Below are 55,421 nucleotides of genomic sequence, written 5' to 3'. Positions count from 1 at the left end.
AATCCGGTGCCATCCTGCAATACCTGGCGGAAAAGACCGGCAAGCTCCTCTCGGCCGATCCGATTGAGCGCATGGCCACCATCCAATGGGTCTATTTCCAGATGGCATCGGTGGGGCCGATGTTCGGCCAGGTCGGGTTCTTCCATAAATTTGCCGGCAAGGATTTCGAGGACAAGCGGCCGCTCGAACGCTATGTCGCGGAATCGAAGCGATTGCTCGGCGTGCTCGAAGACCGGCTCAAGGACCGGCCCTGGATGATGGGCGCCGACTATACCATCGCCGACATTGCCCATCTGGGCTGGGTCCGCAATCTGGTCGGCTTCTATGGCGCCGGCGATCTGGTTGAATATGGCAAGCTGAAGCACGTGCCGGCCTGGCTCGAGAAATGCCTGGCGCGACCGGCCGTTCAGCGCGGGCTCAACATCCCCGCGCGTCCCGCGTAAATCCTATTTCAGCGCGGCTTTGATGGCGCGGATGGCCTGCCGTGTGCGGTGCTCGTTCTCGACGAGGGCGAGGCGCACATGGTCGTCGCCATATTCGCCAAAGCCGATGCCGGGGGCGACGGCGACGCCGGCCTTTTCGATGAGCAGCTTGGAGAATTCCAGCGAGCCCAGATCACGGTAGCGTTCCGGGATCGGCGCCCAGGCGAACATCGAGGCGGGCGGGGCCGGGACCGGCCAGCCGGCGGCGTTCAAGCCCTCGATCAGCACGTCGCGGCGACTCTTATAGCGCGCGCGCATCTCGTCGATGCAATCCTGCGGGCCGTTGAGTGCGGCGGTGGCGGCCACCTGGATCGGCGTGAAGGCACCGTAATCGAGATAGGATTTGACGCGCGTCAGCGCGCCGATGAGGCGCTGGTTGCCGGCGCAAAAGCCGATGCGCCAGCCCGGCATCGAATAGGTCTTGGAGAGCGAGCTGAATTCGACCGCCACGTCCTTGGCCCCCGGCACCTCGAGAATCGAGGGCGGCGGCGTGTCGCCGAAATAGACCTCGGCATAGGCGATGTCGGAGATGATGAAGATCTCGTGTTTGCGGCAGAAGGCGACAACCTCGCGGTAGAAGTCGAGATCGGCCACCTCGGCCGTCGGGTTGCTGGGGAAGTTGACGATGACGGCGAGCGGCTTCGGCACCGAATGCCGCACGGCGCGGTCCATCGCTACCAGGAAATCGGGACCGGGATGGAAGGGGATCGAGCGGATCGCGGCCCCGGCGATGATGAAGCCGAAGGCGTGGATGGGATAAGAGGGATTGGGCGCCAGGATCACGTCGCCAGGGCTGGTGATGGCCTGGGCGAGATTGGCAAGGCCTTCCTTCGAACCCAGGGTCACGATCGCCTCGCGCTCCGGGTCGATCTCGACATTGAAGCGGCGGGCGTAATAGGCGGCGAGAGCCTTGCGCAGGCCGGGGATGCCGCGGGAATTGGAATAGCGATGCGCGCGCGGATCGGAGAGCGTCTCGGCGAGCTTGTCGCTGACATGGCGGGGCGGCGGCTGGTCGGGATTGCCCATGCCGAAATCGATGATGTCGCGACCGGCGGCCCGCAAGGCGGCCTTCAACTTGTTCACCTCGGCGAACACGTAAGGCGGCAGGCGCTTGGTGCGGTGGAACTCGGCATCCATCGGTGGTGGCTTTCCCAGGGCATGAATTGATAAGGGCGCGCAGGCTGCCGCGCTGGCCGGCCCCTTGTCAATTGTCCGCAACCCGCCGTGCTTACTTTACGGTCGTGCAGTGTTCAGCTTGGGAGGCCGCTGAGTTCGATCCACACCGGCTGGTGATCCGAAGCGTCGGTCTCGGCATCGATCCAGGCGTTCCTGAGACATCCGGCCATGGGTTCGGGCAGGAAGCAATAATCCAGCCGCTGGTCCCAATAGGCCCCCTGGTCTGGGTTCATGCGATAGGTGATGCCCTTTAATGGATCATTGCCGCTGGCCACCCAGGCATCGACGAAGCCGTGATGGCAGGGGCGTTGCAAGTTCGTGAGGGAACCCGGCACCTGTGTGCCGCGCAGGAGTTGGACGTATTCCGAACTGGTGGGTTCGGCGTTGAAGTCGCCGAGCAGCAGCGCCAGATGCGGCATGGGCGGGGGCGGTGCGGCACTTTCCCAATGCTCGCCATCGCCTTCGGTGCCATTGCGGATCGGCCCTTCATCCGGCGTGTTGCGCAGGAGGGTCATGAGATGGCCGATCTGCAGCATGCGTTCCACCGCGGCCACGTCGCTGAGATGGATGTTGAAGATGCGCAACGGGCCGCGCGGCGTGGCGATGACGGTCTCCAAGGCGCCCGTCACATGGTTGAGCCGGTCGCCGGAATCGAGCTTGGGGAAGATGTGCGTGCGGCTGGCGACGATGGGCCAGCGGCTCACGGTCATCTGGCCGATCTGGCGGCGCCGGTTGATGACCTGGCCCTGGCCGTTGGCGGTACTGGCATCGGTGTCGAACTGGCAGCCATAGACCCAGTAGCGATCGGGGAGCGCTGCGCCGATCAAGGCCGGCTGATCGGCCATGCCGGATCGGCGCCAATGCCGGTCCACTTCCTGCAGGCAGATGATGTCGGCATCGGCCACGGCCCGCAGCGAGCGGGCGAGGTCGTAGCGGCCGTCGGCTCCCAGTGAATACTGCATGTTGAAGCTGACGATGCGCATCAGCGCGGCCCGCTGCGGCTGAAATGGCGCGGGAAGAATAAAGCGAGCTGGCTGGCCGCGATGCGCCGCGCCTCGTCAATGCTGACGGGTGTCGCCGTCCCCGTCAAATCGAGCCACAGCCCGCCCAGCGAGGTGTCGATCAGGCGCGCGATCTCGTAAGGATCATGATCGTCATAGTCGCCTTCGGCAATGATGCGTCGGCACAGCTCGATGGTGAGGTCGAGGAAATGCTTGGTCTGCGCGCCGAAGAGATCGACATAGGCCTTGCGGCCGTTGGTCTCCGCCCAGAAGGTCTTCCAGGCGGCGAGATAGCGCGGCGTAAAGAAGCTCTCAGAGAATTCGGCGCGCACCAGGCTCCACAGCAGATCGGCCGGCCGTTCCCCCACGCCCACCTGGCTCGCATGCAGGGCGCCGAAATACTCGTGGCCCATCGCCTTCAGCACTTCGTTGAGCAGCCTCTCCTTGCTGCGGAAGTGGACGATGATGAGGGCGGTTGAGACATTGGCTGCCTTGGCGACCTCGGCCAGGGTCATGCCGCCATAGCCGCGCGCGGCCAACACATCGATCGTCGCCTCGACCAGATCGTGCCGGCGGTCGAGCGGGTTCTTGCGGGTGCGGGTCTTGGCCGCGGCGCGCTGCGCTTTGCCAGCCGTGTTGCGCTTCCTGCCAGTTTGTCCTGTCGGACGTGCCATGCTCTTCCGTTCCAAGCGCCCAACAGGTGGCCGCGATCTTGATCAATCTAATAAATGAACGTTTAATATAGAATATATGCGGATGGCAATAATGCGCAACAGGGAAGGCATATCAGCCTTCTTGAAATTGTCACCAGATCCGCGTTGACAGTCTTACTAAATTATCAGTTACTAATGGCTAAGATAGTCAACCGATGTGAGGGAGGGTGCTGTGGCGCGATCAAGATCGTTCATCCTGGCGGCCGTGCTGGTGGCATTGGCTGCTTCTCCGGCTCTTGCCGACAAGCTGAAGCTCATTGTCGCGGTCGAGGGCGCCTTCCCGCCCTATAACGAAGTCGGGCCGGATGGCAACCTGCAGGGCTTCGATGTCGATGTCGCGCATGAGATCTGCAAGAAGATCGAGGCCGAGTGCGAGTATGTGAAGCAGGATTGGGACGGCATGATCCCCGGGCTGCTGGCCAAGAAATATGACGTCATCATCTCCTCCATGGGCATCCTGCCCGAGCGGGAAGAGAAGATCGATTTCACCATTCCCTATTACCAGGCGCCCACCGCCCTCGTGGCGCTGAAATCGGCCGGTGCGAAGGTAGGTGCCGACGGTTATCCGGACGGCGAGAGCTTGGCCGGCTTGAAGATCGGTGTGCAGCGGGCAACCGCCTATGAAAGCTGGGCGCGCGAGAAATGGCCCAAGGCCGAAATCGTCGTCTATGACAGCTCGCAGAGTGCCGACCTCGACATCCAGAACGGCCGGCTCGATGCCCGCTTCGACGACTATGTCCTGCTCTCCGATGGCATCATGAAGGGCGAGGGCGCCAATCAATACGAACGCGTCGGCAACATCTATACCGAGGCCGCCATGGGGTCGAAGGGCGAAGGCATTGCCCTGCGCAAGGGCAACGAGCCATTGAAAGACGCCATCAACAAGGCGATCCTCGCCATGCGCGAGGACGGATCCTATAAAGCCATCAACGACAAGTATTTCAGCTTCGATATCTACGGCGAATAGGCCTAGCTTGACGGTGTCGCGCGCCGGACCCGAAGGACGGGGCCGGTGGGCGGCACCGTTCCTTTTGCCCGTGATGCCAGGGATGCGATGACGCTGCCGGCTTTTCTCGACCTAGAGGGATATGGCCACCTCCTGCTGATCGGGGCGTGGATGACCGTGGCCGTCGGGTTCGCCGCGATGATGGTGGCCCTGGCTTTGGGGATTCTGGGAGCGCTCGCCAAGCTCTCACCCCGGCGCTGGCTCAACCGGCCGGCGGCGGCTTATACCGTCATCATTCGCGGCATTCCGCAATTGGTGTTGATGCTGCTGATCTATTACGGCGGCACCACCTTGCTGCAGGAATTGCTGGCCTGGTCCGGCAATGAGGCGCGGGTCGACATCAATGCCTTCGCGGCGGGCACGCTGGTGCTGGGCTTCGTCTATGGTGCCTATGCGACCGAGATTTTCCGCGGCGCGTTCCTCGCGGTGCCCAACGGGCAGATCGAGGCCGGGCTCGCCTTCGGCATGAGCAGGAGCCGCGTGTTCATACGAATTCGCCTGCCGCAAGCCTGGCGCTTTGCGCTGCCGGGCCTGGCCAATCTGTGGCTGAGCCTTCTCAAGGACACCTCGATCACATCGGTCATCGGCCTCACGGATCTGGCGCGCCAGGCCTCGCTCATCATGCCGCCGACGCATAAGCCGTTCACGACCTTCTTTGCGGCGGCTCTCCTTTATCTCCTCATGACCGCTGTCTCGGATCTCGGCCGTGTGTGGCTCGTCCGGCGGGCGGCGCGCGGCGTCAAGGCGATGGCCTGAGGCAAGCCATGGAGAACGGATTCGATTTTGGCATCATCTGGGAAAGCCTGCCCGACCTGCTGCAGGGAACCGTCATCACCATTCAATTGACCGCGCTCAGTGTCCTGGGCGGGATCATCCTCGCCCTGCCGCTTGGGGTATTGCGCGCGTCGCGCCTCCTATGGGCATCGCGGGCGATCTGGTGCTACACCTATTTCTTCCGCGGCACGCCGACGCTCATCCAGCTTTTCCTGATCTATTACGGCCTGGCGGAATTCAAACTGATCCGCAGCTCCGCCCTGTGGCCGTTCTTGCGCGAAGGCTATTGGTGCTGCGTGCTGGCCTTCACGCTCAATACCGCGGCCTATACGATCGAGATCGTGGCCGGGGCTATTCGCAACGTGCCGTCCCATGATGTCGAGGCAGCGAAGGCCGTCGGCATGTCCGGCTTCATGCGCATGCGCCGCATCATCCTGCCGGTCGCCTTTCGCACCATGTTGCCGGCCTATACCAATGAAGTGATCTTCGTGCTGCAGACGACGTCGCTGGCCAGCCTGGTGACGGTCCTGGATCTCACCGGCATCGCGCGCACCGTGATCGCCCGCACCTTCGCTACCTACGAGCTTTTCATCACCATCGCCGTCTTCTACCTGATCCTCACCTATCTGATGCTGTGGGGCTTCAGGAGGATCGAGGCGCGCTGGTACCGCCATCTCGACAAGGCACCGCATATCGACGGGGATGCGGATCTGGCGCTGCGCTAGGTCAAATCAAAGCGGGTGTGCAGGCGCAGACCACGATGGCCGTGGTGCGACCGACATTGCTCAGCCGATAGGGATGCTTGCCGAGCAGCTGGAAACCGCCCCCGGCCTCGATGCGCCGGGTCCTGCCGTCGACTTCCAGTTCGACCGTGCCCTGGACGATGACGGCCGCTGTCTCGCCTTCATGTGTGATGAGCTCGTCGCCGGTGCTGGCGCCAGGGGCATAGCGTTCGAAGAACAATTGCAGCTTCTTGTCCCGCCGTTCACTGCCGAGCACGCTGAGCTGTGCCGCACCCCGCGTGACCGAGGCAAGGTCGTCCTTGTCGTAGAAGAGGACGTTCTCCTGCGTCGTCGGCAGGGCGAAGAAATCCGCCATCGAAATCGGAATGGCGTTGAGGATGCGATGCAACGAGGCCAGTGACGGGGCGTGGCTTTCCTGTTCGATGAGGGAAATGGTGGCGTTGGTGACGCCGGCGCGCTTGGCCAGCTCGCGCTGCGACATACCGGTCAATTCGCGGACCGACCTCAGCCGGGCCCCCACCGCCAGCGCCGATGCCTGACGTTCCGATTTCGACGCACGCAGCAATTTACGCGCCGGTTTCGCCGCTGGCTTCGTGCCGGCACTCTTTTTTGCCAAGACAGAATCTCCAATCAGTTCCGGCTGGCTAACTAGCATGCCGACCGATGAGGCGAAACCTTAAGATTCCGGAATCCGCTTGCGTGATGAATTTATCATGTCATAGTTCAAAAAAAATTAAACACGCTTGCGATCGGCAAAAAGCGACGCAAGACGGGCAGAGGCAAGGGGAGAAGCATGACGTCGCTCGATGATTTTGCACGCCTATCCGGCAAGCTCTACGTGGACGGCGATTGGATCGCGAGCAGCGCCACGACGCAATTCGACGTCGTCGATCCGGCGACCGAGGAGGTGCTGGGGCGCATCGCCGATGCGACCGATGCCGAAGTCGACCAGGCGATCGACCTTGCCAACAAGGCGCGCAAGACCTGGTGGCGACAGGATTCGCGGGCCCGTGCCGTGACGCTGCATGACATCGCCGCCACGATCCGCCGCGACAAGGCGCTTTATGCCGAGGCGTTGACGCGGGAGGAAGGCAAGCCGTTCAAGGAAGCCGTCGATGAGGTGTCGTGGTGCGCCACGGCCATCGACTATTACGCCGAACTGGCGCGGCACGAGACTGGTCGCGTCGCCGGCACGACCGTGCCGGGGCAGTTCCATTTCGCGGTCAAGGAGCCGCTGGGCACGGTGGTCATCATCCTGCCCTTCAACTATCCGCTGGTGTTGTTGTGTTGGGAAGCGGCGGCGGCTCTGGCGGCAGGCAATGCCGTCATCGTCAAGCCACATGAGCAGACCAGCCTGACGACGCTGAAGTTCATGGAACTGTTCCGCACCCTGCCGCCGGGATTGATGCAGGTGGTGACCGGCGGTCCGCGTGTCGGGCAGCGGCTTATCGCCAGCGGCGGCACGCACGCCGTGGCCTATACCGGGTCGGTTGCCGTCGGCCAACATGTGGCGCGTACCTGTGCCGACAGTTTCAAGCCATGCCTCATCGAAGCGTCCGGCAACGACCCGATGATCATCATGCCCTCGGCGCCGCTGGAGATGGCGGCGCGCGGTGCGGCCTTTGCCGCCTATCTCAATTGCGGCCAGGTCTGCACCTCGGCCGAGCGCTTTTATGTGCATGACGAGATTCACGATGCCTTCGTCGAAAGGCTGGCGGCGGAGGCGAAGAAGCTGCGCATCGGCAACGGCCTCGACCAGGTCGATATGGGACCGCTGGCGACACGCCGCCAGCGCGAGCGCTTCGAGGGGTTGATGGCCAATGCGCGCCAGCAGGGTGCCAAGGTGATGGCCGGCGGCGGCCGGCCCGCCGGGCTCAATCGCGGCTGGTTCGTCGAGCCGACCGTGCTGACCGACGTGACGCCGGAGATGGAGATTCTCAACGAAGAGCCGTTCGGGCCGGTGGCGCCGATCTGCCGCGTCAAAAGCTTCGATGAGGCGCTGACGCTTGCCAACCGGTCACGCTATGGCCTGGGCGCCAACCTCTATACGCTCAACATGGATGAAGCCTTCCGCGCGGTGAGCGAGATCGAATCCGGCATTCTGTGGATCAATGCGCCGCTGCTCGACAATGACGCGCTGCCGTTCGGCGGGCGCAAATTGTCAGGCACGGGCCGGCAGCTGGGGCCGGAAGGCCTCAACCAGTTCCAGAACACGAAATTCGTCATGATCGATCCGCAGGCGAGCAACCAGGATTTCTGGTGGTTCCCCTATGCGAAGGAGGAGGCGTTCAAGCGCCCCTGACAGCCGACGCGCCGGGCGGCGACCGCGCGCCGCTGTCCGGTCAACCAGGTCTTGAGAAGGGACCGGCGCGCGACAACGGGGAGGGGTTTCATGGCACAAGCTGAGATTCCGGCTGAATTGGAGCGGCGCATCCGTGCGCTCGAAACTGCCGAGGGCCAGGGCGAGGATTTCGACGCCACGAGCTGGCTGTGGTTGGCCATCCTGGGCATCGTGCTGCCCGTCATCGCCTTGATCTGGGGGTGGGTAGCATGACCGACACGTCGCTCCCCCACAACACGATCGAGATCGAGGCCGACAAGAGCGCCTGGCCGCTCTTGAAGCACGAGCGCAATTGGGGCCCGTGGCAGCTGGGCATTTCGCTGGCGACCGCGGCGGCCGCAACGTGGTGCTACATCATCGGCGAATATACCGGCTATTACCTGGGCTTCGGTCAGGGCTTCGCGGCCCTCTTCGCCGGCTCGATGATCGGCATGCTGATCGTGGCGCTGGCAGCCGTGCCGATCTGCATCCGCTTCGGGGTCGATTCCATCGCCTCCTGTAAGCCGCAATTCGGCTCGGCCGGCTGGATCATACCGGCGGCACTCCAGCAGATATCCATTGTGGGGTGGAATTCCCTGCTGCTGATCTTCTTTGCCAAATCGACGACGCAGCTGTTGATCGCGCTGGGCGTCATTCCCGATGCCGACACGGTCTGGCTGGTGCCGGGGACGATCTTCCTCGCCTGTGCGCTGGTCTTCCTGTTCCTGCTGAAAGGGTCGGGCGGTCTCGACCGCATCGCCAAGATCCTGGTCGCCCATGTCTTCGTCGGCTTCTGGATGCTCTATATCCTGGTCACACAACGCTGGGACGATATCGAAGCCGCCAAGCCAGCCTATGCCGCCCCCGACGCGCTGTGGAACTATACGACCGGTGTGGAGATCGGCATCGTCTCGCTGCTCTCGTGGTGGCCCTATATCGGGGCCATGGTGCGCATGGCACCGAAGGGACGGACGGCGGCCGTACCGGTGATGATCGGTATGGGTGCGCCCGTGCCGATCCTGTCACTGATCGGCATCGCCGGCATCCTGGTGCTCCAGGTCTCCGACCCGGCGGAATGGATGCGCACGATCGGTGGCCCGGTCTATGGCATCATCGCGCTGCTTTTCGTTGCCGCCGCCAATCTCGGCACAGCGGTGGCGGGTGTCTATGCCTCGGCCATCGGGCTGCGGCATTTTCCGGGCCTCGACCGGGTGTCCTGGCCCAAGCTGCTGCTGATCACCATCGCGCCGGTTGTGCTGGTGGGGCTTTTCATCCCGGAACTGTTCTTTGCCAATTTCGGGTCATTCCTGGCCTTTATCGGCATGGCTTTCGCACCGCTCTGCGGCATCCAAATCGCGGATTATTTCTTCCTCCGCCATCGCCGCATCGATATCCGGGCCATGTTTGTCGGCGGGCCTGGTACATCCTATCGCTTCTGGAGCGGGTTCAACCCGGCGGCCCTGTTGGCGATGGCGGGTGGGTGCGGAACCTATCTCTATCTCCTTAACCCGCTCACCTATGTGAGCCATGCGCCCTATGACTATACGACAGCGACGTTGCCGACGCTGTTTGTCTCCGGCCTCATCCACATCATCGTGACACGGGTTGTGGTGCAGCCGGCCGGCAAGGGCGGCTATTGAACGATGGCAGGGCAGGAGCGCTGATCCGCTCCTGTCCACTTGCCATCACCGGTGCGGCGATTAGGATGCTGCCCGCATGACTGACACATCTCCCTCTCGCCGCCGTGCCCGCGACCTTGGCATCGCCCCCGGACAAGCGCCGACCGGGCCGTTCAACGCCATCACCGATGTGCCGGGCGTTCTTGTCGGCCATGTGACGCTCATCGACGGGGAACGTACGCGCACGGGTGCGACGGCCATCCGGCCCCATGGCGGCAATCTCTATCAAGACAAGGTGCCGGCGGGCCTTGCCGTCATGAACGGCTATGGCAAGCTGGCCGGTGCGACGCAGGTGATGGAACTGGGCGAGATCGAAACGCCGATCATCCTTACCAACACGCTGGGTGTCGGCCGCGCTGTCGAGGGTGTCAATCGCTGGACGCTGGCCTTGCCGGGCAATGAACGTGTCACGTCGGTGAATGCCGTGGTCGGCGAGACCAATGACGGCCGGATCAACGACATTCGCGCCGGCCTGCCCACGAGCGAGCAGGTGATCGCGGCGATCGAGGCCGCTGCGGCCGGGCCGGTGGCGGAAGGCTGTGTCGGCGCCGGCACCGGAACGGTCGCCTTCGGCTATAAGGGGGGCATCGGCACGTCGTCTCGTGTCGTTGGCGACTATTGCCTTGGCGTCTTGGTGCAGTCGAATTACGGCGGCACCTTGCGTATCGACGGCCGCACATGGCGGGGCGAGGCAGCGGAGCCCGATGGTTCGATCATGATTGTGCTGGCAACGAACGCGCCGCTTTCCGATCGCAACCTGCGGCGGCTGGCGGAACGCTGCTTTGGCGGTCTGGCGCGGACCGGCGCCGCGCTCAGCAACGGGTCCGGCGACTACGCGCTGGCTTTCTCGACCGCGCCTGAGGTGCGGCGTTCGCCGGAGCGGCGGCGCGGCCTTGTCAGCATCAGCGAATTGCCGAACGACAAGGTCTCGCCACTCTTCGAAGCCGCCATCGAGGCAACCGAGGAGGCGATCCTCAATTCGCTTTTCATGGCCACGACCATGACCGGCTTCGACGTGGCACGGCAACGGGTGGTGAGCGTGCCGGCGCTGCCCCTCGACAGGTTCTAGCTCAGAAAGCGGAACCGTTCGGCCGCCAGCAGGTCGCGGGCGTCCTGCGGGGGCACACCCACATCGCGCAGCATATGCGCCGACAGGCGGTCGATATCCACCGCCTGGGTATCGTGCGCCCGCCGCAAAACGCGCGCAAAGCGGCTCCAGAGAGAAGTATTCCAGGGCTTTCTGGCCAACGCAAACATCGCCATCTCCATCAATTGGACAAGGTCATTTACCTCGCATGCCGATAATTTGGCCTGGACATCTTGCGAAAACCAACTAATCCTCTCGGGTAATGCATAAGGCTATTTTATGGATAAGGCATGTCCAAGCTGCCTCCCCTGACGGCTATCCGCGCCTTTGAGGCTGCTGCCCGCCTTGGCAGCTTCACCCAGGCGGGGGCGGAACTCGGCCTCACCCAGGCCGCGATCTCCTATCAGGTGAAGCAGCTGGAGGATCGGGTGGGGGCGCCGCTGTTCCTGCGCCAGGCGCGCAAGGTGGTGCTGTCCGAAGCCGGCAAGCGCCTGGCGCCGGCCGTCGCTGAAGCCTTCCAGCGCCTGACGCTCGCCTTCGATGCGCTGAAGAGCAGTGACGAGAATGTGCTGTCGCTGACGGCCGTCAGCACGTTCTGCTCCAATTGGCTGGTGCCGCGCCTGGGCACGTTCCAGATGGCGCATCCCGACATCGCCGTGCGCCTCGACATGTCGACGCGCTGGGTGGATTTCGCGCGCGAGGAGTTTGACCTTGGCATCCGCAGCGGCCGCGGCGACTGGCCGGGCCTTGCCACGCACCGCCTGCTGCCGCTGGAACTGACGGTCTTCGCCAGCCCGGAATTTCTGGCGCGCGTCGGTCCCATCAGCGACCCGGCCGATCTGCTGCGCTTGCCGCTGCTCGATTGGACCGACAATGCCTGGCGGCTGTGGTTCAGGACGGCGGGCATCCCTGATCCTCAACCCAGCAGCGGCCCCAACATCATGGCGCCGACGCAACAGATCCTCGGCAACGCGGCGATGGCGGGGCAGGGTGTCGCCCTGCTGACACCAGCCTTCTTCCGTGGCGAGATTGCCGCCGGGCGGCTGGTGCAGGTGCTGCCCGTCGTCGCGCGCGAGCCGGTCGATTACTGGCTGGTCTATCCGCAGGAGCGGCGCAACCAACGCAAGATCCGCGCCTTCCGGGATTGGCTGCTGGAACAGGTGCGGGCCGAGGGCATCGCACCCCAAAGCTAGCCAGCCGCCCGGCGCGGCAAGGCGGCGGTGCGACGGTTGCCCCTAGATGCCCGTCAGGCGGCGAAAGGCGCGCCAGGTCTTCATCGGGTGCTTGAGCTTGCGCAAGGTACGCGTGACCGGGAGATGGGCCTGCGTGTCCTCAAGTTCGAGGCCCACGCGCAGGATGCGGCCGTCCCGCGCCTCGCGCACCACCAGTTCGATCTCGCCAAGCTTCAGGCGGTCGCCGGCCACGACATGGTCGCCGAGGCGATCATGGAGGAAGCCGCCAAGGGTGAGTTCCTTCGCCACCGTGCCGATGGGCAGGCCGTAGATGAGGGCAAGGTCACTGGCCGGCGTCTCGGCGCCGAAGACGAATTCGCCAAAGCCCGCGGGTGCCGCCGGCTCGTCCGCTTCGTGATAGGCGAAATAGGGATGGAGGCTGGCGATCTCGGCCGGCGGCGCGATGGCGATGACGTAATCGTCGGGCAGCGGCCGCGTTTCGCGAAAGAGCGTGATGGGGGCTGAATTGCGGATCACGCTGATGATTTCGGCCTGCGGCGGCAGGTCCATTTCGCCGTAATCGTAATTGAGGATGCGCGCACCTTCCTGCACGCGATAACCGGCGAGTTCCCGGCTGGCGCCATGGCCGAGGCTGATGTCGAGGTCCTGACCATGCGGTGCGGCATGGGGCACTTCAAGACCGAGGAAGCGCGCCGCGCGTCCCACCGTCCAGCCCTGCACCATGAGGGAGGTCAGCACCGCCACGAAGGCGACATTGAAATAGACCTGGGCATGGGGGACCTGTGCGAGGATCGGGATCGAGGCAAGGAAGATCGGCACCGCGCCGCGCAGGCCCACCCAGGCGACGAAGCCGCGCTCGTGCCAGGTGAAGCGAAAGGGCAGCAGGCACAGGAGCACCGCCCCGGGCCTGGCAATGAGGATCAACCCGACGGCAAGCACCAGCGCCGCGGCGAGGTCGGCCAGCAGAGCCGATGGCGTCACCAGCAGGCCCAGCATCAGGAACATCGCAATCTGCGCCAGCCAGGCGAGGCCGTCGAGGAAGCGTGTGATCACTTGCTGTGCCCGGTAGGGCGTCTGAGCCAGCATCACCCCCGCCACATAGACGGCGAGGAAGCCGCTGGCATGCACCGCATTGGTGCCGCCGAAAATGAGCAAGGCGCCGGCGGTCACCAGCACCGGATAGAGGCCCGCCGAAAGGGTGAGGCGCTGCAGCAGCCATCTAAGGCCGAAGCCGCCGACGGCACCGATGAGGCCGCCGCCCACCAGTTCGAGCCCGAAGCTGCCGAGCACATACCAGCCGGAAACCGCCGTACCCGCCTGGAGGACATGGACGGCCATCAAGGTGAGGAACACGGCCATCGGATCGTTCATGCCGGATTCCAGTTCCAGCGTGCCGCCGACGCGGGCATTGACCGCCACACCCTGCCCGTGCAGCAGCATGAAGACGGCCGCGGCGTCGGTGGAAGCGAGGATGGCGCCCATGAGGATGCCTTCCAGCGGCCGCATGCCCATCACCAGCACGGCCATGCCGGCCATGCACAGCGCCGTCAGCAGGACGCCAACGGTGGCCAGTGTCAATGATGGCCAGAACACCAGCCGCACGACGTCGCGCGGCGTGCGCAGCCCACCCTCGAACAGGATGATGGCGAGCGCGATGGAGCCCACGGCAAAGGTGGTCTCGTAGCTTTCGAACTGGATGCCGAGCAGTCCTTCCTCGCCCGCCAGCATGCCGAGTACCAGGAAGACCAGCAGCAAAGGGGCGCCGAGGCGCGAGGAGATCTGGCCGAGCAGGATGCTGATCATGGCCAGCAGGGCGCCGAGAAAGATGAGCTGATTGATGAGCGTCAAGCTGTGCGGCCTTCCATTCCTGCCAGCAAGGACTGAAATCCCTGCTTCAGCCATCCGATAAAGATGTCTTCCTACAATATGCAGGTTGAGCGCTGCATCGCAAAGGGCCGGCTGGCCGTTATTGGCGAATTCTCAACTTTTTTCATGCGACCCTGACCGGATGCAACATGTGCGTGCAGGGCAGCAATGATTGTTTTGCGATGGCGATTTGGCTCGATGCTGTTGGCGGCGTGCCTGGCGCTAGCGGCCGCGCCGGCAGCCGAGGCCGACCCGCCGCTTCGGATCGTCTTTGCCGATAATCTGGCACCGCTGTCGTTTGAAGAAGATGGCCGGCCGAGCGGCCTCTTCGTAGATCTTGTGCGCGAGGCAATCGGCAAGCGCCTTGGCAAGCCGGTCGAGACGCTGACCTTTCCGTGGGCGCGCGCGCAGCAGATGGTGATGCATGGTGAAGCCGACGGGTTCGTGAGCGTGGCGACAAAGGCGCGTCTTGATTTCACGGCCTGCGGGAGCGTTCCCGCTCTCCACGTGCCGCTGCAGTCGATCATCCGCAAGGACGATCCGCGTCGGCCGATCTTCGAAGCCGCGCGCAGCCTCGAGGCCCTGAAGTCCTATAAGGTGATAAGCTATCGGGGCAATGGCTGGGCCAAGCAATATCTGGCCGGCTTCGACGTCTTCTATGCGTCGGATTTCGATTCGTCCCTGCGCGGTCTCGCCCGGGGGCGCGGCGACCTGTCGGTCATTACCATGGCCTCCCGAAACTATTTCCTGCACTTGCCGGAATTCGCGCAGAACCTGACCACGTTGCCGGTCGCCGTCGGCGATCTGCACTATTATCTGTGCATCGCCGACACATCGCCCTACCAGCCGTTGCTGCCGGTATTCGACCGCGCGGTCAAATCATTGCGCAGTGATGGCACCTACCGGAAGATCCTGGCCAAGTACGGCCTCGATACGAAGGACTTCCACTAGCCGCGCGTTACCAGCGTGCCGATGCCTTGGGGCGTGAAGATTTCCAGCAGCATCGAATGCGGCACGCGCCCATCGAGGATGACGGCGGCTTCGACGCCGCTCTCGACCGCGGTGAGGCAGGTTTCGAGCTTCGGGATCATGCCGCCCGAAATGGTGCCGTCGGCGGCAAGTGCGCGCACTTCGCCGGCGGTCAGCTGCTGCACCAGCTGGCCCGATTTATCGAGCACGCCCGGCACGTCGGTCAGCATGAGGAGGCGCGAGGCGCCGATGGCGGCGGCGATGGCGCCGGCGGCGGTATCGGCATTGATGTTGTAGGTCTGGCCGTCCGGCCCGAAACCGACCGGCGCGATGACGGGAATGACGCCCGCCTGTTCCAGCGAACGGATGATGCTGGGATTGACCTTGTCCGGCTCACCGACCAGGCCGAGATCGACCCGCTCGCCATCCTTGGTCATTTCCGTCTTCTTGGCATGGAGCAGATTGTCGTCCTTGCCGGAAATGCCAACGGCCTTGCCGCCGGCCGCATTGATCGCCGCCACGATCGACTTGTTGATCGAACCGGAGAGCACCATCTCGACCACTTCCATGGCCGCGGCGTCGGTGACGCGCAGGCCGTCAATGAAGCGGGACTGGATGTTGAGGCGCTTCAGCATCTCGCCGATCTGCGGGCCGCCGCCATGGACGACCACGGGGAGGATGCCGACCTGGCGCAGCAAGGCGATGTCGCGGGCGAAGATGTCGGAGAGTTCCTTGTCCACCATGGCATGGCCGCCATACTTAATGACAAAGCGCTTGCCGGCATATTTCTGCATATAGGGCAGGGCGTCGGTCAGGGTCCGCGCCGTCTTCAACCAGTATTTGGTGTCGGTAATGCTCATCGTGCGCCCATCGCTGCAGAGGGTGGAGGGAAGCTGAAATTCAACGTCTACCGGCGCGCAAAGTGCGGTCGGGGGGCTGCAAAATCAAGAGGGAATTCAGGGAGGCTGGCGAGCGGGCCCATTGTATCCAATCCGTCAGGGCAGCTGGGCCATGGCTCCAAAACCAAGCCTAGAATAGCGGGTCGACGAATCGCTTGATCGGTTCCGGCAGCAGATCCTGCGGGTGGTCACCGCCGAAGGTACCCCATTTGCTGCTGGCGCTGCTGACGGTCGATGATACCACCTTCCCGGTCTGGGCGTCGTAAACAGCCATTTTCAACGTGATCTTGTCCGGTATGCCCGACCATTCGGTCGCCCGTTCCTCCCAGTTGAGGATCGTGGCGAGGAAGACATGCGAGAGGCCGCGCTGCTGTGCCTGCTTCAAGGCAGCGGTCAGATCTTCCGCCGGCGTCGTTCCGATCACGACCTTGTCGACATGGACCTGTAGCGTCGACGAGATGACCTGCGCGGTCGCAGCGCCGGATTGCGGGTAGGTCGTCCCGCTATACTGACCGTCGGCCGGCAGGGCCACGTAGAATGTCGATTGCTTGCCGAGGCGGCTTACTGGGGCTTCGTAGCTGTCGAGCCGGTACTTGCTGACGCAGCCGGTCAACGAAATGACCAAAAGAAGTATTGCGACACACTTGGACAAGAATCACCTGGCAATAGGACGTATGAGACAACGACCTCTTTACTAGCTGATTCGCGCGCGTGTTGGCAGGGACCGAAGTGGTCGTGCGGCTGACAGGAAATTCGTGGGTGGTCCGCCTGCGCGGACCATGACGGCAAATGGTGTGGTCTACCCCTGCGCGGCCAGCGTCGCCAGGGTGTCGCGGACCTCGGTCAGGCCGACACCTGCCTCGGCGCTGGTGACGAGAATTTCCGGGTGGGCCGCGGGGCGGCGCTTGATCTGGTCCAGGAACTTCTGCCGGTTGGCCTCGAGTTCCTTGGGCTTCACCGTGTCGGCCTTGGTCATCACGACTTGATAAGACAGCGCGAAGCGGTCGAGGAGGTCCATCAGATGGATGTCGCTGTCCTTATAGCCGTGGCGGCTGTCGATCAGGAGCATGACGCGCCTGAGATTGGCGCGGCCGCGGACATAGCCTTCGATCAGCTGCGACCATTCGGCGACCTTGGATTTGCCGACCTTGGCGTAGCCGTGGCCCGGCATGTCGACCAGCACCAACGTGCCATGGAGATCGAAGAAGTTGAGCTGCTGGGTACGCCCCGGATTCTGCGAGACGCGGGCCAGCGTCTTGCGGCCCGTGAGCGCGTTGACCAAGCTCGACTTACCGACATTCGAGCGGCCGGCAAAGGCAATCTCGATCGGCCCCATGGGCGGCAGCTGTTCCAGCTTCATGGCGCCGGCCACGAACTGGCACTCGCGCTGGAACAGCGCGTCGCCCGGGGTCCGTTCTCCTGCCTTGCGTTCTCCGCTCACGGTGTCGTCAGGCTTTCTTGGGCTGCTTGGGCGCCGGCTTCGTGCCGTGCCGGTACATGATGTATTTCTGCTGCGCGATGGAAAGGGTGTTGTTCCACGCCCAGTAGATGACGAGACCCGCCGGCATCGAGCCCAGCATGAAGGTGAAGACGAACGGCATCACGGCGAACATCTTGGCCTGCACGGGATCCGGCGGCGTCGGGTTGAGGCGCATCTGGGCCCACATGGTGAAGCCCATGATCAGCGGCCAGACGCCGATGGACAGCAGATGGATGATGGCACCCACGATCGGCATCGTCATGTAGAGATGCGGATCCCACGGGATGAGGCCGAAGAGATTTAGGACCGAGGTCGGGTCCGGCATGGAAAGATCGTGGATCCAGCCGAAGAACGGCGCCTGGCGCATGTCGATGGTGACGTAGAGCACCTTATAGAGCGCGTAGAAGACCGGGATCTGCACGACGATCGGCAGGCAGCCGGCAGCCGGATTGACCTTCTCCTTCTTGTAGAGGGCCATCATCTCCTGCTGGAAGCGGCCCTTGTCCTCGCCGTACTGCTCCTTCAAGGCGGCCATCTGCGGCTGCAGGGCCTTCATCTTGTTCATGGAGGCGTAAGACTTGTTGGCGAGCGGGAACATGACCGCCTTGACGCAGACGGTGAGGACCAGGATGGCGATGCCCATGTTGCCGATATAGCGCACGATCCAATCGAGGAAGGCATGGAGCGGCTTGGTCAGGAAGAAGAACCAGCCGAAATCGACCGCGCGCTCGAACATCGGGATGTTGAGGTTGTCGCGATAGTTCTCCAGCACCTTCACTTCCTTGGCGCCGGCAAAAACCTGGTGGGTGAAGGTGGCGGAAGCGCCGGCCGCGACGTCACGCGCATCGGCGACGTAATCGGCCTGGTAGGAATCGAATTTCGGATCGTAGAGGTAATGCGCCGTCAGCTTGGCGTCGGCCGGAGCCACCTGCGCCACCAGCCAATACTTGTCGGAAATGCCGACCCAGCCGCCGGTGCTGGTGAAGTCCATCGACTTCGGCGCATTGGCTTCGGCATCTTCGTAGTGGCTCTTGACCGAATGGTACTTCTCTTCATTCAGCGTGCCGTCGAACACACCCATGGGGCCTTCATGCAGCACGTAGGTCTGGCTGGGCGAGGGCGGCAGGCCGAAACGCGCGACGCGCGAATAGGGCGACAGCGAAACCGAGGCGCCGCTGTTGTTGGCGACCGAATCCTCGACCTTGAACATGTAATCGTTGTCGATCGAGATCTTGCGCGTGAAGACGAGGCCGGCGCCATTGTCCCAGGTGAGGGTCAGCGGCGATTGCGGCGTCAACTGGCTGCCAGCTGCCGTCCACAGGGTCGCGGCATTCGGGACAGCGGTGCCGGCGGCGGCCCACCAGCCGGTCTCGGCAATGTAGCCGTGCAGCGAATTGGAGGGGGTGAGCAGCACCACGTTCGGGCTGTCCGGTGCCACCGTCTCGCGATAGTTCTTCAGCACCAGATCGTCGATGCGGCCGCCCTTGAGGGCCACCGAGCCCTTCAGCTTGGGCGCGTCGATGGCGATGCGCTGGCTTTGGGCCAGGGCTTCGTCGCGCGGCAATTGCTGGGCGGTGCCGATATTGCCGGGCGTCGCCGCAGCGGGGGCCGCAGCACCGGTTGTCGCCGTGCTGTTCGTGCTACCCGTCACGGCCGGGTTGGCGGCCTGGGTTGCTGCCTGCTCGGCCAGCTGGGCTTCATGCGCGGCGCGCAGTTTTTCCTGGCGGGGCATTTCGTAGAAGAACTGCCAGCCGAAGATGATCGCTGCCGAGAGGGCGATGGCGACGATCATGTTCTTCTTATCGGTCTGCGGCGTCATGGCGGCGATCGAATCCCGGTATGAGTTTAGTGGTGTGTGCTGGCAGCCGGATGGCTGCAGCCATGGTCGTGTTCGTGCGGTACCGGGTCGTAGCCGCTGCCGCCCCAGGGGTGGCAGCGCATCAGGCGCCGGAAGGTGAGGGCGAGGCCTTTAATGAGGCCGTGCCGCTCGATGGCTTCGATGCCGTAGGCCGAGCAGGTCGGCTGGTAGCGGCAGTGAAAGCCGAAGAAGCTTGAAAGCGTCAGTTGATAGAAGCGGATCGGCAGGATGCCGAGTTTCCGCGTCAGTTTTTGGAGCGAGAACATGCTCACGACGCCGCCCCGGTTACACCCAGCTTTTTGAGGCCGCGGCGGAAATCCTCGAGGAGCGCCCGATAGTCACGTGCGACCGTGGCGGGGCGTGCGATCAGTACCAAGTCGGTGCCCTTGGCGGCGATGGCTGCATCGCGCAGCACCTCGGCCGCGGCAGCCTTGAGACGCCGCCGCGCGCGGTTGCGCAAAACGGCATTGCCGACCTTGCGGCTGGCGGTGAAGCCAAGCCGTATGTCGGCGCTGGTGGGGTCGGAATCGACTTTACGCGCCTGCAGGACCAGGCCTGGCGCCACCCATTTGCGGTTTGCAGCGGCGGCGGCCAAGAATTCGGCACGCCGTTTCAGGCGGCCGATGCGGGTCATCGTACGAGGCGTGAGCTTTGACGAGCGGCTGGGAACAAGTGTCCAGCGCCGGTTAGGCGCTGAGACGCTTGCGGCCCTTGGCCCGACGCGCCGAGACGACCTTCTGGCCACCGACAGTCGCCATGCGCGAACGGAAGCCATGGCGGCGCTTACGGACCAGCTTGCTCGGCTGATAAGTACGTTTCACGGTAAATCTCCAAGAATTCAATCAGTTGCGGTTTGGCGCGGCTATATAAAGAAAGCCCCGGCCAGAGTCAATCGGATGGGCCGCTTGGGGCGGCCGCAAGGGGCTGCTTATAGGGTATTGTTCCGCTGCCGTATACCGCTGAAAACGCTGTTTGCGAGGGATTTTTTAATCGAGCGGGGCGTCATTGTAGAGATGAATGATCGACTGGCTCGATTAATTAGGGGCATGCAAGGAACCGGCGATTGTTCTAGGGTCCGGCCCACCCAAAATCATGCCCGACGCCCTCGTGACACCACGCATCGCCATCATCTTCAATCCTATCGCCGGGCGTCGGCGGCGTCTGACGCTGGAAGACGTCTGCGACCGTTTGACTGCGCGCGGCTGGGCGATCGACCTGCGGCCGACCGGTGCCCGTGGCGATGCCGAGCGTATGGCCCGGGAAATTGCTGATCTGCCAAAGGAATCGCGCCCCGATTTACTGGCCGTGGCCGGCGGCGACGGCACGATCGGCGAGGCGATCAACGGCCTCAGCACGGCCGCAGCCGGATTGCCGGTCGCCATCATCCCGATGGGCACAGCCAATGTGCTGGCGGCCGAAATCGGCCTTGCCGTCAATCCGGAGGCGATTGCCGCGGCGATCGATGCCCGCCAATCGCAGGCCATCTATATAGGGCGCACCAATGGCCGGGCCTTCACCCTGATGGCCGGGGTGGGGGTGGATGCGCATGTGGTAGCCGATCTCGATGTTGCGCTGAAACGCCGGATCGGCAAGGGCGCCTATGTCTGGGGTGCTTTCAAGCAATTGTTTCGTTTCGGTTTTCCGATATATCGGGTCAGCATCGACAATCAGCCCCCGATCGAGGCGGCTTCGATCATCGTCGCCAAGGGGCGCTTTTACGGCGGCCGCCATGTCGTGGCACCGAAAGCGCGGCTCGCCGATCCCAGCTTCCAGATCTGCCTGTTCGAGCGAAAAGGCGTCTTTCACATGCTGCGCTATGCCTTGGCCCTGGGGCTCGGGCGGCTGCCGAAAGCCTTCGGTTACAGCATCTTGGAAGGGCGCGAGGTGACCATCACCGGCCCCGAGGGCGATCCGGTCCAGGGTGACGGCGATATCCTGGGCCATCTCCCGGCCCGAATCACCGTCGCCCCGGTGCCGGTGCAATTGGTCATGCCGATCAGGCGGTAAAGGCGGAGAGACTGGCCGGATTGTCGAAGTCGATCAACGGCGGCAGGCCGGCGGCCTGGGCGTTGCTGCTGATCTTGATGGCGGTCACGACCAAGGCGGCGACGATCAACAGCGCGACCAGGACGGCGCCGAGGCCGACCGTGTGCTGGCGCGGCGAAATCTCCTTCAGAACGAAATCGGACATGTTCAAAGCCCTCCTCGGGGCGGTTTCGGGTTGACGATTTGGATGTAGTCGCCGAGGATCGTTTTGAAAAATGGGTAGTTCAAAAGTAACGCTTTCGGAAAACTGAACGATGCAACTGACCAATCTCGACATGGATGTGTTGCGCTCGTTCGTGACGGGCACCGATTTGGGGAGCTTTGCCAAGGCCGCCGAGCGCCTCGGCCGGTCGCAATCGGCGATCAGCCTGCAGCTGAAGAAACTGGAGGAGCAGGTCGGGGAGAGCCTGCTGCGCAAGGAAGGGCGGGGCCTCGCTTTGACCGCACCGGGCGAAATCCTGCTTTCCTATGCGCGGCGCCTCCTGGAACTGAACGACGAGGCGATTGCCGCCACGCGTGGCGTCGCGGTCGAAGGCTGGGTGCGCTTGGGCCTGGTCCAGGACTTCGCCGAAAGCTGGCTGCCCCGATTGCTGGGCCGCTTTGCCCGCGCGCATCCGCAGATCAAGGTCGATGTGCGGGTCGAGCGCGGCGTGCATTTGGCGGAAGCGGTGGAGAAGGGAGAACTCGACCTCGCCTTGTGCTGGGGCAATTATCCGAGCCCGCGCCGCAGCAAGATCGGCGAGGTGCCGCTGCGCTGGGTTGGTGCCGCCGATTTCGAATTGCGGGCGGGCGAGCCGGTGCCGCTGCTGGCGTTCAAGCAACCCTGCACCTTCCGCACGCGCGCGATCGAGGCGCTGGATGCCGCGGGCATGCCGTGGCGCATTGCCTTCAACAGCCCCAGCCTGGCGGGGCTTTATGCAGCGGTCGAAGCCGGGCTTGGTGTCACACCGCGCACGGCGGAGGGCATTCCATCACGGCTCAAGATGCTCGATGAGACCAGCGGGTTGCCGCCCATGGCGCCGCCCATCGACCTCTATCTCCATGTCGGCGAGGAAACGCCGTCGGCGGCGACACAGCGCTTGCGCGAAGCCTTGATGGAAACGCTGGAGAGCAGCCTGGTCTCGATCGGACACGCGACAAAAGAGCGCAACTAAGCTGCAGCTTGGTCACGGCAGGTTGCAGGAAATGCAAAGCTCCGATTGCTGCAGTGGCAATTATAGTGCCGGCACATTTTTCATGATGTGAGCCAGACGATATTGCCATGAGTGCCGCCCGCAAGCTGACCCGCCAGGATGTGAAGACGTTGAGCCTTGCTGCCCTGGGCGGTGCGCTGGAATTCTACGACTTCATCATCTTCGTCTTCTTCACGGCGGTGATCGGGCAATTGTTCTTCCCGCCAGACATGCCGGACTGGCTGCGCCAGCTGCAATCCTTCGGCATCTTCGCCGCCGGTTATCTTGCCAGGCCCTTGGGCGGCATCGTCATGGCGCATTTCGGCGACCTCTTTGGGCGCAAGCGCATGTTTGCGTTAAGCGTCTTCCTGATGGCCGTGCCGACGCTGCTCGTCGGCCTGCTGCCGGTTTACATGCAGATCGGGTACGCAGCCCCCTTGCTGTTGCTGGTGATGCGCGTGTTGCAGGGGGCGGCGATCGGCGGCGAGGTACCGGGCGCCTGGGTGTTTGTCGCCGAGCATGTGCCGGCCAATCGCATCGGTATTGCCTGCGGCCTCCTCACCTGCGGCCTTACCGCCGGCATCCTGCTGGGATCCGTGGTGGCGACCGGCGTCAACCGCTTCTATCTGCCCGAAGAGATCAGCGCCTATGCCTGGCGTTTCCCCTTCATTGCCGGTGGCATCTTCGGCCTGGTCGCTGTCTATTTGCGCCGCTATCTGGACGAGACGCCGGTCTTCCAGGAAATCCGCGCCAAGAAGGCGCTGAGCGAGATCCTGCCGGTGAAGGCGGTGCTGCGCGACCATACGCCAGCCGTGATCATCTCGGCGCTGGCCACCTGGACGCTCACCGCCGGTATCGTCGTCTTCATCCTGATGACGCCGACCTTGCTGCAGAAACTTCACGGCCTCACGCCCGCCGATACACTGCCGGCGAATGCGGTGGCGACCCTGGCGCTGAGCATCTCCTGTGTGTTGGTTGGCATGGCGTGTGACCGCTTCGGACCGCCGCGCGTCATGCTGGTCGGTGCCATCGGTCTGGCGGGCAGCGGCTATGCGCTCTATCTGGGGGTCGCACAATCGGCCGTGCTGTTGCTGCCGCTCTATGCCGTCACGGGCTTTTGCGTCGGCACCATTGCCACGGTGCCGGTGGTCATGGTGCGGGCCTTTCCGGCCGCCGTGCGCTTCACCGGCATTTCATTCTCCTACAATGTCGCCTATGCGGTCTTCGGCGGCGTGACGCCGCTGCTTGTCTCGCTGCTGACGCAAGCCGACCCGCTGGCGCCGGCGCATTACGTCGCCTTCACCTGCGTCATCGGCGTCGCCGCCGTCTTTGCCGAACGGGCACGATTGAAGCGGATGGCGGTTATCGCGGCCTGATCATTCCGACAGCTTTTCGCGGCTGAGGCCGCGCGTCGCGGCGGCAGCCGGTACCCGCACCATCGCGGGCAAGGCACGGCGCGCGCGTTTGACCGGGATGGCGCCATAGACCTGTTTGGTCGCCTCGATCAGGATGGCCCCGGCAAGGCCCGGCATGGCGTGGCGGGCGAAAGCGTCCCAGCCAGGCGCCATGCGCAGCCAGGACCGGGCGCGGAAGGGCAGAAAGCACAAGCTGCGTTCGGTGCGCAGTGGCGTGAAGGAATGGTTGCGCAGCAAGCGCGAAAGCTGTCCCGACGAATAGGGCTGGCCGAAGCCGAAGGGCGTGCGTTCGCTCTGCGCCCAGAAGCTGCGCCGGTTGGGGACCACCAGCAACAGGCGACCGCCGCCGGCCAGCACGCGCCAGGCCTCGCGCAGCATGTCGCCGGGATGGTCGGAACCTTCGAGGCCGTGGACCATCAGGATGCGGTCGACCGAATAATCCTGCAGCGGCAATTCCGTCTCATCGGCCAGAGCGGTGAGGTTCGGTTCATCATGGGGCCAATGCACGACGCCCTGGCCTGCCGGCATGATGGCGAGCACCCGTTCCGCCTCGCCGCGAAAGGCCTGCAGGAAGGGGGTGGCGAAGCCCAGGCCGAGTACGGATTGGCCGCGCACATCCGGCCACATGTCACGAATGCGCGTGCGCAAAAGTTGACGCGTCACTCTGCCGAGGGGCGTCTGGTAGAAATCGCGGACATCGACGACGTCTTGAAACAAGGGCTGCCCATCTTTGCTGAACGATGCCTTGATTATGGCATATCCGCTGTTATCGTCAGCCTCAAAGTAAGTGATTGAGCCAGTTCGATTTGGAGCCCGCCATGCCACAGGATGCCACCGCAGCGGCGCTGGATATCGTCGTTTTTCCGATGCTGTCCGACAATTACGGCTTTCTGATCCATGATCCGGCCAGTGGCGAGACGGCCGTGGTGGATCCGGCCGAGGCGGCACCAACCTTGGCGGCCTGCGCGGCGCGTGGCTGGCAGCTCAGCCATATTCTCAACACGCATCACCATGGCGACCATGTCGGCGGCAATCTGGACCTCAAGGCCAAGACCGGCTGCAAGGTGATCGGCCCCGCTTATGACCGCGACCGCATTCCCGGCATCGATGTGGCGGTCGATGAGGCCAGCGGTGTCGATTTCGGTGGCCGACATGCGCGCGTGTTCTTCGTCCCGGGTCACACGCGGGGTCACATCGCCTATTGGTTTGCTGCCGATCATGCGCTGTTTTGCGGCGACACGCTGTTCTCGCTGGGCTGCGGCCGCCTCTTTGAAGGTACCCCGGCGCAGATGTGGTCGTCCCTGCTGAAGCTGCGCGCCTTACCGGACGAGACGCGGGTCTATTGCGCCCATGAATACACGCAGTCCAACGCGCGCTTTGCCCTGGCGGCGGAGCCGGAGAACGCTGCCTTGAGAGCGCAGGCGGAGAAGGTTGCCAGCGACCGTGCGGCCGGCCGTTTCACCATTCCCTCGACGCTGGGTGTCGAGAAGGCCTGCAACCCGTTCCTGCGCGCCGACCAGCCTGATTTGCAGCGCCGCTTCGGTGGGCAGGGCAGTGCCGATGCCGACGTGCTGGGCGCAATCCGCGCCGCGAAGGACCACTTCTAGATCAGGTGATGATGGGTGTAGGCGATGATCTTGTTGATCGTCTGGCCATCGTCGGATAGCGGCAGGATCACCGTCTGCTCGTGGCCGATGCGATTGTCCGGGGTGAGGAATCGACGCTGCTCGAAGCGCGGGGCGCGGCGCGTCAGGACGTCTTCGTAAGACGCCAGGGCCGCTTCGGCAGAGGCGGCGTAAAAGCCTTCGGCAACGCCCTTGCCGGTCGGATCGGCATTGCGCATCGCCACCTCGCGGGTGCCGAGCAACCGGTAAACGAAGCGGCGGGCATCGGCGACGACATCGATGAGTACGATGCCGGGCAGGAAGGTGACCATCTCGCCCGGATCAAAATCCTGTCGTGCCGGCATGACGCGGCCGCGGCATTTTCTCTGCCAGAAGGCATGAAAGGCGAGAATGTCATTGTGATAGGAATGCGCCGGCACGACCTGCGCAGGAGCAGCTTCTCGGGCAACGACTTGGCCGTCAACACGCGGCGATCTGGACATCAATCCGTCTGGGTTGGGATGCTGAACGCGTTCTTGGCAACACTAGCGCAATGAGGTGGCAAACCCAAGCACCTCTTCGCAGGCGCGGAACCATCCCATGCCCACGGCGTTGATGAAACGGAGAAATCATCCCTAACGACCAAGAGGCAGGAATCCATGGCCCCCACCATGGGCAGAGATCATCAATGATGTTGCAGAGAAGCCACATAGCGCCACCGCGCCCCGACATACTGGAAAAAGGCGCCTGGGCGCTGTTTCTTGATCTCGACGGAACGCTGCTCGATATCGCCGCATCACCGGAATCGGTTCTGGTTCCAAAGCATCTGGTCGAGGTACTGGCCACCTTGCGCAACCAGCTGGGGGGTGCCTTGGCGATTCTTTCCGGCCGGTCGCTGCGCACGATCGATCGCCTGCTGCATCCGCTGCTGATCAGCGCCGCCGGCGAACACGGTGCCGTGCTGCGGCTGCCACAAGGTGACGTCCTCGAAGCGGATGCAAGCACCATGGTGCCGAGCCATTGGCGGCAGATGATCCACCGCGCGGCGGAAGCCTGGCCGGGTGTGCTGGTGGAGGAGAAGTCGCATGGCCTTGCCTTGCATTACCGTGCCAATCCCGCTTTCAGCGTGCCGGTGACGGCCTTGCTGGAACAATTCGTCGAGAGCGATCCTCATTTTGACATTCTGCCGGCCTTGATGGCACGCGAGTTGCGCCACCGGTCGATCAACAAGGGTGCTGCCTTGCGGCGCTTGATGGACAACCAGACGTTTCGCGGGCGCTTGCCGCTGTTCATTGGTGACGACGTTACCGATGAAGACGCGATCGCAGCAGCTGAGCAGATGGGCGGCATCGGCCTGCGTGTGGCGGATGCCTTTGCCGGTGAACCGGCGCGGGTGCGCGCCTGGCTTTCGGATCTCGCTGCCATCGACGCGCCTCTTGCCCAACAGACGGCGAGGTCCTGAATGCCGCATCTCGATCTTGGTGTCATCGGCAATGGCACGGTGGCGAGCCTCGTTGACCGCGCGGGTCGGCATCAGTGGTTCTGCTACCCGCGTTTCGACGGCGATCCGCTGTTCAATGCGTTGGTGAATGGCGAGGCGCCGGTGGCCGGCTTTGCCGACATCGTCGTCGTCGACGGTGTCGCATCCGCGCAGGTCTATCAGCGCAACACGGCGATCCTGGAGACGCGCTTCACCGACAGTCATGGCGGGTCGGTACGAGTCATCGATTTTGCGCCACGCTTCGTGCGCTTTGGCCGCATTTTTTGCCCACCGATGCTGGTGCGGCGCATTGAGCCGCTGACCGGGCGCTGTCGAATAAAGCTGAGAGTACGGCCAACCTTCGATTATGGAGCCACCACGCCGAAAGCGCTGATCGGCAGCAACCATGTGCGCTTCGTTGCCGGTGACAACGCGCTACGCGTCACCACCGACATGCCGGTGAGCTATCTGGCCAATGAAGTGGAATTCCTGCTCGACCGGCCGATCAATCTCATCATCGGCAGCGACGAGACGATCCCGGAGGCGCCGCAGGCGCTGGTCAGCGATTTTCTGGATCAGACGACGACCTATTGGCGCGACTGGGTGCGCGACCTGGCCGTGCCGTTCGACTATCAGGAGGCGGTGATCCGGGCTGCCATCACCTTGAAGCTGTGTACCTTCGAGGACACCGGCGCCATCGTTGCGGCGCTGACGACCTCGGTCCCGGAAGCGGCGCATTCCGGGCGCAACTGGGATTATCGCTATTGCTGGCTGCGGGATTCCTATTTCACCGTGACGGCGCTCAACCGACTGGGTGCGACGCGGACCATGGAGATACATGTTCGCTTCATCCTCAACGCTGTGCTGAGTGCCGGCATTTCACCGGAAGTGCCGCTCTATCCGATCGTGCCGGGCAAGGATGTCTCGGAACATGTGGCGCCGGCACTGGCCGGCTATCGTGGCATGGGGCCGGTGCGTGTCGGGAATGCCGCCGTCATCCAGCGCCAGCATGACGGTTATGGCTCGATCATTCTCACCGCCGCGCAGATGTTCTATGACGAGCGCCTGCCCAATATCGGCGATCTCGACCTCTATCGGCAGTTGCGGCCGATCGGCGATCTGGCCGCGGCTTCCGCCCTGGCGCCGGATGCGGGCCTTTGGGAGTATCGCGAACGCACTGGCATTCACACACATTCGGCTGCCATGTGCTGGGCCGCGCTGCATCGGCTGGGGCTGATCGCCGGCCGGGTGGGCGAGATGGAGGATCGCGATCGCTGGCTGCACCTTGCCGCGGATCTCAAGGAGACGATCCTGATGCGGGCAACGGCAGCCACCGACGGATGGCTTGCCGGCGCCTTTGACAGTGACATCTGTGATGCGGCGGTCCTCACTTTGCCGGAGATCGGGCTGCTTCGATATGACGATCCGCGCTTCCTGCGCACCATGCAGGTCGTGGAGGAGCGCCTGATGCACGAAGGCTTTCTGCTGCGCTACAACGAGCCCGATGATTTCGGGAAACCGGAGACGGCGTTTCTGGTGTGCAGCTGGTGGTTCATCGACGCGCTTGTGGCGACCGGGCGGCGCGAGCAGGCCAAGGCGATGTTCGATCGCATCCTGTCGCACCGCAATCATCTTGGCTTGTTGTCGGAAGATCTCGACGGCAGCAACGGCGTGTTGTGGGGAAACTTCCCGCAGACCTTCTCCATGGTCGGCATGATCCTCTCCGCGATGCGCCTCAGCCGTTCCTGGGAGGAGGGCCTATGGCGCGCGTCGTAATCGTTTCCAACCGTGTACCGGTGCCGACGGAACGGGGCGCCCGCGCCGGCGGCCTTGCCGTGGGTATTGCCGATGCCTTGAAGGATGGCGGTTTGTGGTTCGGCTGGAGCGGGCAAATCTCGGCCAGTGCCCGCAATCCGGTGCGCAAGATCGAGGCCGACAAGATCACCTATGCGACGATCGACCTCAACCAGGAGGATTATGATCGCTTTTATGTCGGCTATGCCAATTCGACGCTGTGGCCGCTGCTGCATTTCCGCCTCGGGTTGATCGATTTCAAGCGCGAGGATCTCGACGGCTATTTTTCCGTCAACCGGACCTTCGCCGCGGCACTTGCCTTGGAACTGGAGCCCGACGACATCGTCTGGATCCATGACTATCACCTCATTCCGCTGGGTGCTGAGTTGCGGCGCCTGGGTGTCCGCAATCGCTTAGGTTTCTTCCTGCATATCCCGTTCGTGCCGGCCTCGCTCTTCAGCGCCCTGCCGCAAGGGGAAAAGCTGCTGCGCGCTTTTCTGGCTTATGACGTGGTGGGCTTGCAGACCGAGGAGCATCGGCGCGATTTCCTCGATGCGGTGAAGCAGGTGCTGGGCACGGAACCGGGTGCCGACGGTGCCTTCGTGACAGCGGACGGCACCAGCCGCGCCATTGCCAATCCGATCGGTATCGATGCGCGGGGTTTCGCGGCGATGGCGACAAAGGCCGAACGCTCGACCGAGACGAAGCGCCTGCTCTCCAGTCTCGTGGGACGGGATCTGGTCATCGGGGTCGACCGGCTCGATTACTCGAAGGGATTGCCCAATCGGTTCGCGGCATTTGGCAAGCTGCTGCACGATCACCCCGAGCACCGGCAGAAGGTCAGCTATCTGCAGGTGGCGGCAAAGAGCCGCGAGGATGTGTCGGAATACCAGGCCCTGCGGCGCGAGCTTGACCGCAAGGCCGGGAATATCAACGGTCGCTATGCCGAATTCGACTGGGTGCCGCTGCGCTATATGACGCGGCCGATGAGCCGGGCCACATTGGCGGGATTCTACCGCGCGGCCAAGGTGGCGTTGGTCACACCCTTGCGGGACGGCATGAATCTGGTCGCCAAGGAATTCATCGCGGCACAGGATCTGAATGACCCCGGCGTGCTGATCCTTTCACGTTTTGCTGGTGCTGCGGAGGATCTCAGTGAAGCGCTGATCGTGAACCCTTACGATCCGGGCGAGATCACCGATGCCATGCACCAGGCACTGACCATGCCGCTAGAGGAGCGGCGCGACCGTATGGACCGGTTGCGCGCACGCGTCTTCACCATCACGGCGGAAAGCTATTGCCGCAATTTCCTCGCGGCACTGGCGGCGTGAGCCGAGTATCAGGCCGTCATGCCCAGACTTGATCCGGGCATCCAGCGTTGGGATCGACAGACTGGATCCCCGGGTCAAGCCCGGGGATGACGATTTAGAAGGCCGCGGGTGATGCCCGAGAAGATCAGGCGTCGACACCCGTGCCGATCGGGCAGACGACGCCCGTGCCGCCAAGGCCGCAATAGCCGCCGGGATTCTTGGCAAGGTATTGCTGGTGGTAGTCTTCGGCAAAATAGAAGGGCGGGGCCGCCGCGATCTCGGTGGTGATGGGATCACGGGCGCCGGCCTTCAGCAGGGCGGCCTGATAGGCGTCGCGGCTGGCGATGGCTTCGTCCTGCTGCGCCGTTGAATGGGTGTAGATGGCCGAACGGTATTGCGTGCCGACATCGTTCCCCTGGCGCATGCCTTGCGTCGGGTTATGGCTTTCCCAGAACGTCTTCAGAAGTTGCGCATAGCTGATCTTCGCGGGGTCATAGACCACGCGCACGGCCTCGGTATGGCCGGTAAGGCCACTGCAGGTTTCCTCATAGGTGGCATTGGGCGTGAAGCCGCCCTGATAGCCCACGGCCGTCACATAGACGCCGGGCAGTTGCCAGAACTTTCGCTCGGCACCCCAGAAACAGCCCAGGCCGAAATCGGCGACGGCAAGGCCTTCCGGATAGGGGCCGGTCAGCTTCTTGCCGGTGATGACATGGGGCGCATGAAGCGGCATCGCCTCGGCGCGGCCGGGCAAGGCGGTGTCGGCATCGGGCAGGGCCAAGGGCTTGCGGGCAAAAGAGAACATCAGCGGTCTCCGTTTCTGGCGTGGGTCCTATATGGGCTTTTACGGATCGGCTGCCAAGGGTGTTACCTGGTATGTTATGCGCTCAATGAAAGTCCCTGCTGCGGGTAAGGAGAGCGGGTCTCCGTCTTTCTCGCGGATCGGGGCCGCCGCCGCCATGGGCGACTTCATCGGCGCGGGCCACGGGTGGGTCGAGGAAGCGACTTCGGTCCTCGTGCAACGTGATCAGCAGGTCGCTCATATCGACGAGCTTTTCGGCAACGACATGGACGACCTGATGCGGCGGTTTGCCTTCGATCTGCACACGCCCCTGGCAGGCCATCAGCTTGGCCCCCATGACGATGGCGCGGTGGCTGGCAAAGACCTTGGGCCAGACCACCAGATTGGCGATGCCGGTTTCATCCTCAAGCGTCACGAAGATGACGCCGCTGGCGGTTCCCGGGCGCTGGCGCACCAGGACGAGGCCGCCGACAAAGACCCGGTCGCCGTTTTTGAGGTGACTGAGTTTCCGGTTGAGGATGATGCCGCGTCGCGCCAGCGTCTCGCGCAGGAAGGTGAGGGGGTGGCGCTTCAGGGAGAGGCGCAGCGTCTGGTAATCCTCGACCACCTGCTGCGACAAAGGCATCTCCGGCAGATCGGCCCGCTGCATCGGCGAGGCTTCGACATCGGCAAAGAGCGGCAACGGTTCTTCGCCCAAGGACTTCACGGCCCAAAGCGCCTGGCGCCGGTCGAGGCCCATCGAACGGAAGGCGTCTGCCTCGGCAAGACGGGCGAGGGATTTGGGGCTGAGGCCGGATCGGCGCCACAGATCGTCGATGCTCTGATAGCCGCCATCGCGCAAGGCGACGAGGCGCTTCATCTCATCGACCTTCAAGCCGTCGGCTTGGCGCAGCCCTAAGCGCAGGATCGGGCCATGGGCGGCGCGACGGCGATTATCTTCGAAGTTTTTGGCAAAGTCCGTCGGCCGTCCGCCACCTTCAAGATCGCAATCCCATCCGCTCAAATTGACATCGGCACCCGTCACGCGCACGCCATGGTCACGCGCATCGCGCACGATCTGTGCGGGTGCGTAGAAGCCCATCGGCTGGCTGTTGAGGAGGGCTGCCGCAAAGACCGCGGGGTAATGGCATTTGAGCCAGGCCGAAACATAGACCAGCAGGGCAAAGCTCGCGGCATGGCTCTCAGGGAAGCCGTAATTGGCAAAGCCCTCGATCTGCTTGAAGCATTTTTCGGCGAAATCGGCTTGGTAGCCGTTCTTCAACATGCCGCCGACGAATTTGTCGTGATAGTTCCGGATCGTGCCGACCTTCTTGAAGGTCGCCATGGCACGGCGCAATTCGTCGGCCTCGTCGGCGGTGAAATCGGCGGCGACCATCGCCATCCTCATCACCTGTTCCTGAAACAGGGGCACGCCTTCCGTCTTCTTGAGGATGGCGCGGAGTTCCTCCTTCGGCGGGTCGGATTTCTCCTCACCGTTGCGGCGCCTGAGATAGGGATGCACCATGTCGCCCTGGATCGGCCCCGGCCGCACGATCGCCACTTCGATGACGAGGTCGTAGAAGGTGCGGGGCTTGAGGCGCGGCAGCATGCTCATCTGCGCACGGCTTTCGACCTGGAAGACGCCGACCGAATCCGCCCGGCACAGCATCTCGTAGGTCATCGGATCATCCTGCGGGATCGTGGCGAGATTATAGCGCTTGCCATAGATCCGGTGGATGAAGTCGAAGGCGCGGCGGATGCAACTCAGCATGCCGAGCGCCAGAATATCGACCTTCAGGAGGCCCACGGCGTCGAGATCGTCCTTGTCCCATTGGATGACGGTGCGGTTTTCCATCGCCGCATTCTCGATGGGGACGAGGCGCGAGAGCGGCCCCTTGGAAATGACGAAGCCACCGACATGCTGCGAGAGATGCCGCGGCGTGCCGATGAGCTTGCCGGCCAGCATCACCGTCAGCCCCAGGCGCCGGTCGGTGGGGTCGAGCCCTGCCTGGCGGATCTGGTCTTCGGTCAAGGCCTTGTCCGACCAGCCCCAGACGATCTTCGACATGCGGTTGATGACATCGTCGGAAAGGCCCAAGGCACGCCCCACATCGCGCAAGGCGGCACGCGAGCGATAGCAGATGATGGTGGCGGCAAGGCCTGCCCGGTCGCGGCCATATTTCTTGTAGATGTGCTGGATGACCTCTTCACGCCGTTCATGTTCGAAATCGACATCGATATCGGGTGGTTCCTTGCGGGCAGCACTGATGAAGCGCTCGAAGAGGAGATCGACCTTGGTCGGGTCGATGGATGTGATGCCGAGGCAGAAACAGACCACGGAATTCGCCGCCGACCCGCGCCCCTGATGCAGGATGCCTTCCTTGCGTGCGAAGCGGACGATGTCGTGAACGGTCAGGAAATAGCGCGCGTAATCGAAGCGCGCGATGAGGTCGAGCTCGTGCTCGATCTTGCCGGCAAGACCTTTCGGGAGACCTTCCGGGTAACGCCATTTGGCGCCTTTCCAGACGAATTCGCGCAGGCTTTCCAGCGGCGTCTTCTCCGGCGTCACGACCTCGTCCGGATATTCGTATTTGAGTTCGTTGAGCGAGAAGGTGCAGCGCTGGGCGATCTCTGTTGTGCGGGCGACGGCGTCCTCCAGGCCGCGAAAGAGGCGCCGCATTTCGGCGCCGTGTTTCAGATGCCGCTCGGCATTCTTCTCCAGCAGGAATCCGGCATTGTCGATGGTGCAGTGATGGCGCACGCAGGTCAGCACGTCGAACAGCATCTTGTGATCCGGGTGGTGATGCCGCACTTCATTGATGGCAATGGTGCGAAGTCCCGTCTCGTCGGAAAGTGCTTGTAAGTCCCGCAGTCGCCTGGCGTCGTCGCCGCGATAATAATGCGTGAGGGCGAGGTAGCCGTCGCGGCCGAAATGGGTGTGGAAGAGGTGGAGGAAAGCTTTGAGGCCGGGCGCGTTATTTCCACCCCTCACCCCAGCCCTCTCCCCGCTGTCGCGGGGCGAGGGAGCCGCCATCGTATGCGTGTTAAGCCCCTCGCCCCTCTGGGGAGAGGGGTTGGGGTGAGGGGTCTGAACCGGCACGACGATGGCGAGGAACCCTTCCTTCACCGCGGCGAAATCGGCGTAATCGAGATGGCATTCGCCTTTCTTGGCGCGGCGGCGGCCGAGGGTGAGAAGCTCGCACAGGCGCCCATAGGCCAGGCGGTCGACGGGGTAGGCGAGAATGTCGGGGGCGTCGCGGAAGCTGAGGCGGCAACCGACCACCAGGCGGATGCCGGCCTTCTGGCAGCCGACATGGGCGCGTACGATGCCGGCCAGGGAATTGCGGTCGGCAATGCCCAGATGCGTCATGCCGAGGGCTGCCGCGGTGAAGGCCAGGTCATCGGCGTGGGATGCCGCTTCCAGGAAGCTGTAATTGGTCATGGTGGAAAGCTCGACATAAGCCTCGTCCAGCCGATCATCCTGGCGCGGTGGGCGCGGCACCACCGGTAGGTCGATGATCTTTTCGGATGGCGACTTGCGGCGCATCAGGCGAAGATTCCGTGCAGGAACCAGCGCGGCGGGTGCGCCGTATCCTGCGCATAAAGACCGCTGCGGAAGAGCCAGAAGCGGCGGCCGTCTTCGATCTCGACACGGTAATAGTCGCGCGTCTCCTTGCCGTCATCCATGGCCTGCCACCATTCGGGGCGGATGCGTTCCGGCCCCTCGGCCTTGGCGACGCGGTGATGCATGTGGCGCCAGCGGAAGGAGAGCGGCGGATCGTCCGGTATGGGTGCCGTGGCTTCGATCGGCTCCGGCCGCGAAAGCAAACGGATGGGGCGCGGCGGCAGGTCGACCGACCAATCGCTGCCGGGTGCTTTCTTTTGCATGGGCGGTGTGAAAACCACGGCGCGTTCGGGCACATGGCTCGCCACCGCGCGCGGGATGGTGACGCTGCCGGCTCCCAGGCGATTGGTCAGCCGGTCGACGAGCGGGGCGAGATCGGCCTCGGCAATACCGGGGTGGCGGCGCTCGAAATCCGCCTGCACGCCGGTCATCTTCTCGGCCACCAAGGCGCTGAGGCTCATGCGTTCGATGCCGGGGCCGGGGTCGAGGGTTTCGATCTTCTCGGCGAGCAGCTTCAGGAGATGCTTGGCGTCCCGACTGGGCCGCGCCGTGCCGATGATAAGGCCGGGGGCTTCATCATCGAGGCGATGGGCGATGAGGCCTAAGCGTCGAATGCCGAGCTCCTGCGTTTCCAATTCGCGCAGCAGGCGCGTCATCAGCAATTCCGACGCGCGGGCGATGGATTCCGGGGCCGAGATCGGTTCGGCAAAGACCAGGCTGACACGGTGGTCCGGCAAGGGCGCAAGCGGCGAGAGCGTCTCGGCGGCATAGCCCAATGCCTGATCGAGCCTTGCCAGCAAGGTGGCGCCGAAACGCTTGGTCACGTCGGCACGGTGCAAAGGATAAAGATCGCCGATCCGCCGCAAGCCGAGGCGATCGAGGCTGATCGCCGTTGCATCGTCGAGGCGCAACGCGCGGATGGGCAAGGCGTGCAAGGCGGTCGAGATGCTGCCAGGCGGGATGATAGCGCGCTCACCGCCGAAACGGGCACTGGCCCAGGCAGCGCCGATCGTGCCGGCGATGGCGGCGCGGACGGTGAAACCCTGGCGGGACAAGCGCGTCAGCGCATCGGCCATCAGCTGCTCCTCGCCTTTCCAGAGATGCGCGCAGCCGGTGATGTCGATCATCAGGCCATCGGGCGCATCCGGCGTGGCATGGGGCGAGAAGCGCGTCGCCCATTGCGCCAGCGCATGCAGCCTGGCGAGATCGCCGGTGGGGTCGGCATCCTCCACCCGTGCTTCTGGGACGCAGGCCAGGGCATCGGCCAGGCGCTGGCCCGGATAGAGGCCGCGTGCCAGGGCAATATCATCTGCCCCGTGCACCACACGCATATTGCCGCTGCTGCGCACCAGCAGCAGCGGTGCCGGCTGGTCCTTAGCCGGCTGGGCCTTAGCCTGCGGCGCGCTTGTGCCCGATGTCATCCGCCGCTGCCGGCGGTGCCAGCAATCGCTCGCCCAGCGGGGCAGGAACAGGCTGAGGAAACGTCGCTTCTCGCCATCCATCGTCATGCTCCTCAATGAGCCAATTGGCGGGCCTGCCGCCGCGGCAGCGCCACAAATCGAGATGCCAGCGCGGGGCGCCCGGCAGAATTGGATGCGGTGCTGCCGGCGTGCCGAAGGATGCAGCAGGCGCGATGCGCCAGCGCGTCACGGCGGCGATCGGCTGCCGGCTGAGAGATTTGAGATCTTGCGCGCGGGCCGAGCGGCGGATGAGCAAAGCCGGCACGCCGCTTTTTTCCGCCGCCAATTGCAGCCGCCGGCTCTGCGTCAGATCGAGGGCCGCAACCTCGCCCACCACGGCGCTGAGGCTGGCGCAGCGCAAGGCCTCCTCGATCGCCCACAGCGCATCGCCATTGCGCCGGATTTCAAGATGCAGCAGTCGGTCTGGATCGAGCCCTTGATACGGCAAGGCGCGGGCGTAGAGATCGCGCTGCCGGCTGATCCACAACACGCTGCCGATACTGCCTCGTGCATGCAGTCGGCCGATGAGGCGGGCGATGGCGGCGGCGGGCAAGGTCCCTTCCTCGAGATCCTGCCCCTCGCCCGCGAATTCATGCAGCGCGCCCAATATCAGCCCGCGGCCGGGCAGGTGCTGGTCGATCGCGGCAAGGCCCCAGGTGAGGGATTTTGCGGCTCCGCCCTCAAGCCCGGCCTGGGGCAATTTCTCCAGCAAGGCGATCTGCCGACGCAAGGCAATGAGCCCCGGCGGCGGCTCGCTCGAAGGGGGATGGGCGGCGGGGACAATGGCTTGCTTCCGGATCATATTCTGTTTTTGTTCTCTCTTGACGGAGAGTCAAGGAATGAGAACATAAAACGAACATTTTGGTTGACCGGGGTGTTTTGCGTGATGTAATTTACGTTAAACAACCTGTGGGAGATATCCGCATGCCGCGACCGATTCCCAGGGTTATTCGCTCATTTATTGCGAAAAAGACCGAAGAATTACAACCACTTAAGAGTCCGAAAAGCTCGCCGGATTACGCTGAAAAACTAAATCTTGCCACCGATCTCCATGCTCAGGGCATCGATCCCATCCGTTGGACCGCGGCCCAGCCGGCCGACTGGGCGACGCAGCAGGCCTTTCAGAAAACGGGGCAGAAGGACGACCGGCATTTCGCCGTTGGTGGACGGCTCTACAGGACCACGCCACAGGTTGCCGCCAACCAAGCGCAAGGGCAGGACGCCATCGACGTCTATCTAGGCGCCGACGCCAAACCGGTCGAGCAATTGGTCGACATCGCCAGGGTACCGCTCACCCACCCGGCTGGCCGCCCGCATGACACGGCTGAGAACCGGCCCGACTTCCACGCGCTCAACCTCCATTACGCCCGCGTTGGTGTTGATCCTGCCTTGGCGCATAACGGCGACCCGCTGCCGATGGAGACTCAACTCAAATTACAACAGGCAACGCGCGCACCCGATGGCAGCGAAATCCCACTTGGCATCCCCGGCATCTATCGCGGCTATGACGACGGCTATTTCTACGCCGCCAACGAGGGCACGAAGGAAAGCCCGGAAGTGCAAGCCCTGCGCCGCAAACTCGCAACGGAAAAAGCCCAGGCGCAAGGCGACGCCTCGGCCATGGCCGCCAACGACAACGACTTGGACATCGACGAGGCGGTAGCGCGAAATCATTCCGACGCGCGTACGCGACGTGATCAAGAGAAGAAGAAACGTCTTCAATCAGAGAAGATCGATAAAGTTGAAGTGTTGTTCTTTGAGCCGGCCGGCTGGGCCGAGTCGTCTTTTGGTCATGTGGCTATGAATGTCGACGGTGTCGTATATTCATGGGGGCCGGAAGGCATGTTTGCCGAGCGGTTTGGCGATTATATGAAGCGAAACAACTTTCGTGATGCCACCGGTTTCGCACTGAAACTCGACAAACATCAGAAGGCCGCCCTCAAGAATCACATCGCGTCATACGGCGATGCGCACAACTACAACTGGGCAATTTCCAACTGTGCCGATCCCATCGAAAGCGGTCTGGAAGAACTCGGCTTCCCACTGGGCCTGGCGCTGACGCCGAAAGACCTGCGAGACGCCTTAGTGTACAATAAGATAGTCGATGGCAACGTCTATACCTTGTACAAAGCAGATCCGGATCAAGCAGCGCCCCCATTTTCCAGCGCTCCATGGTCGGTGCTGGGCGATAATTGACGGTGGACCGATGCGTACTGGCGGCAAGGTGATAATTGTCTTGTGTTTGATTGGTGCAGCGATTGGTGCCCGCGAGACTTTTGGGAAAGGCTTGTCTTGGTCGAACATGGACTGGGATGAAAGTGGTTGGACGTCCTTTGGCGAACTGCTGGATACTGTCGATTACGGCGTGCGCCCCAGCGATACATCAGCCGATTGCCGCGAGATCTACAGGCTCAAGGACGGAACGCCGGTGAAGATAATTTGCCCTTGAGTGCACCCCAAGATTGGGGGCGCAATTCCTCGAGCGAGACAGTCCAACGGTTAGGCCGTGGCCACGATGACATGGGCCTGGATCTTGGCGACCACCACCCCGTTGCCGTGCTTCGCGGCAAGCGCAGATGCCGCGTGGTCGGTGGCGGCTTCCAGTTTGCCTGCGTCTCTGGCTTCGATCTCGTTGCGCAGCGGCGTTCCGTGGCAATAGGCAAGGGCTGCAAGGCGGGCGGAGGGGGCGCGGCTTTGCTCGGCTCTCGTCTCGATCGTCACGCGAGAGAAGCCGGCTGCTTCCAGTTCACGGCGAATGAGCAATGTGTCGTGATAGCCATGCGGCGTGCGCGCCAGGAAACGTGGCGGATCGTTCGGAAACATCTCGGCCAGTGCCTTCGTCACGTCATTGGCAAAGATGTTTTCCTCGATGCGGTCCCAGACGTTGAACAGGAAATGCCCGCCCGGTTTCAACACGCGCCTGGCTTCGCGATAGGCGGCCACGCGATCGGGGAAGAACATTGCGCCGAACTGGCAGCAGACGAGGTCAAAAGTTGCGTCCGCAAACGGAAGTTCCAGCGCATTCGCCTGCTGCCATGTGATGTGGCTGCCGGGCGGCTGTTGCGAGGCAGCGTAGTCCAGCATCGGCGGGTTAAGGTCGGTGGCGACATAAGTCGCATCCGGCGACAGTTTTGGCGCCAATGCGCGGGTCACGACACCGGTGCCCACGGCGGTTTCGAGAACGGCCTTTGGCGACAACGCCGCCGCCCGCTCTGCAAGATCTGCCGCGAATGGCTGGAAGATCAACGGCACCATATAGCGGTCGTAATTTTCCGGCACCGAACCGGCAAACAGCTTGTCCGTTCCCAGCATGGCAATCACCTGCTGTCCATTGAGGGCATGTGAAACTAGCATATACTTGTTCGCATCGGGGTGAAGTGGGGCCGAAGAGCATGAAACAGGCATCGATCGACAAGGCAGCAGACATTCTGTGGCGCAAACGCCTGGCGCAGGCGCGTTTGTCGGCCTTGCCGGCCGAGTGCAAGCCGGCCACGCTCGACGAGGGCTATGCCGTGCAGGCGGCGATGGTGGGGCTCGCCGGTCAAGCGATGTTCGGCTGGAAGATTGCGGCCACCAGTGCCGCCGGGCAGAAGCATATCGGCGTCACCGAGCCCCTGGCCGGGCGATTGTTCAAGGATTTTGTATTGCCGGACGGTGCCAGCCTGCCGGCAGCGCCTTTGCAGATGCTGGTGGTCGAGGCCGAGTTCGCCTTTCGCATGCGAGATGATCTGCCCCAGCGTGCGGCCACTTATGATGTCGATGAAGTACGGGCGGCGGTTGCCGATCTCTATCTGGCGATCGAGATTCCGGATGCGCGGTTCGAACCCTTCGACACGATCGGCCCGGCGCAGATCGCGGCCGACGATGCCTTTGCCGCCTGGTTCGTGCTGGGGCCGAAGGTCACCGATTGGGCAACGCGCGATCTGCCCAGCCAGCCGGTGCGCGTCTTCAAGAACGGTGTGGTCGCGGCGGAAGGGACGGGCGCCAACGCGCTGGGCGATCCGAGCGTCGCGTTGACCTGGCTTGCCAATGAGCGCGCCAAGCGTGGGCCCGCGCTCAAGGCCGGCGACGTCATCACCACCGGCACCTGCATCACGCCGCTGACGATCGCCGCGGGCGATGCGATTGTCGCGGAATTCCCAGGCCTCGGGCGGGTTTCCGTCAACCTGACCTAGGGGCGTAGCGCAGCTTCTTGACGTTCCTGTCGCGGCAGCCAAAGATCAGGGTGTTGTCTGTCCTCAAATCCGGGAGGCTCGACCGCTCATGGCGCGTATCGTCGATTTCTATTATGCGATCGGCAGCCGCTATTGTTACCTGGCGCAGAGCCAGGTGGCGCGTCTTGAGGGGATCGGCCATATTGCCATTCGCTGGCGGCCGCTGCTCTCTGAAGACCTGATGCGTGCACGGGGCCTGACACCTTTCAAGCAAGACGCCGTCTCGGTCCAGTATCTGCCGGAATACCGCTCGGAAGATGCCGGTCGCTGGGCGGCCTTTTACGGGATTCCCTATCGTGAGCCGGCCTGGAAGGCGATCGATTGGCGCCGCGTCAACATGGCGGCCGTGGCAGCGGCGCGCGTCGGTGATGTCGCAGCCTATTCGCGGCGGTTGTTCGATGCGGCCTTCGGCGGTGGCGCACAGGTGCTGAGCGATCATGAACTGGCGCGCCTTGCCGATGAGGCGGGGCTCGATGGCAAACGCCTCGTCGCGCTCATCGATGACAAGGAGACGGTGGCGCTGCATCAGCGCACCATCTCGGCCGCGGTCGATGCCGGCGCCTTTGGGGTGCCGACCTTCGTCGTCGACGGCGAGGTCTTCTGGGGCAATGACCGGCTGATCCTGCTGCAGCATCATCTGAGCAAAGACGCCGCCTGAAGGATGTCCATCATGACCAGGGCGGGAACGCCATTGCGCCGATATGCGCGGTCAGGGATAGTGGTTCCCCGGGTGGCGGGCGGATGGCGTTGAAGGCGGCAGGAGCGGATGATTCGGGCCACCCAGATTGCGGACCTCAATTCGGCACCCCTCCTGCGGCTTGATACCTATTGGCGCGAGAAATGCCGTGGACGGCTGATGCCGGCACGGGCCGATATCGATCCATCCGAGATCAAGGATTTACTGTCGCAGATCATCATGGCGCGGATCGAGCATGATCCGTTGCGCGTCAAATACAGTATCGTCGGCACCGCCTGTGCGCTCAGCGCCGGCTTCGACTACACCGGCCGCTATCTCGACGAATTGCAGTTTGAGTCGGAAAGCGACACCGATTGGATGGCCATCTATGCCGAGATCGTGCGCGAGAAGCAGCCCATCGCCGGGACCTGCCGGTTCCGCACGGCCGACGCCGAGATTCCCTATCGCGTTGGCGTCTTTCCGCTCTCCAGCGATGGGGTGCGGGTCGACCAGGCCATCTCCTACGAACACCTGACCCTGTCCTTGACGGAGATGGATCAGGTGCTGCCGGTGAAGCCGACGCGATAGCGGTCTTATTGCACCGCGCGGAGCGGTGTGATCTCGGCAAAGACCGGCGAGTTCACGACATCCTTGGCGGCGGCGATGTCGGGTGCCATTTCGCGGTCATGGTCCCAGAAGGCCACCTTGGCGCGCAAGCTTTCCATGACACGCCGCAAAGGCTGGCTGGTCTCGACCGGCCGGCGCAAATCGATTCCCTGCGCGGCACAGAGCAATTCGATGGCGACGATGCCGGCCGTGTTGTCGGTCATGTCGATGAGGCGCCGCGCGCCATGGGTTGCCATCGAGACGTGATCTTCCTGATTGGCCGAGGTGGGGAGCGAATCCACGCTCGCCGGATGTGCCAGGCACTTGTTTTCCGAGGCCAGCGCCGCTGCCGTCACATGGGCGATCATGAAGCCGGAATTGAGGCCGGGTTCCGGCACGAGGAAGGCCGGCAGATTGCTGAAACGTGCGTCGGTCAGCATCGCCACACGACGCTCGGAAATGGCGCCGATCTCAGCGACCGCGATGGCGATGCAATCGGCTGCCATGGCGACCGGTTCGGCATGGAAATTGCCGCCGGAGAGCACGTCACCTTCCTTTGCGAAGACCAGCGGATTGTCGCTGACGGCATTGACCTCGCGACCGACGATCGACGCGGCATGGCGCAGCATGTCGAGCACGGCACCCATCACCTGGGGCTGGCAGCGCAGCGAATAGGGATCCTGCACGCGGTCGCAATTGACATGGCTGGCGCGCAACGGGCTGCCGGCCATGAGGTTCTTCAACGCCTCGGCAACCTCGATCTGGCCGATCTGCCCACGCACGGCGTGGATGCGCGGGTCGAAGGGCGTGTCGCTGCCCAATGTCGCGTCGGTCGTCATGGCGCCGACACCGATTGCTGCCAGGAACACGTCCTCAGCGGCAAAGAGGCCGGCAGCTGCCAAGGCCGTGGAAACCTGCGTGCCGTTGAGAAGGGCCAGGCCTTCCTTTGCCGCAAGCGTCAGCGGCTTGAGGCCGGCGCGCTGCAGACCTTCGACCGCCCCGATCACCTCGCCGCGGTGGCGCACGGCGCCAACGCCCAGCAATGCCTGCGAGAGGTGTGCAAGGGGCGCCAGATCGCCGGAGGCACCCACCGAACCCTTGGAGGGAATGAGCGGATAGACCTCGGCGTTGAGCAACTTCACCAAGGCGTCAATGACCTCGCGACGGATGCCGGAGAAGCCACGCGCCAGGCCGTTGATCTTGAGGATCATGATGAGCCGGACGATCTCATCGCTGAAGGGCGCGCCGGTGCCGGCCGCATGTGAGAGCACCAAGCGGCGCTGCAGTTCGGTCACCTGGTCATCGGGAATGCGCGTATGGGCGAGGCTGCCGAAGCCGGTATTGATGCCATAGGCCGTCTTGTGCTGGTCGAGGATCGCCTGCACCGTGGCTGCCGAGGCGTCGATGCCGGCAAAGGCCGCCGGATCGATCGCCAATCCCGCCCCGCCACGCCAGACCCGGCGCAGCAGGGGAAGCGTCAAGGCGCCGGGGGTAAGGGTGAAGGTCTCGGTCATGGCAATCTCCTGCTTGTCTAAGCTTGTATATACAAGTTGAGCGCGCGACTCGCAACACCCCTGGTGGGCGTTTCCCTGGCCGGTATCCCGGTGACATGAATTCTTCTTCTGCATGGATGAGTGCAGGCCATCGGTCGCAGGGGAATGGCGCGTTAGCGCGAAAACCCTGTCGCTGAGCGGATACTGGGTGTCGCGGCGGCACGGCCTGCAAGCCCTGAAAGCCGTTACGCCTGTTGCGAAATTTCGAATGAGCGGGCAGTTTGTCGCCGGTTCTTAACGAGAGATTAGGATGCGCAGCGGATGATCGCCGCCATCCTCATTGAACAACATGCCAAGGCGAAGGTGCGACTATGGCCAATGACGGCGATCTTGACCTTAACACGCTGAACGACGACGAGCTTGTCCAGCAGGTACATGACGACCTCTATGACGGTCTCAAGGAAGAGATCGAAGCGGCCGTCAACATCTTCCTGAAGCGCGGCTGGACGCCCTACGACATCCTGACCAAGGCGCTGGTCGAAGGCATGCGCATCGTCGGTGTCGACTTCCGCGACGGCATCCTGTTCGTCCCCGAAGTGCTGCTCGCCGCCAACGCCATGAAGGCCGGCATGCACATCCTGCGTCCGCTGCTCGCCGAAACCGGCGCGCCGAAGGTCGGCAAGATGGTGATCGGCACCGTGAAGGGCGACATCCACGACATCGGCAAGAACCTCGTCTCGATGATGATGGAAGGCGCCGGCTTCGAAGTGATCGACCTTGGCATCAACAACCCGGTCGAGAAGTATCTCGAAGCCATCGAAGAGCACCAGCCGGACATTCTCGGCATGTCGGCCCTGCTGACCACGACGATGCCTTACATGAAGGTCGTCGTCGATGCGATGATCGAAAAGGGCATCCGCAACGACTATGTCGTCCTCGTCGGCGGCGCGCCGCTCAACGAAGCCTTCGCCAATTCCGTCGGGGCTGACGCTTATTGCCGCGACGCCGCGGTGGCCGTCGAAACCGCCAAGGCCTTCATGGCCAAGCGCCAGGGTTCGGCTCTCGCCAAGAAGTAATCCCGGCGCGACAGCGCTGGAGTAAGAAAACCCCGCGGCCCGACAGGGCGGCGGGGTTTTTCGTTTTGCGCCCCTTGAAAGAGAAAGGCGGCGGGCCAAATACGCGTAATGATCGATTCAGCGGGTGACTTGATCGACCCCATTCTCAGGGGCATCGGCAAGGTTGTTAGTTGGACGGTAAGGCTGATGGTGGAAGCGCTATTTGACGCGTTGTTCGAAATTCTCGGCGGAGTATTCAATTTCTATAGCGGGGGAATGGAGCGGCGCGGATGGCCAGCATGGGTTTATGTCCCCCTCGCTATTCTCCTAACACCGCTTTCATTGATCGTGCCGATCGTTGGCCTGGCGGCCATCGGTCTCTTGGTACTGGGAATCTTCGCTAGCTGAACAACTCGTTGGCCATGAAACGGTGTATGCGGCCAAAGCCAGCCACCAGCAGCGCCTCGTTGACCGTGAAGCGATAGAAGCGGAAGTCCTTAAAGTCGGCGTAGAAGGCGGCCTCCGGGCGTGCGGCGAGATAGGCAGCGCGATGTGCCGGGTCACGCGTCTCGGTGACCTCGCCCAGCAATGTTACCCGCGGGCCGGTCAGCGGCTCATCGATGCCGCCAGTTCCATCAAACAGCAGCGACGCCTTCGAGCTGTTGCCGAGATTGCGCACATGATCGGAGAGGTCGGAGAGCAGCAGCAACGGCATGCCGGCGCCATCCAGGGCCGGAACGGTGAGGCTCACGGACGGGTAGGTGGTATCGTCCCGCCGCGCCAGTGTCCCGAATGAGGCCTTGGGGAGCTGCATGAGCCGTTTAATTTCCCCTTTTGGATCAATATCTTCGTTCATGGATCACGACTCGTTTGGCAAATTGTTGGAACGGGCGGAAGATTGGGCGCAGAATCCAGTATGCGCAATCACTTGGCCTAGCAAATGTGCCGATTGCGCCCCATTTCTGTCATGATTGGCGGCAATCTTGGCAAGGTCCGCTGACTTCTATACTTCTTCGCCCGCCAAGGAGGGAATCCCGTGCCGCAAACCATTGCGCTGGTTGATGACGACCGCAACATCCTGACCTCAGTTACGATCACGCTGGAGGCCGAGGGCTTTGCCGTGCGCACCTATAGCGATGGGGCCGAGGCCTTGCGTGGCCTGACCCAGCAGCCGGTCGACCTTGCCGTGCTCGATATCAAGATGCCACGCATGGACGGCATGGAACTTCTGGAAAAGCTGCGCAAGACCTCCTCACTGCCGGTCATCTTCCTCACCTCCAAGGACGACGAGGTGGACGAGTTGATGGGTCTGCGCATGGGTGCCGACGATTACATCAAGAAGCCGTTCTCGCAACGCCTGCTCATCGAGCGCATACGGTCCATCCTGCGCCGCGAGGAAAGCCGCAATGCGACCGGGCAGACGGCTGAGGCAGCGATGATGCGCGGGCCATTGATGATGGATCCGACGCGGCATCTGTGCACCTGGGACGGCCGGCCGATCGAGCTCACCGTCACCGAGTTCCTGCTGCTGAAGGCGTTGGCGCAGCGTCCCGGGCATGTGAAGAGCCGCGACCAGCTGATGGATTCCGCTTATGGCGAGAACATCTATGTCGACGATCGTACCATCGACAGCCACATCAAGCGGCTGCGCAAGAAGTTCAAGGCTGTGATCGGCGAGTTCAATCATATCGAGACCCTCTATGGCGTCGGCTATCGCTACAAAGAAAGCTGACATGCTGCGTGATCGGCGCATGAGATGAGCGAGGCGACGCGGGGCGACGATCTCGAGCGTTGGCGCTTGCCGCTGTCGTCATCGAAAGCCGCAGCGGCGCAAGACAGCGCCGGCAAGAAGCGATTCTGGGCACGCCGGGCAGCGGTGCCCGTACAAGAACCGGCACGTCACGAGCCTCAACTGCGCAAAGCACGCCCGCAAGTCGCGCCGGAGATGCCGCCGCCGCCCGAGACGCGCGGGAAGATGACGTCGAAGCGCCTGCCGGCATCGCGCCGGTCGCTGTGGCAGTCCCCGCTGACCCGCCGTATCCTGGTCCTCAACATCATGGCGCTGCTGGTGCCGGTCCTGGGTCTGCTCTATCTGCCGACCTATCGCGACAGCCTGCTGCAATCCGAATTGGAACTGCTCAAAACCGAAGGGTCGCTTTTCTCCGGCGCGTTGGCGGCGAGCGGTGTCGCCACCAGTCCCTTGGGCGATGAAAAGCTGGTGCCGGAAACATCGCGCCAGACCATCCGGCGGCTGGTGGACGTGTCGAAGACGCGGGCACGCCTTTTTACGCCGGACGGAATCTTGATCGCGGATTCATTCCTGCTCTCCGGCCCTGGCGGCATCGTTACGATCACGCCGCTGCCGCCGCTCGATCCCAATGAGAGTCTGGCCTGGAAATGGGTCGCCGGCGCCTATGACTGGGTCTTCGACCGCTTGCCCAGCGGCCGCATTCTGAAGCCCTATCAGGAAGCCGCCGTCCAGAATGCCACCGATTACGATGAGGTGGTGAAGGCCCTCAATGGTGAAGCCGCAACCTTCGTGCGCGATGCCGGCAAAGGCAAAATGATCCTCTCTGCCGCCGTGCCGGTGCAGCGCTATCGGCAGGTGCTGGGGGCCCTGCTGCTGACGAAGCCCGGCGACGACATCGAGGCAACCTTGCGCGATACGCGCCTGACCATTCTGGGTGTTTCCGGTATCGCCCTCGGCGTCACCGTGCTGCTCTCGCTCTATCTCGCCAGCACCATTGCGTTGCCGATCCATCGCCTGGCGGATGCCGCCGATCGCGTCCGGCGTGACAAGGGACGGCAGAAGACGATTCCGGATCTATCGGCACGCAGCGACGAGATCGGCGATCTGTCCGGTGCGCTGCGCGACATGACCGAAGCGGTCTGGCGGCGCATGGATGCGATCGAGGGATTTGCTGCCGACGTGGCGCATGAAATCAAGAATCCGCTGACCTCGCTCCGGAGTGCCGTCGAAACCGTGGCGCGCGTCGAGGATCCGCAGCAGCAGAAAAAGCTGATGAGCATCATCCTTGATGACGTGCAGCGGCTCGATCGCCTGATCAGCGACATTTCCGACGCATCGCGCATCGATGCCGAGATGTCGCGTGTCGAGGCGGCGCCGGTCAAGCTGCGGGAACTGGTGCTGGCCGTCGCCGATATCCATGCCGCGACCGGCCGGGAGCAGGCAGCCGTCATTCGCACGCAGTTGCCTGAGAACGACGACCTCTCCGTGCTGGGCACGGAAGGGCGCCTTGGCCAGGTGGTGCGCAATCTGGTCGCCAATGCCATTTCCTTTAGCCCACCCAGTGGCACCATCCTGCTGGGCGCGCGTCGCGTCGGGCGGCAGGTCGTCCTCACGGTCGATGACGAAGGCCCCGGCATCCCGCCGGACAAACTGGCGGCGATTTTCGAACGCTTCTATTCCGAACGGCCGAAAGGCGAGAAATTCGGGACCCATTCCGGCCTCGGTCTTTCGATCTCGAAGCAGATTGTCGAGGCCTATGGCGGATCCCTGGTGGCCGACAACCTGAAAGACTCCGGCGGCCGCATCATCGGCGCTCGCTTCACCGTGACTCTGCCGGTGGCCTGAGATGGTGGTGACGCCTGCATCCCAGCGCATCGACGGGGTGGCGGTGGAAATCGACAGCCAGGCCGTCTTGCTCCGCGGACCTTCCGGCAGCGGTCGCTCGGATCTGGCGCTGCGCCTCATCGACGAAGGTGCGAGGCTCATCAGCGACGAGCAGGTCGAACTGCGCCGAGAGGGTGACCGCCTGCTGATCGGTGCTCCCACAGCGATGCCTGCCGAACTCAGGGGTGTCATCGAGGCGCGCGGCGTGGGTCTCGTCGCTGTTCCGCATGTCGATCGATTTGTGCCACTCGCCTGGGTGATCGACATGGCCGGCGCCAGCGACATCGAACGCATGCCCGCGGCTGAAACGGCTGAATATCTGGGCATCAATGCGCCTTTGCTGAAGCTAGACCCCTTTGCCGTCTCGGCAACCGCTAAGCTGCGGCTTGCGGTGCGCAGCGGCCCTAGCCATATTCTGGGACGTGAGTGAGTGTTAGAGAGACGTTCATGCCGCAACCAGGGACAGCCGATATCGTGACGCCAGCGGGCGACGCCGAACCTCGGCACATCGTCCTTGTGACGGGGCTTGCCGGTGCCGGCCGTTCGACCGCGCTCAAATGCCTTGAGGATATCGGCTATGAAGCGGTCGACAACATGCCGCTCGATCTGCTGCCGCATCTGGTAACGGGTCTTGGCCAGGCAAATCTGCCGGCGATGGACAAGCCGGTGGCGCTCGGCTTCGACTCCCGCACCAGCGGTTTTTCCAGCGACCGCTTCATTGCCCTGGTGGCACAGCTCAAGGCCGACAAGCGCTTTCGCGTGAGTCTTGTGTTCCTCGATTGCGACGACGATGTCCTGCAGCGGCGTTACACCGAAACGCGTCGCCGCCATCCGTTGGCGCAGGATCGGCCGGTCGGCGATGGCATCCTGCGCGAGCGGCAATTGATGCGGCCGGTCCGCGGCGAAGCGGATGTTGTTCTCGATACCAGCGATACCGCGATCGGCGATTTGAAGACCATGCTTGTCGGGCATTTCGGCCTGCCGGCACAGTCCGATCTGGCACTTACCGTCCTGTCATTCTCTTATAAGCACGGCCTGCCGCGCGAGGCCGATTTGGTCTTTGACGTTCGGTTCTTGGAAAATCCGTATTATAATCAGTCGCTTAGGCCATTGTCGGGAGAGGATGCGGCGGTTGGGCAGGCCATTGCGGCAGATCCAGCTTTCCCCGGTTTCTTTGCGGCCCTGACTTCCTTATTGTGGCCGCTCTTGCCGGGGTATGAGGGCGAAGGAAAGAGCTATCTGACCATCGCCATCGGCTGCACCGGCGGCCGGCATCGCTCCGTCTTCGTGGCGGGCAGGTTGGCGCAATGGTTGAGGGAGCGGGGCCGGTCGGTCACGCTCAGGCATCGCGATGTGGGGCGCTCCGCCAAGTGAGGGGCATGCGCCGCAAGCGAGGTCATCTGATTTGGGGGTGTGTGTGGTTCAGACTCAGTTAATCGGCATCGTCCTCGTGACGCATGGCAATCTTGCCGCCGAATTTCTCGCTGCCCTCGAGCATGTGGTGGGCAAACAGCAGGCGGCAGTCGCCATCTGCATCGGCCCCGAAGACGACATGGAATTGCGCCGGCGCGAGATCCTCGAGGCCGTCGCGCAATGTGACCAGGGAAAGGGCGTCGTCCTGCTGACCGACATGTTCGGCGGCACGCCGTCGAACCTCGCCATCTCGACGCTCGACAAGGCCAATGTCGAGGTTGTGGCCGGTGTCAACCTGCCGATGCTGATCAAGCTCGCCAGCGTGCGGGGCACCTTGCCGCTGACGGGGGCCGTGACGGCGGCGCAGGAAGCGGGACGCAAATATATCAACGTGGCTTCGCAGCTTCTTAAAGCCAGCGAATGCTGAGGGAGGGGCGTCGATGACCGATATGATCACCGCCCGCGCCCAGATCTCCAACCAGAAGGGCCTCCATGCCCGCGCTGCCGCCAAGTTCGTGAAGACGGCCGGCAGCTTCACCGCCGATATTCGTGTCGCCAAGGGCGAGATGGATGTCAGCGGCGGTTCCATCATGGGCCTGATGATGCTGGCCGCCAGCATCGGCACCGAGCTGGAGATCCGCGCCCAGGGTTCCGATGCGCGCGCCGCGGTCGACGCTCTGGTCGACCTCATCAAGCGCAAGTTCGATGAAGAGTGAAACGCCGCGCCCGTCGCGTCGTTCGCCCAAGACCGCCAGGGACAAGTCAGCGGCCGGCCACGAGGTCCTGCTTGAAGGACTTGGCGTCTCGGCGGGCATCGCCATCGGCGAAGCCCATGTGGTCGAGATCGGCGTCGTCAACGTGCCGGATTATGAGATTTCTGCCGAGGCTGTGGACGCGGAGCTGGAACGCTTTCGCGATGCGCTGGCGAAATCCGATCGCCAGCTCAGAAAACTGAAGAAGAAGAGCGCCGAGTTGCATGGTGCCGCCGCGGAGGAACTCGAGTTCCTGCTCGACGCGCATATGCAGATGCTGTCGGGCTCGCGCATTGTACGCGGCGTCGAAAAGCGCATCTCCGACGAGCAGCAGAATGCCGAAGCGGCAGTGCAGACCGAGATCAACGCGATCGCGCATGATTTCGAGCATCTCAATGACCCCTATCTCTCTGCCCGCGCCAAGGATGTGCGCGAGGTCGGCGATCGGTTGCTGCGCAATCTGACCAAGACGCCGTTCGAGGCCTTCAAGCACCTGCCCGAGGGCGCCATCGTCATTGCCGAGGAACTGACGCCGGCCGACACGGCCCTGCTCGATCCCAAGCGCATTCACGCCTTTGCCACAGAGCTAGGTGGCGCCGAGAGCCACACGGCCATCATGGCGCGGTCGTTGGCGCTGCCGGCGGTGCTGGGCCTCGCCGGACTTTCCAGTGCCGTGAGAACCGGCGACACCGTGATCGTCGACGGTGCCGGCGGGCGCATCTTCATCAACCCGACCGCCGCCAGGCTCGAGGAATTCCACCGCCGCCAGCTGGAACTGGAAAAGACCGAGCGGATTCTCTCGCGCCTCAAGAAGCTGCCGGCAGTGACACGTGACGGCCAGCGCATCGGCATGCTGGTCAATCTGGAATTGCCGCGTGAACTCGACATGGCCTTGGCGGCCGGTGCCGAGGGCGTGGGGTTATTGCGCTCGGAATTCCTCTATATGAACCGGGTCGATCTCCCCTCCGAGGATGAGCAGGTCGAAGCCTACCGCGCCATCGTCGAAGGCATGGAGGGCCGGCCCGTCACCATTCGCACGCTCGATGTGGGGGGCGACAAGCTGGCGCCGTCCTTGCGCGACAGGCTGGGCGACACCGCCAATCCGGCCTTGGGTCTGCGCGCCATCCGCTTGGGGCTGCAGGAACGCCCTCTGCTTGAGGCGCAGATTGCCGCGATCCTGCGCACCAGCGCCTTTGGTCCCGTGCGCATCCTGCTGCCCATGATCTCGTCGCTGTCCGAAGTGAAACAGGTCCGCGAAATCGTCTTGCAGGTTGCCAAGCGCCTGAAGCGGCGCGGCATCAAGATGGCGGACCCGCTGCCGCCCGTGGGCGTCATGATCGAGGTGCCGGGTGCGGCGCTTGCGGCCGATGCCCTGGCCCAGGTCTCCGATTTCTTTGCTGTGGGCTCCAACGACCTCACGCAATACACACTCGCCATCGATCGCGGCGAGGAGCAGGTGGCGCATCTCTACAATCCGCTGCACCCGGCCGTGCTGCGTCTCATTCAGTTCGCGACCGAAGCGGCCTTGCGGGCGCGCATTCCCATCAGTGTCTGCGGCGAGATCGCCGGCGATCCCAAATTCGTGCCGCTGTTGCTGGGCCTCGGCATCCAGGATCTCTCCATGGCGCCGGTCAACCTGCCGCGTGTGAAGCAGCGCATCCGCAACATCGACTATCTCGCAGCGACCCGTTGCGCCAGGCTGATCATGGATCAGTGGGATACAGGCCGTATCGCCATGCTGCTCGACGACTTCAACGCATTGGCGGTCTAGGGCGCAGCGGATGCGTCTCGCCCGGCGCCTTCTGCTGGCATTTCTGGGACTGGGACTGTTCTATTTTCTGTCGGCCATCCTTCTCGGTACAATTCCCGGTGCTGAACTTCGACAGGCTGGGCCCAGAAGTTACCTCTTCTACGCTTGCGATAATGGTGTCCATGTGGACCTCGTTCTGCCTGCGGCGGGGCAGGGGCGTGATTGGTTCGATTTCTTTCCGCCCACCGATTTCGCAGGAGACGTGACTGGCGCCAGCCATGTCGCTCTCGGTTGGGGCGCCAAGAGTTTCTATGCGGCGACCAAGGAATGGTCCGACATTCGCCCCGGCCCAGTCTTACGGGCGCTGTTCTGGCAGGACAGTGCCGTCCTTCACGTGAGCTATGCCGGCGACCCATCAGGACGGGACAACTGCCGCAGCGTGGCCAGCGATGAGGCTGGTCGTGATGCCCTCTATGCCTTTGTCGATGCCACCCTGGGCGGACCGCCGCAGCGCGAAGATCTGCCTGGTTACGGCCCGAACGATGGGTTTTACAGCGCCCGGGGTGTCTACTCGCTGTTCCGCACCTGCAATGTCTGGACGGCCGACGCCCTGAAACAGAGTGGACAGGGGATGGCGCTGTGGTCGCCCTTCTCGTTCCAGATCATGGGATTATTGCACTCAAATTAGGCCTTATTCCCCATATGGTTCAATTGTTTGACCAGAAATTGGTGGCGTTGCAAACCAGCGCTTGCCCGGTCGCCTCGGTCCTGCTATACGGCGCCATATAAATAAATCTTTATCTGATGGAGACGCCGCTATGGCCGCCAATGATTACAAGGTCAAAGACTTCAGCCTCGCCGAATGGGGTCGCAAGGAGATCGCCATCGCCGAGACCGAAATGCCGGGCCTCATGTCGCTGCGCGCCGAATTCGGCAAGAAGCAGCCGCTCAAAGGCGCCCGCATCGCCGGCTGTCTCCACATGACCATCCAAACCGCCGTCCTCATCGAGACGCTGGTCGACCTCGGTGCCGAAGTGCGCTGGTCGTCCTGCAACATCTTCTCGACCCAGGACCATGCCGCAGCCGCGATCGCCGCTAAAGGCATCCCCGTTTTCGCCTGGAAGGGCATGTCGGAAGAAGAGTTCTGGTGGTGCATCGAGGCCACCATCACGGGCCCCGGTGGCTGGAAGCCGAACATGATTCTGGATGACGGTGGCGACCTCACCCAGATCATGCACGACAAGTATCCCGAGATGCTGAAAGAGATCAAAGGCATCTCGGAAGAGACCACGACGGGTGTGCATCGCCTTTATCAGATGCAGAAGGACGGCTCGCTCAAAGTTCCGGCGATCAACGTCAATGACAGCGTCACCAAGTCGAAGTTCGACAACAAGTATGGCTGCCGCGAAAGCCTGGTCGACGCCATCCGCCGCGCCACCGACGTGATGATGGCCGGCAAGGTCGCCGTCGTTGCCGGTTTCGGCGATGTGGGCAAGGGCTCGGCCGAGAGCCTGCGTCATGCCGGCTGCCGCGTGCTGGTGACCGAAGCCGATCCGATCTGCGCGTTGCAGGCCGCGATGGAAGGCTATGAAGTGACGACGATGGAAGATGCGGCGACCCGCGGCGATATCTTCGTCACGGCCACCGGCTGCGTCGACGTCATCACGGTCGACCATATGCGCGAGATGAAGGACCGTGCCATCGTCTGCAACATCGGTCACTTCGACAGCGAGATCCAGATTGCGGGCCTGCGTAACTTCAAGTGGCACAATGTGAAGCCGCAGGTGGACGAGGTCGAATTCCCGACCGGCCGTCGCATCCTGGTGCTGGCTGAAGGCCGCCTGGTCAATCTCGGCTGCGCCACGGGTCACCCCAGCTTCGTCATGTCCGCGAGCTTCACCAACCAGGTGCTGGCGCAGATCGAATTGTGGAACAACCACAAATCCTACAAGAACGAAGTCTATGTGCTGCCCAAGCACCTCGACGAGAAGGTCGCTTTCCTGCATCTCGAGAAGGTCGGCGCCAAGCTCACCAAGCTCAGCGACAAGCAGGCGGCCTATCTGGGCGTTGCCCAGTCCGGTCCGTTCAAGCCGGAACATTACCGCTATTGATGCTGCGATAAGCGGCACGAAAGATTGGGGCGTCCGGCCATTGCCGGGCGCCCTTTTCTTTTCAACCAAGCTTGTCACGCGATTCCGGCGCCCGTAGAGTGCTGGCCTATGGGCGACTCGCTGCTTCTCTGGACGAGCGTGGGATTGTTGGGCGCCGCTTTGGCAGCAGCCACCGGCTTCGCTTGGCGACTCGCCCAGGACAAGAAATCACTGCAAGCCGAATTGTCGGTGGCCCGGAATGCCGTCGCCGAACGCGAACGCGTGCTGCTCGCCGCTGAGGCCGAATGGGCAACGGCGCCGGTAGCGCATGTTTCCTGGGCAAAAGGCGGGCGCGCCGCTGTTGATCCGCAGGCAAGGGCGTGGCTGAAGCTGCCGACCGAGGGTGATTGCACCCGCGCCGACCTGGTCGCGGCGCTGAAGCCGACCGACCAGGCGGAATTGCTGAACGCGATCATGCTGCTCGAAAGAGATGGCCGCAGCTTTTCCTTCATGCCGGCACCAGCCCCCGGCATCCGGCTGCGCTGGAGCGGTGTTCGCAGCGGCGAGACCTGCCATTTGTGGCTCAGCGATATCAGCGATGTGGTCGATCCGCTGGAACAGGCATCCGCGCACGCGCTGAAGACGGCGGCATCGCTGGCGCAACTTCTTGAGCAACTGCCATACCCGGTGTGGCGTCGCGGATCGGAATTGGCCATCGCCTGGTGCAACCCCGCCTTTGCGCATATTCACGACCTGTCGGTCGAGCGCATCATCAGCGAGGGGCGCGAGATCAATCCGGCAGCCAAAGCGCTGGCCAAGCGGGCGCAGCGTGTGGGGTTGGCACAATCGGAAAGCCAGCAATTGGTGGTGAAGGGGCAGCGTCGCCTCTATGACCTCACCGAAGTGCCGTTGCCGGATGGTTCCGTCATCGGCTTCGCGCTGGACCAGACGCAGCTCGAAGAAAGCCATGCCGAACTCGCCCGCCATATTGCGGCGCATGACGACGTGCTGCAGGCGTTGGGCACCGGCATCGTCATCTTCGGCCCCGACAAGCGCGTGAAGTTCTTCAACACCGCCTTCCGCGAGATGTTCAACCTCGATGCCGGCTTCCTGCGCATGGAACCGAATGTCGACCAGGTGCTGGACATGCTGCGCGAGCGGCGCCAGATCCCCGAGCAAGCCGATTTCCGCTCCTTCAAGCAGGAGTGGAGCCGGCAGGTGATGTCGGTGATCGCGCCGTTCGAGGACCTGATGCATGTGCCGTCGGGCGCCACCTATCGCATGTTGGCATCGCCGCACCCCTTTGGCGGCGTCATCCTGACTTTCGAGGACGTGACCGACAAGCTGGCACTGGAGCGGAACTACAACACGCTCATCGAGGTGCAGAAGGAGACCATCGACCACCTCTATGAAGGCATTGCCGTGTTTGGCGGCGATGCGCGCCTCAAACTCTACAATCCAGCCTTCGTGCGCCTTTGGAATCTCACCGACAAGGAGGTTGAGGGCGAACCGCATGTGCGCCAGATCGTCGAGGCGGTGAAGCCGTTCTTTGAGAGCCGGTCGAACTGGGACGAGTTGCGCCGCCGCATCGTCTCGAATATTGGCGAGCGCGAGGTGAAGAACTGGCGCCTGGAGCGCATCGACGGCAAGATCATCGATATCGCCGCCATTCCGCTGGCCGATGGCGGCCGGCTGTTTAAGTACACGGACGTCACCGACAGCATCAACATGGAGCGCGCGCTGACCGAGCGCAACGAGGCGCTGGTGGCGGCTGATCGGTTGAAGTCCGAGTTCATCGCCAATGT

57 protein-coding genes (2 of these 57 only partly in view) are annotated in these 55,421 nt (G+C 63.2%); 34 read left to right on the top strand and 23 right to left on the bottom strand.

Going from position 1 to position 55,421, the window contains the following annotated elements:
* A protein-coding gene (locus SMD31_RS03145; protein WP_320499268.1) for a glutathione S-transferase N-terminal domain-containing protein crosses the window boundary here: on the top strand, positions 1-443 show its 3' portion. 265 nt of this gene lie to the left of the window's left edge; 443 of the gene's 708 nt are visible here — the last part of the coding sequence; its start codon lies off the left edge, out of view; its stop codon occupies positions 441-443.
* 3 nt (positions 444-446) lie between these two features.
* On the opposite strand, the gene SMD31_RS03140 is transcribed toward SMD31_RS03145, so the two are convergent.
* The 3 genes from SMD31_RS03140 to SMD31_RS03130 form a co-directional block, all read right to left on the bottom strand.
* Entirely contained in the window at positions 447-1,619 is a 1,173-nt protein-coding gene (locus SMD31_RS03140) for an LL-diaminopimelate aminotransferase (RefSeq protein ID WP_320499267.1), read from the bottom strand.
* 113 nt (positions 1,620-1,732) lie between these two features.
* A complete protein-coding gene (locus SMD31_RS03135; protein WP_320499266.1) occupies positions 1,733-2,641 on the bottom strand; it encodes an endonuclease/exonuclease/phosphatase family protein in 909 nt (302 codons plus the stop codon).
* A complete protein-coding gene (locus SMD31_RS03130) occupies positions 2,641-3,333 on the bottom strand; it encodes a TetR family transcriptional regulator (protein WP_320499265.1) in 693 nt (230 codons plus the stop codon). Before SMD31_RS03130 ends, SMD31_RS03135 begins: the two co-directional genes overlap by 1 nt.
* A gap of 211 nt (positions 3,334-3,544) precedes the next feature.
* Between SMD31_RS03130 and SMD31_RS03125 the strand changes: the two genes are divergently transcribed.
* The 3 genes from SMD31_RS03125 to SMD31_RS03115 all read left to right on the top strand — a co-directional run bounded on the left by SMD31_RS03125 (position 3,545) and on the right by SMD31_RS03115 (position 5,877).
* The gene (locus SMD31_RS03125) at positions 3,545-4,339 is read left to right on the top strand and encodes a transporter substrate-binding domain-containing protein (RefSeq protein ID WP_320499264.1); all 795 of its coding nucleotides are present in this window, start codon (positions 3,545-3,547) and stop codon (positions 4,337-4,339) included.
* Between the two features lie 87 nt (positions 4,340-4,426).
* Positions 4,427-5,134 (top strand): ABC transporter permease, encoded by a 708-nt coding sequence (locus SMD31_RS03120; protein ID WP_320499263.1) that lies wholly within the window; start codon positions 4,427-4,429, stop codon positions 5,132-5,134.
* A gap of 8 nt (positions 5,135-5,142) precedes the next feature.
* Positions 5,143-5,877 (top strand): ABC transporter permease, encoded by a 735-nt coding sequence (locus SMD31_RS03115; RefSeq protein WP_320499262.1) that lies wholly within the window; start codon positions 5,143-5,145, stop codon positions 5,875-5,877.
* Between the two features lies 1 nt (position 5,878).
* On the opposite strand, the gene SMD31_RS03110 is transcribed toward SMD31_RS03115, so the two are convergent.
* On the bottom strand, positions 5,879-6,511 hold the full coding sequence (locus SMD31_RS03110; RefSeq protein WP_320499261.1) for a helix-turn-helix domain-containing protein: 633 nt from the start codon (positions 6,509-6,511) through the stop codon (positions 5,879-5,881).
* Between the two features lie 177 nt (positions 6,512-6,688).
* On the opposite strand from SMD31_RS03110, the gene SMD31_RS03105 reads away from it, so the two are divergent.
* The 4 genes from SMD31_RS03105 to SMD31_RS03090 all read left to right on the top strand — a co-directional run bounded on the left by SMD31_RS03105 (position 6,689) and on the right by SMD31_RS03090 (position 10,963).
* Entirely contained in the window at positions 6,689-8,197 is a 1,509-nt protein-coding gene (locus tag SMD31_RS03105; RefSeq protein ID WP_320499260.1) for an aldehyde dehydrogenase family protein, read from the top strand.
* Positions 8,198-8,287: 90 nt separating this feature from the next.
* Complete coding sequence (locus tag SMD31_RS03100) at positions 8,288-8,449, top strand: hypothetical protein (protein ID WP_320499259.1); 162 nt, start codon at positions 8,288-8,290, stop codon at positions 8,447-8,449.
* Complete coding sequence (locus SMD31_RS03095) at positions 8,446-9,855, top strand: purine-cytosine permease family protein (RefSeq protein ID WP_320499258.1); 1,410 nt, start codon at positions 8,446-8,448, stop codon at positions 9,853-9,855. The genes SMD31_RS03100 and SMD31_RS03095 overlap by 4 nt, the downstream gene beginning before the upstream one ends.
* Positions 9,856-9,931: 76 nt before the next feature.
* Positions 9,932-10,963 (top strand): P1 family peptidase, encoded by a 1,032-nt coding sequence (locus SMD31_RS03090; RefSeq protein ID WP_320499257.1) that lies wholly within the window; start codon positions 9,932-9,934, stop codon positions 10,961-10,963.
* On the opposite strand, the gene SMD31_RS03085 is transcribed toward SMD31_RS03090, so the two are convergent.
* Positions 10,960-11,151, bottom strand: coding sequence for a hypothetical protein (locus SMD31_RS03085; RefSeq protein WP_320499256.1), 192 nt, complete (start codon positions 11,149-11,151; stop codon positions 10,960-10,962). The two genes, SMD31_RS03090 and SMD31_RS03085, sit on opposite strands and share 4 nt — an antisense overlap.
* 120 nt (positions 11,152-11,271) lie before the next feature.
* Here SMD31_RS03085 and gcvA point away from each other — a divergent pair, with 120 nt between their 5' ends.
* Complete coding sequence (gene gcvA / locus SMD31_RS03080; protein WP_320499255.1) at positions 11,272-12,174, top strand: transcriptional regulator GcvA; 903 nt, start codon at positions 11,272-11,274, stop codon at positions 12,172-12,174.
* Between the two features lie 42 nt (positions 12,175-12,216).
* Here the strand turns inward: gcvA and SMD31_RS03075 are convergent, their stop codons facing one another.
* A complete protein-coding gene (locus SMD31_RS03075; protein WP_320499254.1) occupies positions 12,217-14,022 on the bottom strand; it encodes a potassium/proton antiporter in 1,806 nt (601 codons plus the stop codon).
* Positions 14,023-14,238: 216 nt separating this feature from the next.
* Here SMD31_RS03075 and SMD31_RS03070 point away from each other — a divergent pair, with 216 nt between their 5' ends.
* Entirely contained in the window at positions 14,239-14,991 is a 753-nt protein-coding gene (locus tag SMD31_RS03070; RefSeq protein WP_320499253.1) for a substrate-binding periplasmic protein, read from the top strand.
* On the opposite strand, the gene argB is transcribed toward SMD31_RS03070, so the two are convergent.
* From argB to rpmH, 7 genes are all read right to left on the bottom strand, one after another.
* Positions 14,988-15,869 carry an acetylglutamate kinase gene (gene argB, locus SMD31_RS03065; protein ID WP_320499251.1) on the bottom strand — a complete coding sequence of 294 codons (882 nt, stop codon included), beginning with the start codon at positions 15,867-15,869 and terminating at the stop codon, positions 14,988-14,990. The genes SMD31_RS03070 and argB overlap by 4 nt on opposite strands.
* Before the next feature lie 169 nt (positions 15,870-16,038).
* On the bottom strand, positions 16,039-16,533 hold the full coding sequence (locus SMD31_RS03060) for a DUF4823 domain-containing protein (RefSeq protein WP_320499249.1): 495 nt from the start codon (positions 16,531-16,533) through the stop codon (positions 16,039-16,041).
* Between the two features lie 174 nt (positions 16,534-16,707).
* Positions 16,708-17,349 carry a ribosome biogenesis GTP-binding protein YihA/YsxC gene (gene yihA / locus SMD31_RS03055; protein ID WP_320499247.1) on the bottom strand — a complete coding sequence of 214 codons (642 nt, stop codon included), beginning with the start codon at positions 17,347-17,349 and terminating at the stop codon, positions 16,708-16,710.
* 7 nt (positions 17,350-17,356) lie between these two features.
* Positions 17,357-19,207, bottom strand: coding sequence for a membrane protein insertase YidC (yidC, locus tag SMD31_RS03050; protein WP_320499245.1), 1,851 nt, complete (start codon positions 19,205-19,207; stop codon positions 17,357-17,359).
* A gap of 26 nt (positions 19,208-19,233) precedes the next feature.
* Entirely contained in the window at positions 19,234-19,512 is a 279-nt protein-coding gene (gene yidD, locus SMD31_RS03045; protein ID WP_320499244.1) for a membrane protein insertion efficiency factor YidD, read from the bottom strand.
* Between the two features lie 2 nt (positions 19,513-19,514).
* On the bottom strand, positions 19,515-19,880 hold the full coding sequence (gene rnpA / locus SMD31_RS03040; RefSeq protein WP_320499243.1) for a ribonuclease P protein component: 366 nt from the start codon (positions 19,878-19,880) through the stop codon (positions 19,515-19,517).
* Between the two features lie 52 nt (positions 19,881-19,932).
* Positions 19,933-20,067 carry a 50S ribosomal protein L34 gene (rpmH, locus tag SMD31_RS03035; protein WP_320499242.1) on the bottom strand — a complete coding sequence of 45 codons (135 nt, stop codon included), beginning with the start codon at positions 20,065-20,067 and terminating at the stop codon, positions 19,933-19,935.
* A gap of 271 nt (positions 20,068-20,338) precedes the next feature.
* Between rpmH and SMD31_RS03030 the strand changes: the two genes are divergently transcribed.
* Positions 20,339-21,253: a diacylglycerol/lipid kinase family protein gene (locus SMD31_RS03030; protein ID WP_320499241.1), complete on the top strand. Its 915-nt coding sequence runs from the start codon at positions 20,339-20,341 to the stop codon at positions 21,251-21,253.
* Here SMD31_RS03030 and SMD31_RS03025 read toward each other — a convergent pair.
* Positions 21,243-21,437, bottom strand: coding sequence for a hypothetical protein (locus tag SMD31_RS03025; RefSeq protein WP_320499240.1), 195 nt, complete (start codon positions 21,435-21,437; stop codon positions 21,243-21,245). The genes SMD31_RS03030 and SMD31_RS03025 overlap by 11 nt on opposite strands.
* Before the next feature lie 109 nt (positions 21,438-21,546).
* Here SMD31_RS03025 and SMD31_RS03020 point away from each other — a divergent pair, with 109 nt between their 5' ends.
* Positions 21,547-22,446 carry a LysR substrate-binding domain-containing protein gene (locus tag SMD31_RS03020; RefSeq protein ID WP_320499239.1) on the top strand — a complete coding sequence of 300 codons (900 nt, stop codon included), beginning with the start codon at positions 21,547-21,549 and terminating at the stop codon, positions 22,444-22,446.
* A gap of 107 nt (positions 22,447-22,553) precedes the next feature.
* The gene (locus tag SMD31_RS03015) at positions 22,554-23,840 is read left to right on the top strand and encodes an MFS transporter (RefSeq protein WP_320499238.1); all 1,287 of its coding nucleotides are present in this window, start codon (positions 22,554-22,556) and stop codon (positions 23,838-23,840) included.
* Here SMD31_RS03015 and SMD31_RS03010 read toward each other — a convergent pair whose 3' ends face one another.
* A complete protein-coding gene (locus SMD31_RS03010) occupies positions 23,841-24,596 on the bottom strand; it encodes a class I SAM-dependent methyltransferase (protein WP_320499237.1) in 756 nt (251 codons plus the stop codon).
* A 101-nt stretch (positions 24,597-24,697) separates the two neighbouring features.
* On the opposite strand from SMD31_RS03010, the gene gloB reads away from it, so the two are divergent.
* Positions 24,698-25,486 (top strand): hydroxyacylglutathione hydrolase, encoded by a 789-nt coding sequence (gloB, locus tag SMD31_RS03005; RefSeq protein WP_320499236.1) that lies wholly within the window; start codon positions 24,698-24,700, stop codon positions 25,484-25,486.
* Here gloB and SMD31_RS03000 read toward each other — a convergent pair.
* On the bottom strand, positions 25,483-25,986 hold the full coding sequence (locus SMD31_RS03000) for a PAS domain-containing protein (protein WP_320499234.1): 504 nt from the start codon (positions 25,984-25,986) through the stop codon (positions 25,483-25,485). The two genes, gloB and SMD31_RS03000, sit on opposite strands and share 4 nt — an antisense overlap.
* A 185-nt stretch (positions 25,987-26,171) precedes the next feature.
* On the opposite strand from SMD31_RS03000, the gene otsB reads away from it, so the two are divergent.
* The 3 genes from otsB to SMD31_RS02985 are packed head-to-tail and all read left to right on the top strand — an operon-like array spanning position 26,172 to position 30,088.
* Complete coding sequence (gene otsB, locus SMD31_RS02995) at positions 26,172-26,945, top strand: trehalose-phosphatase (protein ID WP_320499232.1); 774 nt, start codon at positions 26,172-26,174, stop codon at positions 26,943-26,945.
* Complete coding sequence (locus SMD31_RS02990) at positions 26,946-28,739, top strand: glycoside hydrolase family 15 protein (protein ID WP_320499231.1); 1,794 nt, start codon at positions 26,946-26,948, stop codon at positions 28,737-28,739.
* Positions 28,724-30,088 carry an alpha,alpha-trehalose-phosphate synthase (UDP-forming) gene (locus tag SMD31_RS02985; RefSeq protein ID WP_320499230.1) on the top strand — a complete coding sequence of 455 codons (1,365 nt, stop codon included), beginning with the start codon at positions 28,724-28,726 and terminating at the stop codon, positions 30,086-30,088. The genes SMD31_RS02990 and SMD31_RS02985 overlap by 16 nt, the downstream gene beginning before the upstream one ends.
* 124 nt (positions 30,089-30,212) lie before the next feature.
* Here SMD31_RS02985 and msrA read toward each other — a convergent pair whose 3' ends face one another.
* The 4 genes from msrA to SMD31_RS02965 form a co-directional block, all read right to left on the bottom strand.
* On the bottom strand, positions 30,213-30,872 hold the full coding sequence (gene msrA / locus SMD31_RS02980) for a peptide-methionine (S)-S-oxide reductase MsrA (RefSeq protein ID WP_320499229.1): 660 nt from the start codon (positions 30,870-30,872) through the stop codon (positions 30,213-30,215).
* 82 nt (positions 30,873-30,954) lie between these two features.
* The gene (locus SMD31_RS02975; RefSeq protein WP_320499228.1) at positions 30,955-34,395 is read right to left on the bottom strand and encodes an error-prone DNA polymerase; all 3,441 of its coding nucleotides are present in this window, start codon (positions 34,393-34,395) and stop codon (positions 30,955-30,957) included.
* The gene (locus SMD31_RS02970; protein WP_320499227.1) at positions 34,395-35,894 is read right to left on the bottom strand and encodes a Y-family DNA polymerase; all 1,500 of its coding nucleotides are present in this window, start codon (positions 35,892-35,894) and stop codon (positions 34,395-34,397) included. The genes SMD31_RS02975 and SMD31_RS02970 overlap by 1 nt, the downstream gene beginning before the upstream one ends.
* Complete coding sequence (locus SMD31_RS02965; RefSeq protein WP_320499226.1) at positions 35,863-36,735, bottom strand: ImuA family protein; 873 nt, start codon at positions 36,733-36,735, stop codon at positions 35,863-35,865. Before SMD31_RS02965 ends, SMD31_RS02970 begins: the two co-directional genes overlap by 32 nt.
* A gap of 122 nt (positions 36,736-36,857) precedes the next feature.
* On the opposite strand from SMD31_RS02965, the gene SMD31_RS02960 reads away from it, so the two are divergent.
* Together SMD31_RS02960 and SMD31_RS02955 are read left to right on the top strand one after the other, a co-directional pair.
* Positions 36,858-38,129, top strand: a complete 1,272-nt coding sequence (locus tag SMD31_RS02960) for a hypothetical protein (protein ID WP_320499225.1) — start codon at positions 36,858-36,860, stop codon at positions 38,127-38,129.
* Between the two features lie 10 nt (positions 38,130-38,139).
* Positions 38,140-38,382, top strand: a complete 243-nt coding sequence (locus SMD31_RS02955) for a hypothetical protein (protein ID WP_320499224.1) — start codon at positions 38,140-38,142, stop codon at positions 38,380-38,382.
* A gap of 50 nt (positions 38,383-38,432) precedes the next feature.
* Here the strand turns inward: SMD31_RS02955 and SMD31_RS02950 are convergent, their stop codons facing one another.
* Positions 38,433-39,287 carry a class I SAM-dependent methyltransferase gene (locus tag SMD31_RS02950; RefSeq protein ID WP_320499222.1) on the bottom strand — a complete coding sequence of 285 codons (855 nt, stop codon included), beginning with the start codon at positions 39,285-39,287 and terminating at the stop codon, positions 38,433-38,435.
* A gap of 38 nt (positions 39,288-39,325) precedes the next feature.
* On the opposite strand from SMD31_RS02950, the gene SMD31_RS02945 reads away from it, so the two are divergent.
* The 3 genes from SMD31_RS02945 to SMD31_RS02935 all read left to right on the top strand — a co-directional run bounded on the left by SMD31_RS02945 (position 39,326) and on the right by SMD31_RS02935 (position 41,411).
* A complete protein-coding gene (locus SMD31_RS02945) occupies positions 39,326-40,108 on the top strand; it encodes a 2-keto-4-pentenoate hydratase (protein ID WP_320499220.1) in 783 nt (260 codons plus the stop codon).
* A gap of 88 nt (positions 40,109-40,196) precedes the next feature.
* Positions 40,197-40,805 carry a 2-hydroxychromene-2-carboxylate isomerase gene (locus SMD31_RS02940; RefSeq protein WP_320499218.1) on the top strand — a complete coding sequence of 203 codons (609 nt, stop codon included), beginning with the start codon at positions 40,197-40,199 and terminating at the stop codon, positions 40,803-40,805.
* A gap of 108 nt (positions 40,806-40,913) precedes the next feature.
* Positions 40,914-41,411 (top strand): PAS domain-containing protein, encoded by a 498-nt coding sequence (locus tag SMD31_RS02935; protein ID WP_320499217.1) that lies wholly within the window; start codon positions 40,914-40,916, stop codon positions 41,409-41,411.
* Between the two features lie 5 nt (positions 41,412-41,416).
* Here SMD31_RS02935 and hutH read toward each other — a convergent pair whose 3' ends face one another.
* Positions 41,417-42,943: a histidine ammonia-lyase gene (hutH, locus tag SMD31_RS02930; RefSeq protein WP_320499215.1), complete on the bottom strand. Its 1,527-nt coding sequence runs from the start codon at positions 42,941-42,943 to the stop codon at positions 41,417-41,419.
* 350 nt (positions 42,944-43,293) lie between these two features.
* Here hutH and SMD31_RS02925 point away from each other — a divergent pair, with 350 nt between their 5' ends.
* Together SMD31_RS02925 and SMD31_RS02920 are read left to right on the top strand one after the other, a co-directional pair.
* Complete coding sequence (locus SMD31_RS02925; RefSeq protein WP_320499214.1) at positions 43,294-43,998, top strand: corrinoid protein; 705 nt, start codon at positions 43,294-43,296, stop codon at positions 43,996-43,998.
* 108 nt (positions 43,999-44,106) lie between these two features.
* A complete protein-coding gene (locus tag SMD31_RS02920; RefSeq protein WP_320499212.1) occupies positions 44,107-44,385 on the top strand; it encodes a hypothetical protein in 279 nt (92 codons plus the stop codon).
* On the opposite strand, the gene SMD31_RS02915 is transcribed toward SMD31_RS02920, so the two are convergent.
* Complete coding sequence (locus SMD31_RS02915; RefSeq protein ID WP_320499210.1) at positions 44,378-44,791, bottom strand: pyridoxamine 5'-phosphate oxidase family protein; 414 nt, start codon at positions 44,789-44,791, stop codon at positions 44,378-44,380. The genes SMD31_RS02920 and SMD31_RS02915 overlap by 8 nt on opposite strands.
* Positions 44,792-45,013: 222 nt before the next feature.
* On the opposite strand from SMD31_RS02915, the gene SMD31_RS02910 reads away from it, so the two are divergent.
* The 10 genes from SMD31_RS02910 to SMD31_RS02865 form a co-directional block, all read left to right on the top strand.
* On the top strand, positions 45,014-45,709 hold the full coding sequence (locus SMD31_RS02910) for a response regulator transcription factor (protein WP_320499209.1): 696 nt from the start codon (positions 45,014-45,016) through the stop codon (positions 45,707-45,709).
* Between the two features lie 24 nt (positions 45,710-45,733).
* Positions 45,734-47,572 (top strand): stimulus-sensing domain-containing protein, encoded by a 1,839-nt coding sequence (locus tag SMD31_RS02905; RefSeq protein ID WP_320499207.1) that lies wholly within the window; start codon positions 45,734-45,736, stop codon positions 47,570-47,572.
* Between the two features lie 7 nt (positions 47,573-47,579).
* A complete protein-coding gene (locus SMD31_RS02900; RefSeq protein WP_320499206.1) occupies positions 47,580-48,041 on the top strand; it encodes an HPr kinase/phosphorylase in 462 nt (153 codons plus the stop codon).
* Between the two features lie 17 nt (positions 48,042-48,058).
* Positions 48,059-48,985 (top strand): RNase adapter RapZ, encoded by a 927-nt coding sequence (rapZ, locus tag SMD31_RS02895; protein WP_320499205.1) that lies wholly within the window; start codon positions 48,059-48,061, stop codon positions 48,983-48,985.
* Positions 48,986-49,028: 43 nt separating this feature from the next.
* Entirely contained in the window at positions 49,029-49,451 is a 423-nt protein-coding gene (locus tag SMD31_RS02890; RefSeq protein ID WP_320499204.1) for a PTS sugar transporter subunit IIA, read from the top strand.
* Positions 49,452-49,464: 13 nt separating this feature from the next.
* The gene (locus tag SMD31_RS02885; protein WP_320499202.1) at positions 49,465-49,740 is read left to right on the top strand and encodes an HPr family phosphocarrier protein; all 276 of its coding nucleotides are present in this window, start codon (positions 49,465-49,467) and stop codon (positions 49,738-49,740) included.
* The gene (gene ptsP / locus SMD31_RS02880; protein ID WP_320499201.1) at positions 49,730-51,547 is read left to right on the top strand and encodes a phosphoenolpyruvate--protein phosphotransferase; all 1,818 of its coding nucleotides are present in this window, start codon (positions 49,730-49,732) and stop codon (positions 51,545-51,547) included. Before SMD31_RS02885 ends, ptsP begins: the two co-directional genes overlap by 11 nt.
* Before the next feature lie 10 nt (positions 51,548-51,557).
* Positions 51,558-52,214, top strand: coding sequence for a DUF2459 domain-containing protein (locus tag SMD31_RS02875; RefSeq protein ID WP_320499200.1), 657 nt, complete (start codon positions 51,558-51,560; stop codon positions 52,212-52,214).
* 130 nt (positions 52,215-52,344) lie between these two features.
* Positions 52,345-53,637 (top strand): adenosylhomocysteinase, encoded by a 1,293-nt coding sequence (ahcY, locus tag SMD31_RS02870; RefSeq protein WP_320499197.1) that lies wholly within the window; start codon positions 52,345-52,347, stop codon positions 53,635-53,637.
* A 108-nt stretch (positions 53,638-53,745) separates the two neighbouring features.
* Positions 53,746-55,421: the 5' portion of a sensor histidine kinase gene (locus tag SMD31_RS02865; protein ID WP_320499195.1), read on the top strand. The gene runs 649 nt beyond the window's last position; the window shows 1,676 of its 2,325 coding nt (coding positions 1-1,676); the start codon lies at positions 53,746-53,748; its stop codon lies off the right edge, out of view.

The sequence above is a fragment of the Dongia rigui genome (genome assembly GCF_034044635.1).
GTDB lineage: Bacteria > Pseudomonadota > Alphaproteobacteria > Dongiales > Dongiaceae > Dongia > Dongia rigui.
The sequence above is the reverse complement of the archived record's forward strand: the minus strand, read 5'-3'. Positions and strand labels throughout refer to the sequence as shown.

What these genes read in the sequence shown, in the direction of transcription:
- SMD31_RS03140 (WP_320499267.1), bottom strand. Translation starts at nt 1,619, where the DNA reads ATGGATGCCGAGTTCCACCGCACCAAGCGCCTGCCGCCTTACGTGTTC.
- SMD31_RS03135 (WP_320499266.1), bottom strand. Translation starts at nt 2,641, where the DNA reads ATGCGCATCGTCAGCTTCAACATGCAGTATTCACTGGGAGCCGACGGC.
- SMD31_RS03130 (WP_320499265.1), bottom strand. Translation starts at nt 3,333, where the DNA reads ATGGCACGTCCGACAGGACAAACTGGCAGGAAGCGCAACACGGCTGGC.
- SMD31_RS03120 (WP_320499263.1), top strand. Translation starts at nt 4,427, where the DNA reads ATGACGCTGCCGGCTTTTCTCGACCTAGAGGGATATGGCCACCTCCTG.
- SMD31_RS03115 (WP_320499262.1), top strand. Translation starts at nt 5,143, where the DNA reads ATGGAGAACGGATTCGATTTTGGCATCATCTGGGAAAGCCTGCCCGAC.
- SMD31_RS03105 (WP_320499260.1), top strand. Translation starts at nt 6,689, where the DNA reads ATGACGTCGCTCGATGATTTTGCACGCCTATCCGGCAAGCTCTACGTG.
- SMD31_RS03100 (WP_320499259.1), top strand. Translation starts at nt 8,288, where the DNA reads ATGGCACAAGCTGAGATTCCGGCTGAATTGGAGCGGCGCATCCGTGCG.
- SMD31_RS03095 (WP_320499258.1), top strand. Translation starts at nt 8,446, where the DNA reads ATGACCGACACGTCGCTCCCCCACAACACGATCGAGATCGAGGCCGAC.
- SMD31_RS03090 (WP_320499257.1), top strand. Translation starts at nt 9,932, where the DNA reads ATGACTGACACATCTCCCTCTCGCCGCCGTGCCCGCGACCTTGGCATC.
- SMD31_RS03085 (WP_320499256.1), bottom strand. Translation starts at nt 11,151, where the DNA reads ATGTTTGCGTTGGCCAGAAAGCCCTGGAATACTTCTCTCTGGAGCCGC.
- gcvA (WP_320499255.1), top strand. Translation starts at nt 11,272, where the DNA reads ATGTCCAAGCTGCCTCCCCTGACGGCTATCCGCGCCTTTGAGGCTGCT.
- SMD31_RS03070 (WP_320499253.1), top strand. Translation starts at nt 14,239, where the DNA reads ATGCTGTTGGCGGCGTGCCTGGCGCTAGCGGCCGCGCCGGCAGCCGAG.
- argB (WP_320499251.1), bottom strand. Translation starts at nt 15,869, where the DNA reads ATGAGCATTACCGACACCAAATACTGGTTGAAGACGGCGCGGACCCTG.
- yidC (WP_320499245.1), bottom strand. Translation starts at nt 19,207, where the DNA reads ATGACGCCGCAGACCGATAAGAAGAACATGATCGTCGCCATCGCCCTC.
- yidD (WP_320499244.1), bottom strand. Translation starts at nt 19,512, where the DNA reads ATGTTCTCGCTCCAAAAACTGACGCGGAAACTCGGCATCCTGCCGATC.
- rnpA (WP_320499243.1), bottom strand. Translation starts at nt 19,880, where the DNA reads ATGACCCGCATCGGCCGCCTGAAACGGCGTGCCGAATTCTTGGCCGCC.
- SMD31_RS03030 (WP_320499241.1), top strand. Translation starts at nt 20,339, where the DNA reads ATGCCCGACGCCCTCGTGACACCACGCATCGCCATCATCTTCAATCCT.
- SMD31_RS03025 (WP_320499240.1), bottom strand. Translation starts at nt 21,437, where the DNA reads ATGTCCGATTTCGTTCTGAAGGAGATTTCGCCGCGCCAGCACACGGTC.
- SMD31_RS03020 (WP_320499239.1), top strand. Translation starts at nt 21,547, where the DNA reads ATGCAACTGACCAATCTCGACATGGATGTGTTGCGCTCGTTCGTGACG.
- SMD31_RS03015 (WP_320499238.1), top strand. Translation starts at nt 22,554, where the DNA reads ATGAGTGCCGCCCGCAAGCTGACCCGCCAGGATGTGAAGACGTTGAGC.
- gloB (WP_320499236.1), top strand. Translation starts at nt 24,698, where the DNA reads ATGCCACAGGATGCCACCGCAGCGGCGCTGGATATCGTCGTTTTTCCG.
- SMD31_RS03000 (WP_320499234.1), bottom strand. Translation starts at nt 25,986, where the DNA reads ATGTCCAGATCGCCGCGTGTTGACGGCCAAGTCGTTGCCCGAGAAGCT.
- otsB (WP_320499232.1), top strand. Translation starts at nt 26,172, where the DNA reads ATGATGTTGCAGAGAAGCCACATAGCGCCACCGCGCCCCGACATACTG.
- SMD31_RS02990 (WP_320499231.1), top strand. Translation starts at nt 26,946, where the DNA reads ATGCCGCATCTCGATCTTGGTGTCATCGGCAATGGCACGGTGGCGAGC.
- SMD31_RS02985 (WP_320499230.1), top strand. Translation starts at nt 28,724, where the DNA reads ATGGCGCGCGTCGTAATCGTTTCCAACCGTGTACCGGTGCCGACGGAA.
- msrA (WP_320499229.1), bottom strand. Translation starts at nt 30,872, where the DNA reads ATGTTCTCTTTTGCCCGCAAGCCCTTGGCCCTGCCCGATGCCGACACC.
- SMD31_RS02975 (WP_320499228.1), bottom strand. Translation starts at nt 34,395, where the DNA reads ATGCGCCGCAAGTCGCCATCCGAAAAGATCATCGACCTACCGGTGGTG.
- SMD31_RS02970 (WP_320499227.1), bottom strand. Translation starts at nt 35,894, where the DNA reads ATGACATCGGGCACAAGCGCGCCGCAGGCTAAGGCCCAGCCGGCTAAG.
- SMD31_RS02965 (WP_320499226.1), bottom strand. Translation starts at nt 36,735, where the DNA reads ATGATCCGGAAGCAAGCCATTGTCCCCGCCGCCCATCCCCCTTCGAGC.
- SMD31_RS02960 (WP_320499225.1), top strand. Translation starts at nt 36,858, where the DNA reads ATGCCGCGACCGATTCCCAGGGTTATTCGCTCATTTATTGCGAAAAAG.
- SMD31_RS02955 (WP_320499224.1), top strand. Translation starts at nt 38,140, where the DNA reads ATGCGTACTGGCGGCAAGGTGATAATTGTCTTGTGTTTGATTGGTGCA.
- SMD31_RS02950 (WP_320499222.1), bottom strand. Translation starts at nt 39,287, where the DNA reads ATGCTAGTTTCACATGCCCTCAATGGACAGCAGGTGATTGCCATGCTG.
- SMD31_RS02945 (WP_320499220.1), top strand. Translation starts at nt 39,326, where the DNA reads ATGAAACAGGCATCGATCGACAAGGCAGCAGACATTCTGTGGCGCAAA.
- SMD31_RS02940 (WP_320499218.1), top strand. Translation starts at nt 40,197, where the DNA reads ATGGCGCGTATCGTCGATTTCTATTATGCGATCGGCAGCCGCTATTGT.
- SMD31_RS02935 (WP_320499217.1), top strand. Translation starts at nt 40,914, where the DNA reads ATGATTCGGGCCACCCAGATTGCGGACCTCAATTCGGCACCCCTCCTG.
- hutH (WP_320499215.1), bottom strand. Translation starts at nt 42,943, where the DNA reads ATGACCGAGACCTTCACCCTTACCCCCGGCGCCTTGACGCTTCCCCTG.
- SMD31_RS02925 (WP_320499214.1), top strand. Translation starts at nt 43,294, where the DNA reads ATGGCCAATGACGGCGATCTTGACCTTAACACGCTGAACGACGACGAG.
- SMD31_RS02920 (WP_320499212.1), top strand. Translation starts at nt 44,107, where the DNA reads ATGATCGATTCAGCGGGTGACTTGATCGACCCCATTCTCAGGGGCATC.
- SMD31_RS02915 (WP_320499210.1), bottom strand. Translation starts at nt 44,791, where the DNA reads ATGCAGCTCCCCAAGGCCTCATTCGGGACACTGGCGCGGCGGGACGAT.
- SMD31_RS02905 (WP_320499207.1), top strand. Translation starts at nt 45,734, where the DNA reads ATGAGCGAGGCGACGCGGGGCGACGATCTCGAGCGTTGGCGCTTGCCG.
- rapZ (WP_320499205.1), top strand. Translation starts at nt 48,059, where the DNA reads ATGCCGCAACCAGGGACAGCCGATATCGTGACGCCAGCGGGCGACGCC.
- SMD31_RS02885 (WP_320499202.1), top strand. Translation starts at nt 49,465, where the DNA reads ATGACCGATATGATCACCGCCCGCGCCCAGATCTCCAACCAGAAGGGC.
- ptsP (WP_320499201.1), top strand. Translation starts at nt 49,730, where the DNA reads ATGAAGAGTGAAACGCCGCGCCCGTCGCGTCGTTCGCCCAAGACCGCC.
- SMD31_RS02875 (WP_320499200.1), top strand. Translation starts at nt 51,558, where the DNA reads ATGCGTCTCGCCCGGCGCCTTCTGCTGGCATTTCTGGGACTGGGACTG.
- ahcY (WP_320499197.1), top strand. Translation starts at nt 52,345, where the DNA reads ATGGCCGCCAATGATTACAAGGTCAAAGACTTCAGCCTCGCCGAATGG.